Consider the following 57,671-nt stretch of genomic DNA (forward strand, 5'->3'; position numbering starts at 1 on the left):
GTGGTGCCAGCTGGATTCGAACCAGCGACACAAGGATTTTCAGTCCTTTGCTCTACCAACTGAGCTATGGCACCTTTTAAGTTTTTGTTTGGAATCTGTTACTTTCAGATTTGTGGTGCCAGCTGGATTCGAACCAGCGACACAAGGATTTTCAGTCCTTTGCTCTACCAACTGAGCTATGGCACCTTTCACAACCAAGGTTTTATCCCTTGATTGCGATGCAAATCTATGTTCTTTTTTTGAAATCTAAAACTTTTGTCAGCATTATTTTTAAAGTATTTTTCAACTTGTTGATTCTGATTAAGATAAAATTACACGAAATAAACACGGCTCTGTCTCAAATAACCTATCTTTGCACTTCACAAAATTAATATGAGTAAAAAAGGCAGGGTATTGGTCGCGATGAGTGGTGGAGTAGATAGTTCCGTAGCGGCCATTATGTTACATGAGCAGGGCTATGAGGTTATCGGTATCACCATGAAAACGTGGGATTATGCCTCAGCTGGTGGTTCGTCCAAAGAAACGGGTTGCTGTAGTTTGGACAGTATAAACGACGCCCGGGCATTGGCTGTAGGGTATGGTTTTCCACATTATATATTGGATATACGGGATGAGTTTGGCGATTTTGTTATCGATAATTTTGTTGACGAATATATCGCTGGGCGTACGCCCAATCCTTGTGTGCTCTGCAATACCCATATCAAATGGTCAGCACTGATGAAGCGGGCAGATAAGCTGGACTGTGAGTTTATCGCAACCGGACACTACGCGAATATTCGCTTGCACGATAATGGAAGGTATGTTATATCCAAAGGACGAGACGAAAATAAAGATCAATCGTACGTGCTATGGGGCGTATCGCAAGACAACCTCGCTCGGACGCAGTTTCCGCTAGGTAATTTTACCAAACAGGAAATCCGCCAAATGGCTTTGGAGATGGGACAGGAGGAGTTGGCCAAGAAATCTGAAAGCTATGAAATTTGTTTTGTGCCGGACAACGATTATCGTGCTTTTTTGCGCCATAAACGTCCGACACTCGATGATGAAATCGGATCAGGAAATTTTGTGTTATCTGACGGTACGGTGGTAGGTCAACATATTGGTTATCCCTATTTTACCATTGGTCAACGGAAAGGGTTGGGTATTGCGTTAGGTAAACCGATGTTCGTAATTGAAATACTGCCCGAGAGCAATACGGTGGTGTTGGGAGAAGAGCATGAACTGGAAAAATCACAAGCTTTTGTGCGTGACATCAATTTGATTAAATACGCCTCGATAGAAGAACCGATGGAGGCAATAACGAAAATACGATATAAAGATGCGGGAGCGCAATCTGTTATAACGCAGCAAGGAAATATAATGCAGGTAGATTTTGCGCATCGTGTTAAGGGCATTGCACCCGGACAATCTGCCGTATTCTACGAGGGAAGTGATTTACTTGGTGGTGGTTTTTTGATGAAATAGAAAGAAAATAAAAAGAAAGGCTCGCTATGCGAGCCTTTCTTTTTATCCATTAGAGAGAGATTATAACTTACCAACCTCTTGTGCTAAATCGATGATTTTGTTGGAATAACCCCATTCGTTATCGTACCAAGATACGACTTTTACGAAGTTGTCATTCAACGAGATACCTGCTTTTGCGTCAAAGATAGATGTACGGGCGTCACCGATGAAGTCGGAAGATACCACCTCATCTTCAGTATAACCTAAAATACCTTTTAGCTCACCTTCAGAAGCTTCTTTCATTACCTTTTTGATATCTTCATAAGAAGCACCCTTTTCCAAACGAACTGTCAAGTCAACTACAGAGACATCCGCTGTCGGAACACGCATAGACATACCTGTTAATTTACCTTTCAATTCTGGAAGAACCAATCCTACAGCCTTTGCCGCACCTGTAGAAGAAGGGATGATGTTTTGGTAAGCACCACGACCACCTCTCCAGTCTTTTACCGAAGGACCGTCAACCGTTTTTTGTGTAGCAGTTACGGCATGTATAGTTGTCATTAATCCTTCAAGGATACCGAAGTTGTCGTGCAATACTTTTGCGATAGGTGCCAAACAGTTGGTTGTACAAGAAGCGTTTGAAACGATAGTGTACTCTGCTTTTAATTCTTTATGGTTTACACCCATTACGAATGTTGGTGTATCGTCTTTTGCGGGTGCAGACATCACTACTTTTTTCGCACCTGCGTCGATATGTTTTTGTGCCGTTTCTTGTGTTAAGAAGAAACCGGTTGATTCGATAACCACCTCAGCACCTACTTCGTCCCATTTTAAGTTAGCAGGGTCTTTTTCAGCCGTTACACGGATTGTTTTTCCGTTGACTACCAAATGTCCATCTTTAACTTCTACAGTACCATCAAATTTACCGTGTGTCGAGTCATATTTTAGCATATATGCCAAATAATCAGGCTCCACCAAATCATTGATACCTACAACTTCAATATCACTGCGGTTGATAGCAGCTCTAAAAGCTAAACGGCCAATACGGCCGAATCCGTTAATTCCAATTTTCATTTTCTCTATTAGTTTTTATTAATGTAATACTTTATTAAGTTCTGAACAGGCTCTTTAATGATAGAGCCAATATGTAACCCATGTTCTGCTCCCAATTCACGCAACCAATCGGCATAATTGTTGGCTACTGATCCCGTAAAGTTAAATTGACTATCTGGATAACTTTCCGATAACGGGATCAAGTATGTTTTGATATATATTTCCAGCCCTCGTTTTATATGTTGCGTAAAATAGGGCTCATCTCGATGTTCATAAATGAAATCAGCGAAGCTTGTTAAGAACAAATTTGGGTTAGGATTATAATATACTCGTTCCAGTATAGAACGTCTGTCTATGTTATATTTATGCAGTAATTTTTCGCGGATACTACTCGGCATTGTTTCTGTTAAAAAACCTTTCAATAATTGTCTGCCTAACCAATTCGTCGACCCCTCATCGGCTAAGATATAACCCATGCCATAATTATTAGATAAGACTTTTTTGCCATTATAATAAGCCGCATTCGAACCGCTACCAATAATACCCACAATACCCTTTTCGTCCCCAAAAGTTGACTTTGCTGAGGCTTCCATATCATGCCCTGCTTTTACTTTGGCATTTTTAAAGAATTGCGCAAATGTCTGTTCTATCTTTTGCTGGCGTTCGGGAGAAGATACACCGGCACCGAAAAAGAAAATTTTACGAATCTTTTCTGCATTGTTTATTAAATGATTGCTTTTGTTCAGTAGTTGCGTGATATACCGCTCATCTTGTATATAGGAGTTGATACCTGGTGTGCGAAAGCCGTGGAGTACACGTTTTTTATCCGCAATCCGCCAGTCTGCATATCTTGACCCACTAAAAACAACTACAATCATTATAAAAAATATCTAAAGATAAGTTCGCCAAATCTCGCTTAAAAAGGCAAAAATAAAAAATGAATCTTTATAAAGCCATTATTTTTGCAATTTCAACAAGGTCTTCATTAAGTTTCAGTTCTTTTTTACTGAGTGCTTCCTCCAACGGAGTAGTAACCATTTCTGATCCACGAACCCCCATGGTAGCTCTTGTATTGCCTTTTAAAAGCTCATTGACTGCTGCGTAGCCCATACGAGTCGCTAATACCCTGTCTGCACTACTAGGAGCCCCGCCCCGTTGTAGATGCCCTAATATACTAACTTTTGTGTCATAATAATCAAATTTTTCATTGACACGTTTTGCCACATTATTAGCGCCACCGTTTTTATCACCTTCTGCGACAATTACGATCATAGACGACTTATTTCTATCGGCCGCATGTTCCAGCATTTCGATAAGCTCGTCAATTGCGGTGTCCTTTTCAGGAAGGAGGATGGCTTCAGCTCCACCAGCTACACCGGCATTGAGCGCAATACATCCAGAGTCACGTCCCATGACTTCAACAAAAAATAAACGATTATGGGAAGCTGCTGTGTCACGGATTTTATCAATCGCTTCGATAACGGTATTATTTGCCGTATCATAACCAATAGTAAGGTCCGTTCCATTTAGATCATTATCAATAGTTCCGGGGATACATGTCACAGGAATATCAAACTCGCGCGAAAATATTTCTGCACCTGTAAACGTACCATCACCTCCAATAGCAACCAATGCATCAATCCCGGCTGCCCGAATATTCTCATACGCTTTTGCGCGTCCTTCCACTGTTTTGAATTCCATGCAGCGGGCTGTTTTAAGTACAGTTCCTCCTTTTTGTATAATAGAACTAACTGACTTACTGTCCATATCAAACATAGTATTATCAATCATGCCTTGATAGCCATGATAAATACCAGTCACTTTCTTGTCATGATGTAGCGCTGTTCTCACAACAGCACGGATAGCAGCGTTCATTCCTGGAGCGTCTCCCCCTGATGTGAATACGCCGATTCTTGTTATTTCTTCCACTCGATTACTCATTTTAGGTTTTACGAATATAGTGTGTATTTTTTACACTATTAAATTTTTTTTGTTTTTTTTGGATTATTGTGATAATATTGGTGGATATTGGCATATCAATAAAAAACACGTTACACTTACAGATTTTAAAAATCAAATTGTTTTGCAAACTCATTTCACCATAGACTGTGTAATATACAGTTTTAACGAAGGTAAACTTCAGTTATTATTGACCGAAAGAAACGTATATCCCTACAAAGATTGGTGGGCTTTACCCGGTTTCTTTGCCCAAAAGGGCGAAGAAATGGAAGACGCCGTGAAACGTATCTTGTACGAACACACAGGACTAAAGGATGTTTTTATGGAGCAGCTAGGAGCATTTGCCGGTGTGAAGCGACATCCTGAAGGGAGGATACTGACCGTTGCCTTTTCAACTATTGTGAAATATGAGGATGTAAAGTCTAAGATTAAGCCAATGACTTCCTATATGCGACAAGCAAAATGGTTCGCGATAGATCAATTACCCGACTTGGCTTTTGATCATGCTCAAATTGTTCAGCAAAGTCTACAAAAGTTAAAACATACCATTAATTACTCGACCGCAGTATACGAACTTTTGCCGGAGAAATTTACGTTAACGCAGTTACAACAAGTATATGAAGCTATTTTGGGTAAAACGCTCGACAAGCGGAACTTCCGTAAAAAAATAGCCAATGCCGGGTTTCTTAAGGAATTACCCGAGGTGCAAAAGGGTGTCTCTTATAGGGCAGCAAGATTATATAAATTTGATAAGCGGAAATTCCAAAAACAAATAAGCATTATGTAACAAATTGACGGTATGATGCCAATCATTCGTTAGTTAATTTACAGTAAGATTACAATTTGTTTATAAATTGTTTCTCACCATTTCATTTTGTTTTTATACTTTTGAACGTTTTTAGAAAAAAGTCAAAAAGTATAAAGTCAAGAATGGATAGTAAAAAGGAACAGATTATTCAAGCAGCGCTAAAAAGATTCTCGCATTATGGTTTTCATAAAACCAGCATGAGCGAGATAGCGGTTGATTTGAATATTACAAAAGCCAACTTATATTACTACTACCCCGACAAAAATGCGCTCATAAAAGATGTGCTAGCCTATATATCGGATGAGATTCTTACGCAACAGTATGCCGTTCTTAATCAATATGATGGTAGCTTATTGGATGTTTTGTGTAAATTATTAGAGGTTAAGGCTGACTTTTTAAAAGACTATTATGTCCTTCATATTAACGAAAATCTAGAATGGATAAAAGGACAGGGGATAGGTACACTTTTGGAAGAGTTTCACTACAAAAATATAGAGATAGTAGAGGATTTATTGGAACGTGCGACCAAATATGGGGAAATTGAAGTAAATTCTATAAATGAGGCAGCGACATCCTATACAGAAATCATGGAGGGATTGAGCCTTATCCGTAGTGTGTCTGATATGATTTCTGGAATGCCGAATGCATATAATGTCGATGTCATATTAGAAAGCCAAAAGAAAGCCACAAAATTTATATTTAATAATAAGATAGTACAAGATAATTAGTTTTTCAGTTCATGTTTTCAAAAATGAGATTTAAATATTTAAGTATTTTAGCTGTAGGACTGCTCCTTCAGATAAACCCCCTTTGGGCACAAGAAGTACTTACGCTGGAAGAAGCGATAAAGTATGCGTTGGAGCATAAGGCGGAAGCTAAAACAGCTAAGCTGGAGGTTGAAAACGCACAATATCAGATTGATGAAGTGCGGGCGGGAGCCTTGCCTCAGATCAATGCATCGGGGACATTGAAGTATAATATTATTATTCCGGAAATGGCTCTTGAGTTTGGTGGAGAAACGATTACTGCAAAAATGGGACAACCCTGGAATTCAACAGCCGTTGTCTCATTGAATCAGCAATTGTTTAACCAATCCCTCTTTACTGGATTGAAAGCGGCAAAGACAACAAGGGAGTTCTATCAGCTTAATGCGCAATTGACGGATGAGCAACTAATTGAAAATGTGTCAAATGCATACTACGATATTTTCCAAACACAATTGCAATTGCAGACTATACAGAATAATCTGGATAACACGACCAAAACAAAAAAAATCATTGATGGCATGGTGGGCGCCGGTCTCGCGAAAAAGATTGATTTAGATCGTTTATCGGTAGCGGTAAACAATCTTGAATCGCAAAAAACGCAGATACAGAGTGCTTTGCAACTCAAAGAAAATGCCTTAAAATTCGCGATCGGTATGCCAATGGAAATGGGGATTGAACTTCCTGAAGAAACATTTGAAATCAATCCGGCTATTTCATTGCAAACCAATGATATCGAAAATAGATCGGAAGTCCTTTTGAGTGAGAAACAAATAGAGTTGTATGAATTGAATAAAAGAGCTCAAAAAGCAAGTTTGTATCCTACGTTATCGTTAGGGACTGACTTCGGATTTAGTGGGTTTGGTCAAGGTTTTCCAATCGGAGGAGATTTTATGTGGCCCAAAACCTCCAGTATCGGTTTGAATTTGTCGATACCGATTTTTACAGGAGGAGCGACACGGGCGAAAATTAATCAGGCGGATATTGATATCAGAAAAGCACGCACGGCATTAGAAGATACGAAGCTGGGTATTTCTTTAACGAACGAAAATGCTAAAACTCAGATTAGGAACAGTTTATTAACGGTGGATGCAAACCGCAGAAATGTGACGCTCGCCAAAGAGGTTTTGAGCGATACACAAAACAACTATAATAATGGTTTAGCCACGTTGACAGATTTGCTGGATGCGGAGAAAGCATTGGCAGATGCTGAAACGAATCTAAATACTTCGTTGCTAGATTACAAGTTATCGGAAATACAGCTTATTAAAGCAAACGGAAATTTAAAAACATTAATCAACGAATAATCAACTTATTTATACATAACAAATATGAAACGGGTAATTTTAACGGTAATCATCATTGCTGCTGCTTTAGCGGGGATTGTGTTTATTTTGAATCAGAACAAGGCTAAAAATGAAGCTGATACGGCTACGGTAGCCATTCAAAACGCAGCAGTCGCCGTTCGTGCAGATACAGCAGATTTTAAAGATGTAAACACACAATATATAACGAACGGTGTATTTGCACCTAAACAAGAAGTGATGTTGTCGGCAGAAGCTTCGGGCAAGGTTGTTCGCGTATTAGTAGAGGAAGGTGCCTATGTAAGAGCTGGTCAGACCCTCGCGATTATTAATGGCGATAAACTAAATGTAGACGTTTCGAATGCACAGGCTGTTTATGCAAATGCCGAAGCGGAAGTTGCTCGTTTTGAGAGTGCCTATGCTACAGGAGGGGTCACCAAACAACAATTAGATCAAACGAAACTCCAATTGGAAAATGCCAAAAACAGTTTGAAATCAGCACAATTGTCTGCTTCTGATGTAAATATTACGTCCTCTTTCGCAGGGGTGATTAACAAAAGGAATATTGAACCGGGTTCTTATGTAAATCCCGGGCAGGAGTTGTTTGAGGTGGTCAATGTCTCTACGTTAAAGTTGAAAATAAATGTAGATGAAAAGAATATCGGACAGGTTAAATTAGGGCAATCCGTTAAGGTAGAATCACCTGTATTGCCGAACCAAGCTTTCAACGGGACTGTAACGTTTGTTGCGCCTAAAGCAGATGGTAGTTTGAATTTTCCTGTGGAGTTAGAGATAAAGAATAACGCAACCAACGATTTGAAAGCTGGGATGTACGGTACTGCTTATTTTGGTAGTGAAGAAGCTATTAATGCCTTGATTGTACCACGTAATGCTTTTGTAGGAAGTGTGAGCTCTAATCAAATCTTTGCCATTGAGGACGGAAAAGCTACTTTGAAAAATGTGGTGTCTGGAAGAAGCTTTGGTGATTACATCGAAATTGTTTCCGGCCTAGAAAAAGGTACGGTAGTTGTGACCTCCGGTCAAATCAACCTTTTGGACGGAACACCAGTAGAAATTATTAAATAGCGAGTGCGTTTCATCACACACGCAAAAAACAAATTATTTCAATGAAGATTTCTGAAATATCGATAAAGAGACCGAGTATCATAATCGTATTGTTTATTATACTTACGCTTGGTGGAATATTTTCTTATAGCCAGATGGGGTACGAACTTGTACCAAAATTTGAGGTCAATGTTATCACTGTGCAAACTATATATCCAGGTGCGGCGCCCTCTGAGGTGGAGACTTCCGTAACGAAAGTGGTGGAAGATGCCGTTGCCTCATTGGAAAATGTCAAGAAAATAGAGTCCAAGTCTATGGAATCTGTTTCTGTCGTCATGATCCAACTTAATACAGGAGCGGATGTCAACTTCCTGCTTACTGATGCACAGCGGAAAATAAATGCTGTCGTCAATGAATTTCCCGACGATGTGGAAACACCAGCTTTATCCAAATTCTCCTTGGATGATGTGCCTATCATGAATTTATCAGTAACTTCCAATCTGTCTGAAAAAGACTTGTACGATTTACTAGACCAGAAAATTCAACCTGTTTTTGCCCGTATCAATGGTGTTGCGAAGGTTGATATGATTGGTGGAGAAGAACGGGAAATTCAGGTTAGTATAGACCCTAATAAATTGGAAGGTTATGGTCTTTCTGTTTCGCAGGTACAACAGGCTATAGCTTCCGCCAACCTTGATTTCCCAACGGGTAACGTAAGAACACGAAACAATCAGACCACTTTACGCTTGGCGGGTAAATTTACAAGCATTGACGAGCTACGCGATTTGCCTATAACCACTCCGGGTGGAGCGGCTATTCGTTTACGCGACATTGCAGATGTACAGGATGGTATTAAAGATATTGAAAAAATATCACGTATCGATCGCCAAAATACGATCTTGATGCAGGTATTTAAGCAGTCTGACGCTAACGCTGTCGCGGTTTCGGAATTAGTAAAAGGGGAGGTCGATATTGTCAATACAGATTATCAAGCAGAGGGCGTTAATATTATCATTGCGAACGATACGACAGATTATACATTGACTGCTGCGAATAACGTGATTCATGACTTGATGATTGCGATTGCTTTGGTAGCGTTTATTATGTTATTTTTCTTGCACAGTTTGCGGGATGCTTTTATTGCCGTAGTGGCTATTCCTTTATCGTTGATAGCTACATTTATCTTTTTGAATATGCTAGGTTACACGCTAAATTTGATGTCTCTTTTAGGGCTATCATTAGTGGTGGGTATCTTGGTGGATGATGCGATTGTGGTCATTGAAAATATTCACCGTCATATGGAGATGGGTAAAAACAAGGTGCGTGCTTCCTTCGATGGTGCCAAAGAGATCGGTTTCACGGTATCGGCGATTACTTTGGTTATCGTAGTCGTATTCTTACCGATAGCCATGTCATCGGGTCTGGTGTCCGACATACTACGTCAGTTCTGTGTAACGGTCATGGTTTCCACATTGCTTTCGTTCTTGGTGTCGTTTACGATCGTACCATGGCTATATTCTCGTCTCGGAAAACTTTCTCATATCAATAAAAAATCGTTCTTTGGCGGTATACTGCATGGTTTTGAAAACGGTCTGACTGGATTAACAAACTGGATTTCCGGTATACTGAAATGGTCGTTGAGACGTCGGCTGAATAAAGTAATTGTATTGCTTATCTCTGTAGGGTTACTATTCGCTTCCTTCGCGCTGGTTGGTATGGGCTATATTGGTTCAGACTTTTTTCCGGGTAATGATAAAGGAGAGTTTTATCTGCAAATGGAGATTAACAAAGATGCTTCATTAGAGCAGACGAACTTTATGGTTCAAAATGCGGAAAACTATTTAGCGCAGAAACCGGAAATTGAACGCATGATCACGACTGTCGGACAGGCTTCTGATGGTATGATGAACGTTGGTGGCACAAAATATAAAGCAGAGATTCATATTATTTTAGAGAACGGGTATAATAAAGTTGAGTCCACCAAAGTTTATTCTGCAAAGTTAAAGCGCGAAATGGAGAATGTATTGGTGGGGGCCAAACTCAAAACCGTTAATATGGGGATTATGGGCGCAGAACAAGCACCATTGATGATGACAGTCGTTGGAGCGTCTCCAGAAGATGCGTTGGAGACAGCGCGTACCTTTGCCAATATTCTCCGCGGTGTATCCGGTGCGTCAGAAATCGAATTAACATCGGAAGATGGTAATCCAGAAATTAGCGTACAAGTAGACCGCGACAAAATGAATAGGTTGGGATTGAATGTAGCAACGGTAGGTATGACTATGCAAACAGCTTTCTCTGGGAATACCGATACCAAATACCGTGCAGGCGATACGGAATATGATATTAATATCCGTTTCGATGAGTTTGGTCGTGGAAATATCGACGATGTCCGAAACTTAAAATTCATCAACGAACAGGGACAGGCGATTAAATTAGAGCAATTTGCGGATGTGACGTTTGCTTCTGGACCGAGTTTATTAGAACGTCGGGATAAATCGCCATCCGTGTCTGTGCAGGCGCAAGTGGTTGGTCGCCCGGTGGGTACGGTAGCGACCGAATGGGAGACGGAAATCCAGAATCAGATTGATAACAATACCATTACGTTGAAACCCGGGGTTTCTTATATGTGGGGCGGTAACATGGAAAATCAGGAAGAAGGTTTTGGTACGTTAGGTGTTGCATTGATCGCCGCTATCCTATTGGTATATTTAGTCATGGTAGCACTTTATGATAGCTTTATGACGCCATTTGTGGTGTTATTTTCTATCCCATTGTCTTTTATTGGTGCTTTGTTGGCACTGGCTATCGCAAACCAAACTTTGAATATATTTACCATTCTGGGTATCATCATGTTGATTGGTTTGGTGGCGAAAAATGCCATTTTATTGGTGGATTTTGCTAATCACCGGAAAGATGCCGGTGCAAGTACGTATGATGCACTGGTTGCAGCAAACCATGCACGTTTCCGCCCCATCTTGATGACAACCATTGCGATGGTGGTGGGGATGATACCTATTGCTTTAGCTACCGGAGATGGCGCGGATATGAACAGAGGACTTGCCATCGTTATCATTGGCGGACTCTTGTCATCACTTTTCCTAACATTGGTCGTTGTACCTGTGGTGTATTCAATTTTTGATGGTATCAGTAGAAGGTTTGGCAAAAAAGAGAAAGCGGATTACGCAGAGCTAATGGTCGCTGATTATGTGGAAAATGAAGATTACGTAGACGAGATGGAAGTCAAGTATTAGTTTTTAAAAAACTACGAACTAGATAAATAAAGAGGTCAACACACTTAGCTGTTGACCTCTTTTTGTTTCTTTCTTTTTATTGCACGATTTTTGTACAATCTATAGTTATAAACCGCACCTTAAAATTATATAATGGCTATAAATGTTTTTATGTTCAAAAAAAGGAGGTAATATGAACGTTGTACAAAAAATTGGTCAATGGGGCGATGCGCATCACCCGCGCTGGTTGGATATCTTAAGAATCTTTCTTGGTATTGTTATTTTTGCTAAGGGGATAAGTTTCGTAAATGATCGAGATGCTGTCGCTGATCTTATACGACAAACAAACTTTCAGCTCTCTATATGGTCGGCAGTTCATTACGTGGTATTCGCTCACCTTGTGGGCGGATTGTTTATTGTTTTCGGTTTCCAAACCCGACTTGCCGTTATTTTTCAGATCCCGATACTTATTGGGGCAGTGTTTTTTGTAAATATTACAAACGGTTTTAATTTTCTAAATTCCGAATTTTGGATTTCTTTAGCGGTTTTAATTTTGTTGTTAGTATTTCTAATCGTAGGTTCTGGAAAGTATTCTTTGGATAATTTAATGGACAAGCCGGGATATAAACGGTCTATTTGAGATAGAGGAGACGTAGCCATGCTACGTCTCCTCTCATTTTATCCTTTTTTATATATCGATAACTGCTTCTGAAGAAACTTTCGCGTATGATGGATGCGGGTTTTTACAGTTCCCTCAGGTAAACCAAAGTGATCGGAAAGCTCACGATATTTATATCCTTCCATGTATTGTACAAAGAGTTCATAATGATCTTGCGGTAACTTCTTTAACGCATCTTGTATATCCTTCATCACAAATTTTCCTTCTACGGTATTGGTTGTGAATGGCTCTGAGCAACCTTCTTCTCGGTATCCCGCACTTTGAAAGTGTTCGTATTCGGTATGGCGCTGATTACGTCGATAATGGTTAATGTATACGTTCTTCATGATGACATATAACCATGAAACCAATTTTGGGTTATTAAAAAAATTGTCGAGATACTTAATAGAACGAACCAATGTTTCTTGAACAAGTTCGTTGATTTCTTCCGGGTCTTTAGTAAACTTAAACGCTATATTCTTCAAAATGCTCTGATTTTCTAATAGCGCTAGATTTAATTTTTTGCTTTCCATAGTTTTGATGTTTTTATCTAGTTTACGTTCGATTGTGTCGGTAAGATGAAACAAAAACAATGCAAACAAATCTGAAAAGAACCAAGAAACAAGGATCAAGTTAGAAATACGATGAAAATACGTATAAGGGAAATAAGTTTTGTCTAAAAGGTTAAATCATCGAGAGAAGCTTATTTTATACATTTTCTTTAAAATTATCTACTTTCAATAAAAAAATCAAAACAGGTGTTTTACCGTTCGGCGCGTATAAATATCATGAAATACAATAAAAATATATACACTGAAATAGTGGGTAGGTATTTTACGCAAAAACGTGTCCTTTATTTATCTTTTTATCTTTTTTTTATTTAATTCAGACTTTAATTGTTCTAATGAAAAGTTTGGCCATTGTATCTATTTTAGTACTAGCGTACCGTAATTTGTTTGAATTTGTTATATAACTCGGAAAATAAAAACAAAATTTCGCAACAATTGTTATCTTGTGGATAATTTGAATACAGCCTGCTTATCATAGACATGAATCGATACGAGAACTTCTTTTTAGAAATCCTAAGGCAGTCTAGGGGGGCTACTGCAATTTATGACACCGAAGATATTCGTATTGCGTTCGTCAACAGTGCTATGTTTGAGATATGGGGGCGTGGCGAGGAGATTATCGGACAATGCTTTGGCACTGTTTTTCCAGAATTTACAGAGCAGGGCTTTACGGAAATATTGAAAAAAGTATGGAAAACAGGCGAAACTTATGAAGCAAAGGAGTATCCTGCAGACGTTACAATTAATGGAATTACGAAATCCAAATATTTTGATTTTATTTATCAGGCTATTGTGGACGAAGAAGGGAAAACATATGCTATTGTCCATACAGCAACCGACGTATCATCCCATCGACATGCTTTGGAAAAGATACAGGAGCAGAATGCTATTATTACATTCAACAATGAATTGGAGATATTGACGCATACTTTATCTCATGATTTAAAAAACCCACTGTCTATAGCAAAAATGGGGACGCAATACCTGCGGGCAAAAGATGCGCTTAATGAATCTGAGAAATATAAATGGACCACCATTATTTTGGATGCTCTCGCCAGCATTGAGAGTATTATTGGACATAATATCCAGCTGAATCAAACACGTCTTTTAAAATACGATAATGAATGTGTTTTATTAGAAAAGACTATTCGGAAAATATGTTCGGAAAGCCAAACGCTATACACTAGTCCTGATTGTATATTCAAAATCGGCCGATTGGAATCATTGTATGGTGATGAGAGCGTATTTTATCAGATATTCTTCAGTATCATTGGTAATGCCGTGAAATACTCTTCCAAGCAAGAGAAACCTGTCGTAGAGATTAACAGTTCAAAAAAGCTGGGATATATCGTATATACGATAGGAGATAATGGCATCGGAATCCCAAAAAAGGAATTGGAGGCCGTTTTTCAGCAATTTCATCGGGCATCCAATACGGAAGGTTTTCCCGGAACCGGCATAGGATTATGTGTAGTAAAGAAAATCATGACCCGTCTTAAAGGTGAAATTACACTTTCCAGTTCGGTCGATAAGGGGACGATTGTCGAATTATCTTTTCCGGAATTCGCTGAATGCGGAGGTGATGAGGAACGGATAGATAATTAAAAATAAAAATCCCGTATCAAGTGATACAGGATTTTTATAGATATGCCTACCAGATTTTGATACGTTCCTCTTTTGGCTTATACATCTTATCGCCTTCCTTTGTATCGAATGCTTCGTGAAAACCATCAAGGTTGACAATGGGAGCAAAAGCGCGGTATTGTGCCGGAGAGTGTGGGTCGGTTTTCACCTGGTTTACCACAAACTCATCCGTCGTTTTGGTCCGCCAGATAGTTGCCCAAGACAAAAAGAACCGTTGCGCTGGTGTGAAACCATCAATCAATCCAGGATCTCCTTTGTCCTTTAGGTACATTTTTAAGGCATCAAAAGCTACCGACGAACCACCGAGATCGCCGATGTTTTCACCCAATGTAAAGCGTCCGTTGACAAAAACACCCGGTACAGGTTCATAAGCTTCAAATTGTGCAACGAGTGCATCTGCAGCAGCATCAAATTTTTCTTTATCTTCGGGTGTCCACCAGTTATTGAGGTTTCCGTTACCATCGTACTGCGAACCAGAATCGTCGAATCCGTGCGATAATTCATGTCCAATAACTGCGCCTATGCCACCGAAGTTGACTGCGGCATCAGCGCGATAATCGTAGAAAGGTGGTTGAAGGATGGCAGCAGGGAAAACAATCTCATTGAACAATGGACTGTAATACGCATTGACTGTTTGTGGCGTCATGCCCCATTCCGTTTTATCTACAGGCTTATCTTGTTTCGCCAGATTGTCTTCAAAAGACCAACGATTAAGGGCATGAACATTCTCAAAGAGTGACGTTCCCACCTCCAGCTTTGAATAGTCTTTCCATTTATCCGGATAACCGATTTTAACGTTAAACTTCGCTAATTTTTCTAAAGCCTTCTCTTTGGTTACGGCAGACATCCAATCCAAATCGTTGATATGTACTTCGAAAGACTTGATAAGGTATTGCACTAACTCTTCACAAGCAGCTTTTGCTTCCGGAGGGAAATTTTCTTTCACATACAGTTTACCCAACAACTCGCCTGCTGAACCGTTTACAAAATCTAACCCGCGCTTTTCCATATCACGCTGCTCTTTTTGCCCTTTGAGTTGTCGTCCGTAAAACCCGAAAGCTAACTCGTCGAGCTCAGTAGACAAATAGTTCGTCGCATCATTCATGACGGTGAACTTCAGATATTCCTTGATTTGTGGTAGCTTTTCCGGTGCGATAATTTTGTCAAGGTTTTTGTAATACTCGATCTCGCTAATAATAACCGTATCAGCTGTAAAGCCCATTTCCTTGATATATTTCGCTACGTCGATGTTTTTAATCATGGTGTTCAAATCAGCAACAGCCACGGGATTATAGCGTTTCTGTGCATCGCGTGATTCCTCGATGGTTTTGAGATAAGAAGCGATTTCTTTCTCAAATGCAACGATATTAGGTCCTTTAAGATCTTTTGTTAATTGACCTGTTTTGGTATAAAGTGTGGATACAAACTGAGCATATTGTTCCAGTGTCTCGGTATTTTTATCGTCTATCTTTTGATAGTAGGAACGACCAAGTCCGAGACTTCCACCTCCCAGATAGACAGCATTAACATCGCTGTTTTTCATGTGTGCATACACATATCCACCAAAAAAAGGATTCCCGCCTTCGGGACCTACTTCTACAAAGTAATTGTAGAGGTCATCCATGTTTTTGATACCATCAATTTTATCGAGATATGGTTTGATCGGGGTAATACCCAATTGGTTCCGGTTTTCTAAATCGACGTAGGATTTGTATAGATCCGCAATCTTTTGTCCGTCCGTGCCTTTCTCAAATGTTTCGTTTAGCGATTCTTTCAAGATCTTTAACACAGCCTCATCCGTGTTTTCCCGAAGTTCGTCAAAAGAACCCCAGCGTGCCTTGTCAGCTGGAATCTCTGCTGTTTTCATCCAGTTACCATTGACATAATGGTAGAAATCATCTTGCGGACGTACGGTTGTATCCATGTGTGATAAATCGATCGCTTGATGTTGTTCTTGTGTGCCGTTACATCCGGCTGTCATCACCACAACAGTGGCCAATCCAAGAAATTTTTTCATCATAAATTGTTTTTTTAATTTGAAAACTTTTCCTCTTTTTAGAAGGTGCGCAGAGTGTGAATCTATTTATGTTTCATCAGTCTGGGCAGGTTTCCCATTTTGTTATTTAGTTTTAGTATGCAAACATAATAAAACTTAAGAATATGAAAAGTAACGATTGCATGGGGAAAATTGAATTTTTCTGTATCTTGCTTTCATGATATGGGCAGAAGAACGATTGGAGGTGTTTGACAAACATTGGCCAATTAAGTTATTTATTAATAAGAAGGCATCATATATAGAGGACGGCATCATCCATTGCTATGTTAAAGGGAGTCGGATATCTCCTGCTGAAAGAATAAGGATAAAGGAGGAACTGTTACAGCAGTTCGTACTACGGCATGTCGGTCAATGGGAAGAAAGATTGGATTTATTGATTCCGCATATTACGTTCCGAAGAAATAGAAAGAAACCCTATATCGTTCAGCGATCTAAAGAACGTATTTGTTTTGATAAAGAACTATATACGCTGTCGTCGGAAGCTGTTGCTTATTGTGTATTTAATGCAGTTGCCAATTATGGAGTTTTAGGCGAAAGTATTCGAAGGAAATTAATAGAGAAACATTTTTCAATATGGAAGACTTTAGAAAAAATTACGTTGTATGCCTACCCAACCCACGATAACCATTGAAATCTCGGTTCCGCTATCTTTATTTGATAAATGTAGGGAGCGGCCCATTATATTATTGGATATATTGACGGAACAGCAAATAGGACATATCAAGGCGTTTGTCTTTGACAATTTGGAAGATAAAGACGGTGCCCCTGAGGTGGACAGTTTAGATATTTCTTTTTTTAAATATAGCGAAGAGGAGAGAAGAGGTTCTTTCCGTCTACATTTCTATATTAATCGCCGGTTTTGTTGTTCCGATGTTGAAAGCTCCAGACAAGATTATATCGACTTTCAGTTTAACTATACACATGAAATCCTCCATGCATCCGCAATTTATTTCAATTGGAACTTGATGTAGTGATAAAAGATGAGGATACCTAAGTTAATGCTAGAACGAAATGCTAGAAACTAAAAAAGGCTCCAATCGTTGACTGAAGCCTTGCGGAAAGGGAGGGATTCGAACCCTCGATACAGTCATCCCGTATACAGACTTTCCAGGTCTGCTCATTCGACCACTCTGACACCTTTCCAAATGCGAATGCAAATATACAATATTTATTTTCTAAACATAAATAAAGAAAAAAATATGAATACCGAAAATCCCTGCTGACATACGGTTGTCACAATGACCTATACTTTTGTTTTAGTAATAGCATTAAAACAAGATTATTTATTGATTTTTAATTATTTAACAGTATGGGAACGACAGCAATTTTAACAAAGGAAGAGTTTTTGAAACATTGGTTAGGTCATCGTGATTTGACGCGCCGCACACTTGAAAAATTTCCGGAAAAAGAACTTTTTGAATTTTCGATTGGTGGAATGCGAACATTTTCCGATTTGATTATGGAATTATTGTCCATTGCAGAGCCCGGATTGCGTGGAATTGTCGAACGAAAGGATCAGTCTTACGACCACAAATTGGCATTAACGACTAAAGAAGATCTTCTGGCGAAATGGGATGCCGATACACCTAAAATCATAGAACTGTTCAATCAAATTCCGGAAGAGGACTTTCACGTTACGCATAACTTATTCGGAGAGTATAATTTTCCGATATACAGCAATCTCTTATACTTTATAGATAATGAAGTTCACCATCGTGCTCAAGGTTTTGTATATCTCCGGGCGTTGGGTATAGAACCTCCTTTCTTTTGGGATAGACCTTAAGGCGATAGAAGAGAAAGTAATTTGAGGGAGTGCCTCTATGTAATATCGATAACGTAGAGGCATTTTCTATTGGTTTTCTATTTCTGATGGAAAATGAGTAAATCAAAGTTGGATGTTAGCAAGTAACTCTTTAACTCGTTCTTTTAGTTCCTCCGGTTCTAAAATCCTAGCTTGATCAGCAAACATAAGATACCACCGGGCAAATTCGTGCTCCATATTTTTACACTCGAAAGTCATGATTACACCGGTATCGGTTATCTCTTCCGATATAAAGCCATAATAGGAGCGTTCCCATTCCATGTAACGCGCATATACTAAAGGAACAGAGATACGTATAGTTGTAGTAGGAGAAGGATCTTCTTTTGCTAAATAATGCGATAGTGGTTTGTGTTCTTTGGTAAATGGAATAGATGTTAATTGAATTTTCTGAATACGATCGATGCGGAATTGACGGTAATCCTCACGTAAATGACAATATGCCATAAAATACCAATAATTTCCTTGATGGAAGACACCTACAGGTTCAATTTCACGATGGACAGGTTTAACGGACGCACTGCTTTGATATTCCATATTAACCACTTTATGTTGCGCAATACTTTCAAACAATATAGATAGTGCTGAAGGAACGTTCTCGTTAAATCGATGTGCAAGAGATCCCATCAACATATTTTCTTCTAGTAAGTTGACATTTAGCTTGTCACTATAACGAAGGTATGCCTTGATTTTATTGAGCACAGAACTAAAATGTCGGAACAAATCAGGGTCTACAAATTTCTGCATCAACTTTTCTGCCGCTGCAAGTGTCAGGATTTCTTCTCTGGAAAATTTAGTAGGAGGCAATCGGTAGCCCTCTACCAAACCATAACCAGTACCTGCTTCACCGTAAATGGGAATGCCCGCTTGCTCCAAAGCTTTTATGTCACGATAAATTGTCCGTTGACTAACGTCGAACTGTTCAGCAAGATCCTGTGCTCTTACGATAGGTTTTGCCTGCAGTTGAAAATAAATGGCAACGATTCTATTAAACCGCTTCGTAACATCCATGTTGTAAAAATAAACATTTTGAAACGAAAGAAAGCCAATCTTAGATTGGCTTTCTTTCGTTTTATGTAGCTATTTTATCTGGAACAATCTGCCGTCCATACACGATTATCTCTCGCATACGCAATGGTTAATCTGGAGGCTGTAATTCGGATGGTTCCGAGTTCTCCGTCGCTAAAGACGAGTGTACTGTTGTCTCCTTTTTCCATTGTAATATCACCTAAGGTCGGAATACCGTCCGAAAAATTGAAGGTATAATTATTCCCTACTTTCGTAACAGTGACCGAGCCGTTTGACTCAGATACATCTTCGTCATCAGGGCCATTAAAAGCCACAGATCCTTCGTATTTTCCCAAAAATAAATCATTGTCTGCCGGGTCATCGTCTTTGCTACAAGAAGTAAACGCGATAAGCGTAATAAATAATAAACTTAAAATTTTAATACTCGTTTTCATATATCCTCTTTTTTAATTAACTACTAAATGTCATGTATATGTTACAATAGGGGTGCCAGTAAACTTCTGCCAAGATTTGTTAACAATAATTAACACCATTGTTCTATCTCAAGTTCAGTTATTGTTTTCCTTCCCCAAGTCTCTTGTGAGCTCATATATTTCTTGTTGGAGCGTTGCTTGGCTTTTGAGGATAGCTGTAGTATTTTCAGAGAAATTGTTGTTAGATGAAAGTATCTGTTTAAAAATGTCTTGCATAATCTCTTCCATCTTTTTACACGCTTCGAGTACTTGTTCGCGACCCGAAGCCTCTGGGAAAGGATTTCGTTTTTCCCATTCGTTGTAAAGTGTACCCGCTGTCCATTGTTTTTCTGAAGGTGATAAACCCTCTTTCGGTAAAATAACCAGGAGCTCCGATTTAAATTGTTGTGATAGCTGCATACATTTTTCAAAAAAAGCGATGAGATCTACATCCTTATCAGAGTCTACCGAAGAAATAGCATTTGTGTAAACTTCTATCCGTTCGGTCAAAATTTGGATTAAATCTTGCAATTGATCGGTATGTATATTTTGATTGTTTTCCATATAACAAAAATATGATGTTGTTTATTCAGAGAACAATTTGATGAGGATTCAGTTCTAACAAGATAATTTTTATTGGGATGTTTTTTATAACAAATAATCAGAACATCTAATCTGTTCAGTTGTTTTTAAAGATATATGTGCGTTTGAATATGGAAACCAATACAATTACAAAAGAGCAGCTTAATAAGCTCGTAGATAAGATAGAAGCGGAGTTTCAAGGATATTTTAAGTCCAGTAAATCACAAGTGGACTCGTTATATAAATGCTTTTACACGCCCGATATTTATGAGGAGGAGGGATTGTTAACTTTAGATCAAGATGTATTTCATAAGCTTCCGAAAGATATTCAGGAGAAAACACATGAATTGATTGCGGAATTTACGAAGGTAGATTGATGTTATTATTTTTTCTTCCATTTTAATATACTTGAAATCGCATAATGATCGGAAAGTGTGATACCATCGCTATTGGAGAAATATTTTTTTTCCACTTTATATTGTGATGGGGAAAACTCAAGATATGTACTATTCCGAAAAAAGATTTTATCTATACTTTCGCAGTTGTCTGTAAGGCTTAGTTTTTCCTTGGGAATGAAAGCGGAATGGGCAACGGGATACGCTCCATTTTTCATTAATGTCGTCCACACGTCCCGCAAGCCTGTTTTTTGTGTAAACCAACTCATGTTGTCCCAAGCAGCACCAAAATGGGCATTGAAATCACCCATCACAATAATGGCGTTTCCGGTAGAGTGGGTATTGATATAATCAGCTAATTGCAGTAGGTTATTCTTCCGTGCTGTAGCTGCAGATTCATCGTCGTGAGCGGTAGCATGGACATTATAGACGTCCACCCTAATCTCCTTTGCGATTTCGATTTGAGTAAAGGAGAACCCTTTAGCAGCGAGACAATCTGACCCGTTACAGTGCCCCCAAGAAATACGCTTCGTTTTCCGGATAGGATATTTCGATAAGGTATTCAGGCCATCGCCATATGGTATCGCTATTTTATGCACAGTCCGATAGCGATGTCTGTTCCCATTTCCATACAGATCTTGATGATAGTGAAAATCTTCTTGTACATTGACGATATCAAAACGGTTAATTTTCTCTGCGATCTCTTTCATACTGGGAGCACGAGAGCTGGTCGCAGACGAAAGAAAATCCGGAAGACCCGCTACATTATACGTCAACAACGATAGCTCTCCTTCATTTAAATATGTCAATAAGTTTTCGTCCTTTCTACTATAAAGTGTGGAATAGGTATTAGATTGGGTGGTTTTGACGAGATAACCGAAAACAATTGGAAAGGTTAGAACAGATGCTATGTTTCGCCATTGCTTTTTTTTATGCCAAACCATATCAAAGATCATGTGCTTATTGTTTTATATATTTCAAAGCTAGCCTATGCGTGTTACGTACTTGTGAAAACCGGATTATCCTTTTGTATCAAAATTGTTTAGAAAAGATAAATAGTCCATTAAATTTCATAAATGATTAATAATCAGTTTCTATTAAGGCAATATAAAGTGCCTATTTTGGTAAAAATAAATGACCAGATTAGATGATAAAAGTCGCTTTTTTTGCAGAGATATTATTTGAAGAATACGATGGTGCTTCCCGCACCATGTTCCAAATCATTAACCGAATAGACCCCAACCATTTTTCTTTCTTGTTTATTTACGGTAAAGGTCCTGAACAGGTGAACGGACATGCTTCTATGCATGTTCCTACTTTAAATACCGGCTTGAATGCCGATTACAGTTTTAGTCTACCTACTTTAGTGAAAGGACAGTTGAACCAGGCGTTGGATGCTTTTCAACCAGACGTTATTCATATCGCGACACCATCTCTCTTAGGCTTTTTTGCTTTACGCTATGCTCACTCACGAAATATTCCGGTAATTACGCTTTATCATACAAATTTTCTTTCTTATATACCGTATTATTTCAGGAAGTTTCCAGTGCTTATCAAACCTATAAAATACTGGATGATCGCGGCTACTCAGCGATTTTACAACCGCTGTGATATAGTCTATGTTCCGTCATGTGCAATGCAAAAGCAACTAGAAAGCTTGGGGGTGGTGAAAGAAAAAATGGTACTCTGGCAACGTGGCATTGATTTAAATCTGTTTAATCCACAAAAGAGAGACTTAGCGTATGTCCAAAATATAACAAGAAATGACAAACCCAATATACTGTTTGTCAGTAGACTCGTATGGGAAAAAAATATACAAACGTTAATTGAGATATATAAGCGACTTCATAACACGAACCTTTCGCATAATTTTATTGTAGTGGGTGATGGGGCGGCAAAGGAAGAAATGCAAAAACAAATGCCCGAGGCGATTTTTATGGGGAAATTGTCTCATAAGGAATTAGCAAAACTATATGCGTCCTGTGATATTTTTGTATTTCCTTCTATCTCTGAAACTTATGGAAATGTTGTGGTAGAGGCTATGGCATCTGGATTGCCTTGTGTTATTGCTGATGGTGGGGGAAGTGCTAATTTGATACGTCACGGACAAACAGGGTATAAATGCCGTCCGAAATCCCCCGGTGATTATCTTATTTATATCCAGTTATTGTTGTCAGACCCGATATTGTATAATTTCGTTAGTCGCACGGCGTTGGCGTACGTACAAGAATTTGATTGGAAAAAATTGACCGATCGTTATTTCAATGAAATTACACAGTTAGGGATGCAATCAAATAACAGTATGGCGTGGACAATGTGCTGATGAAGAAAAAAATACTAAAATTCTTTATATTAGCGTGTATTATCGTTCCGATAACCGTGTTCATCGTACAAGTTGACTTTATAATGGTTTTTCAGGAACTTCAAAAAATTGGTCTTAAATTTATCTTTATCCTCCTGATTACATTTGTTGCCTACTTGCTTGGAACAATAGGTTGGTGGATCTGTTTAGGAGAGGAGCGGAAACGTATTTCTTTATTTAAACTTTTTGAAATCCGTCAGATAGGCGAAATAGTGGGGCTTTATAATCCCTCGAGTATCATAGGTGGAGACGTATTGAAGAGTGAACTATTGAAACCTTATCAGTTCGCTAACCATGTCGCATCAGAATCTGTTGTCATCTCGCGCGTTACCGCCGTATTATCCCAGTTATCGCTTTTGATGCTCTCTCTTTTTTGGTTATTGATTAATGCGAATAATGGAATGCCTGTATTTTGGCGATACGGTTTGTTCGTGGTCGTCGCATTGCTTTTTTGTATGCAAGTTTTATTTTTCTATTTTCTTTATCAAAGGAGGAGAATATCAGCACATAAATTACACTATTCGTTTAATTTGTGGCAGCGGATGGGCAAGATTATTCGGGATTTAGTGTTGCAAACACAACATTTTTTTGATCATCACAAAACTTTATTTTGGTGGTCTTATGTCTTCTTCTTTCTACACTGGTTGGTTGGAAGTATGGAGTTTTATATCATTTTATATTTTATGGGCTATGATATTTTATTAATAGAAAGTGTACTATTAGATATGGGAGTCATCCTAATTAAAAGTGTTGGCGCGTTTATACCAGGACAATTAGGGGTAGAGGAGTTAGGTAATAAAATAGTATTGGCAAGTATAGGGATTCAAGCGGCAACGATTTGGGTGACGGTATCTATATTGCGGCGTACCCGCCAGCTATGTTGGATATTAGTAGGGATAGTGTGTTATATTTTTATTCGAAAGACAGATGCAATCAAAGTTTTCAAACATGGAAATCCTGTTCGTCAGTCATAAATATCCCCCTGCTACGGGAGGAATGGAAAAGCAGAGTTATGAGTTGATTGAGGGAATGCGTACCTATGCTACTGTACGGAAAATCGTATATACAGGAGAAGAAAGCTACTTTCACTTTTTTCGTAAATTGAATGGTCGTATTTTGGCCATGATACACCGATATCCTAAGATTGGTGTTGTACATTTTAACGATGGCCTGATAGCGGCGTTTAGTCTTTGGCATGTCGGTTATAGTCACCTACGTAGGGTGGTTACGCTTCATGGGCTCGATGTGGTTTTCCCACTTAAAATTTATCAACGTTTCATTTTTCCACGATTTAATCGATATGATCGGATTATAGCTGTCAGTAAGGCTACCGCTACCGCTGCGATCGAACGCGGAATACAAGCAAAAAAAGTTTCTGTCATTTTAAACGGTATTGATCATCAATTGATGCCGGAGACGTCTGTAGTGGAATGGAAAAAAATTCAACACAAATATCAGTTGCCGGTCGAAAAGAAAATCTTAATAACACTAGGACGCCCGGTTAAACGAAAGGGATTTTCATGGTTCATCCGTGAGGTGTTACCGCTTTTGCCGGACGATTTTTATTTGATTATGGCTGGGCCATATTTTGGCGAAGTGCAACCAATAGAGAAACGGTTGTCACGGTTCCCGCGTCGCTGGCGCGAGCTCTACATGTTATTTATGGGGTATTCATCAGATCAAGCAGCGTTGCGCGATCTAATAAGCAACCCGGCGTATTCGTCGCGGGTAAAACATGTGGGCAAGCTACCTTCAGCAGAACTTGCAATTCTTTTAAGTCATGCAGAAGCCTTTTTAATGCCAAACATCCGTGTAGAAGGGGATATGGAGGGTTTTGGTCTGGTTTGCTTAGAGGCAAGTGCTTGTGGCACGATGGTTTTGGCAGCCGCATTGGAGGGTATTACCGATGCTATACAACATCTTAAAAACGGGATACAGATAGAGTCCGAGAATGCTAACGCGTGGTCACTAGCTATACAGGAATTACAACAGGATAAGGTTCTGCAGCAGCGTCATGGGTTTCGGACCTATACGTTGACCCATTTCAGCTGGGAAAAAATGGTGAGGGAATATGCCACCCTGTTTAAAGAATTGATTGTATAATAAAAAAGAGACTGTCGTAAAACAGTCTCTTTCATTTATCGTATCAAACAATATTAAACGTTCTCTTGGTTTAAATGTTGTTTGTAGATTGCTTTCTTAATCTGGGTACGACGAGTTACTGATTTTTTCTCATATGCTTGACGAGAACGAAGTTCACGTAATACACCAGTTTTTTCAAATTTCTTCTTGAAACGTTTCAACGCTCTGTCTAAAGATTCTCCTTCTTTTACATTTACGATAATCATGCTTTTTAAATACCTCCTTTCGTGCCCTTTTAGTTTTGTGAGTGCAAAGATAGAAAAATAATATGTAAATTAAAAGGAATTACTAAAGAAATGCCTATAAGGCTAGTTTTTTTACAATTTCTTCTAACGGCTCTTCCTTGCTACATAGCGCGGTATGAAATCCTAGTCTTTCCGCTGTTTCCAAATGTTGTGGGCTATCGTCAATGAACAATGTTTCTGTTGGTAAAATACCCGTATCAGCCACTAGATGCTCAAAAATTTCTTGATTGGGTTTACGTAATCCCATTAAATGCGAATAATAAGTTTTCTCAAAGAACACCGAATTGTCCGGAACACCATATTTTTCCTGAATATGTTGCATGCAATATGCATAATGGATTTCGTTGTTATTACTCAACAAAAATGTACGATATTTTGTTTGCAAATACGTTAATATTTCATGTTTGCCCGGAGGTACACCGACTAGCAAGGCATTCCAGGCATTATCGATTTGCTTGTCTGTCAAATCTAAGCGGTTCGATCGATCTCGAATACTATCTCTAAATACTGCAGCGCTAATTTCTCCTCGATCAAAAGTATCAAATAACGAATCCTGCGCGCGATGCCCAAAAAAATTATCTACATTTTTGATACCCAAGGATATAAAAGCTTCGCGTACACGAGCAAAGTCAATCATAAAAATAACATTACCGTAATCAAGTATAATATTTTTAATTTTTTGCATAGAAAATTTTGTTTTCTCCCCGCAAATATCGATAATTGCATCGTCAAAACAGAACGACAGAGATGTTTTTGACAGGTTTGTTAAAACCTGCGCCTATAGCTCAGTTGGTTAGAGTAGAAGACTCATAATCTTTTGGTCCCTGGTTCGAGCCCAGGTGGGCGCACCCAGCCGGGCAAATCCAAGTTTTCAGGATTTGCCCTTCTTTTTTTACTACCTAACTCTTTGTTTATCAAGTAGGTAAGTTTGAAAACATCCTTCACTTCGGCGGTTCGATCTTTTATCTCCTCAAAAGTGATTTTTTTCGGATATATCGAACCGATAATTCTACGTTTTTTTTCAGAATCTGATTTACAGCACATTACGTGAATCTGTGCCAGCGTTTCGATGGTAGAATCGACAATTGGTTCGATATCCGCCAATTTGGCTACCTTGTTGTCCACTTCCGACAGTTTTGCTTCCAGCACTTTGATCTCATGCTCCGTATAGGTCTTGATCGTTTTGTAATCCGCCGGATCAATATCACCGTTCAGGAGCAGTTCACGCGCTTTGGTCAGCTTGTTGTTCAGATCTGTGATCTGCTTGATATACTGTCTGCGGGAATCCCGACGATACTGTGTAGTATCGCTATACACATCCAATATCACCGCCTTAAAGATCTCCGCCGCCTTTCCTTACCTGCTTTATACCTGCTTTATACCTGCTTCGCCTTTTTACCGTGTTTTTTATGTGATTTTACCGTGTATTTACCGTGTAAACCTCGGTAAATACACGTTGACTACACGGTAACTCCCCGGTACATGGGCGAATAGTATCTGAACAGAGGGTTAAGACTGTACGAAAAGAAAAGGAACCCGGTACTCATGATTTTCCATTCCGGTGAAAGGCACATCCTGTCAGCACCCTGTCAATCCAACGGAAACCTCCTGTCAATACCCTGCCAAGCGTCTTCCAGCGCTTGTTTTGTGCAGGGATTCCGCTGTATGTTTGTTGCCGTAAGCCCCATATACCGGTATGCGAACAGGCGTTACAGATAGTTTAACAATTTAAATTTTTAAGTATGACAACGATTAGAAGAGGAGCACACCAGTCCGCGCGTACGCGCCCTAGGAGAGGAGATGGGAATGTAGACATCGTAATCCCCGATCACTTTTTGGGAGGGAAAGGCCATATGTGGATTTTCTTTTCCGACCGCAAGGCGAAGCGTGTATAAACGCCGTATACCGAACGCTACGTATGGCGGCGTGAAAGGACAGGTAGGGAAATAATCCCTACTTACTCGACTTTTACATTTAATGTAAAAGGACCATTATAAGGATCACCGGCCATTTGATTCTCGCTTATAATTAGTCGATATTTTCCTGTTTGTTCCAAGTCATAAGTCATCTCCATACCGAATGGACCGTCAGCGGTATTATCCGGCATAAAGATTTGTGCAATCCGAACATTGCCATTTGCAGCATCTGGTTTCACGCTCGCTTTGAGTTTCCCAGGCTTTGACACATCAAACGAAAACACAATATGCTTTCCTTTTTCCATCATTCCTTTCTGCTGTGCTGTGCCATTTGACAGTGTCAAGCCTATACTATCTTGAGTAGTGACCAGGGTAGCTGTATCTGATTCTACTGTTGTGACGCCAGCACCCATTGATGTAGTATCTGCAGAAGTATCTTGTTGTTGATTACCAGAATTACAGGCTGTCCAGAGCAGTGCACTTATACTGATAATATATAAAGTCGATTTTAAAAGCATATGCATTTTTTAAAATATATCCAGTTTTAAAAACAAAGATATTTACACATTGTTTGATATCACCAAATTCTACAAATAAGCGTGATGTGTTTATATTTTACTTGTTTATTGTTCCCTCTTTCATTTCTTCTGATGGTTTTAAGATAATATTATCCTCTGAGGAAAGGTTGCCAAATACTTCCGTTAATGTATCCAAACGTATACCTTCCTTTATGGGGGTGCGTTTTATTTCGTTGTCGTTCAGTGTCAATATGTATGTTCCCGACTGTGTATGAAGGACGCTTTTTCCTGGAACCCAGTGAGAGGGTGCCCCACGCTGTAATTTTAGCTTTACCTGCGCATAATCGCCGCCTTGTAATTCACCAGCAGTATTGTTAACATCGAACTCCAGCGTAAGGGAACGATCTTGTTGGTCAAGTAAACCTGATGTACGCGAAAGCACCGCGTCAAATGTTTTTCCGGGCTGGGAGCTCACGGTAAATGTAGCCTGCATTCCCTGTTTTACAGAAGAAGCATGTTTTTCGGGCAGTGGCAGCGTTAAACGCAACTTACTACCTTGTGCCATCATGAACAATGGTGTATTGGTTCCCGTACCTGCTAACGCTCCTACAGAGACATTCTTTTTGGTAATCACGCCGTCAAAAGGAGCCGTGATACGTAAATATTGGCGCAATTGCGAGGAGTGGGCTGTTCCTGCCAGGGAAGCATCGTAAGCAGATTTTGCACTTTCCATAGCTGTTTTTGCCCTGTCTAGTTCGATGTCTGCTACAGCACCCGTCGTTTTGGATGCGTCGACTAACCGTTCATATGCCTGTTTAGCATATAGGTAATCGTTGTACACCTTCTGCTCAATGGATCTGTCGGAAAGATATTGTTGTTCCATTTCGGGCGCTTCTAATACCGCCAAAAGTTGTCCCTTGCGAACGCGGTCACCCCGGTCAACGTATAGCTGTTTTACAAACCCCGTAACCTTGGCATAAACGGCTACCTGTTCGTAAGGTTTCAGTTCTCCGGGAATAGATATTTCATATTCGGGGTTTATGTATTGTACAGAAGCCGTTGGGTAGGTAATAGGTTTTGCCTCCATATGTTGTTCCTGTACTTTTTTCCTGCCGTTTTGGGAACAGGCTGTAAAAACCAATGCCAAGGTCGTTACCAATAGCAATGATGCTATGGATTTTTTATTTTTTAAAATGCTTTGATACATCGTTTTCTATTATTTTAAAGTTTATGATATAGTCTGTCTTCTGGATTGTTCTGCATAATATCTGCTTTGCGTATCATCAGGATCTAGCGATGGACTGACAATTGAAGCCCTCGACATCAAGGATGCGAAAAAATGCGGCACTAACAGCAAAATGGTGATTGTCGAAGCAATGAGCCCTCCGATAACCGCTCTGCCCAGCGGTGCAACCTGTTCGGCTCCGTCCCCTAAACCTATAGCCATGGGTAACATACCGGCAAACATAGCCGCTGCGGTCATCAATACCGGCCTTAACCGGGAGGAAGCCGCAAGTCTCGCGGCATTTGCAGGCCTTAAAGCTACCTGTTTCCGGTAATATTCTGCTTGGTTGACCAAGAGGACGGCGTTCGATACCGACACACCCAGCGACATGATAATCCCCATGTACGATTGAAGATTGAGCGTACTACCGGTGAGGAAAAGCAGGATAAGGCTTCCGGCAATGACGGCAGGTAATACGGAAAGAATAACCAAGGGAACTTTGAAGGACTGGTAATACGCAGACAGCATCAGGAAGATAACAATAATGGCTACACCTAAACCGATCAACAGGCTGTCGAGTGTATCATCCAGCAATTGTAAGGTTCCTTCTGTCCATATCGAAGTTCCGCGGGGCGGTTCACCAGCATCTTGAATAGCTTCCTTGACCGCCCGCGATGCCGTACCCAGATCCTTTCCGTACACATTGGCTACCAAAGTTACATAACGATTAGGGCCTTTGCGGTTTACCTGCGCAGGAGAAGTAACTTTACGTATAGTAGCAATATCTTCCAGCACAGGACGCGGATTTCCTTTTTTCAATGGAAGCGACCGCAATCTTTCTTCGGATGACATGATACCTTCGGGTATCTGCACCTGTGTTTGGAATACCAGTCCCGATCTGGGATCGATCCAAAGGTTTTTATCCGTAAAACGGGTGGATGACGTGGCAGTAACGAGGCTTCGGGTAACATCCTGCATCGTTAATCCAAACTGTCCTGCAAGGTCACGGTCAACGTCAATTTCCAATGTCGGGTAGGCAAGAGCCTCTGCAATGCGGACATCCCGTAAATAAGATATTTCTTTGAGATTTGCTTCAATCTTAGATGCGTGGGCAAAAGCATTGTTTATTTGATTTGCTCCCACTTTTACTTCAATTGGTGTCATGGCTCCTTGACCCATAATTTTTTCGGTCAGTTCCATCGGCTCAAAATTGAATTGGATTTCAGGATGTTTTTCGGCAATCTTTTTCCTAACATCTTCTTTTAGATCTTCCATCGAGCCATTATATACATCCTGATTGACAGATACCTGCAAAACAGCTTCATGCGAGGCACTGGTAAAAAGGAAGATAGGATTGATAGGCGACCCTGCGGGATGCGTACCCACAAATGCTGACGTTAGGTTAATACCACTATCAGGAACCAGCGTCTTTATATCTTCGGTAATCTCCTTCACTATTTTTTCAGTTTTTTCAAGTCGGCTTCCTTGCGGAGCCTGTATCCGTACCTGAAAATCCCCGTTATTGGAAACCGGCATAACGTCTGTTCCCACAACGGTTAGCAACAAGACAACAATTCCTCCGGCAACAAAAATATAGACTATAAAAAGAGGCAGCGATCTTGTTCCCCATTTGCGCATCCTGTAAGAATAGTTTACCCGGAATTTATCAAAGAAAGCCCGTTTTTTCGGCGTATCGGCTTTCTTGTTATGCTTATTTTTCATCATCCAATTTGCCAATATCGGCACAAAGGTCTGCGAGGCTAAAAAGGATGCAATCATGGCAAAAGCAACTGCCATCGACAAGGGCATGAACATGTCTTTCGGAATACCGGTCATGATAAAGACAGGTGTCAGCACGGCAAGGATACAGAGCAATATGAGCAATTTAGGAATGGAAATCTCCAATAATGCATCCATGATGGCTCGTTGTTTTCCCTTGCCCATTTCCATGTGCTGGTGGATGTTCTCTATGGTTACGGTGGCTTCATCGACCAAGATACCGATAGATAAAGCAAGGCCGCTCAACGTCATGATGTTGATCGTCTGTCCGAACAGGTGCAATACGGTAACCGCAGACAGGATGGCAATTGGAATGGTCAATACAACGATGATAGCACCTCGGGTATCCCCTAAAAACAGTAATATCATCAGCCCCGTGAATACCGCCCCTAATAGACCCTCGTGGATAAGTGTCGAAAGTGCCCGTTCAATATAGGTGGACTGGTCGAATTCATAACGAACGTCCACATCCTCGGGCAATTGGTTCTTGAGCATCGGGATGGCATCTTTTAGATTTTTTACGGCATCCAATGTAGAGGCATCTGATTTTTTGATGATGGGCAGGTAAACAGATCGTTTGCCGTTGACAAGTGCATATCCAACGGTCTGGTCAGCACCATCCAACACAGTTGCCACGTCTCTTACATAGATGGTACGGTTGTCACTTGTTTTGACAGGCGTATTTAAAAATTCTTCCGGGTCTTTGGCAATGGAGTTGATCGGCGCCATTAGGTTATTGTCACCGATGCGGATATTTCCGGCAGGTGACGGAAGACTGTTCTTCGTCATGGCTATAGTCACTTCTTCCGGGCTTAGCCCATTTGCCTGCAATGCTTCGGGATCAAGATTGACCACAATGGAACGAATATTACCGCCAAAAGGCGCAGGGGAAGTGATGCCGGGTATTTCCACGAACATTGGTCTGACCCTTGTAATTGCGAGGGTCTGCAGTTCATTGACTGAACGTTGTTCGCTCTCGAATACAAGTTGCCCCACCGGAAGGGAGCTGCCGTCAAAACGGACGACCATAGGGGGTACGGCACCGGGAGGTAGAAAACCCATCGCTCTGGAAACGGTGGTAGATACCTCTCCCGCAACCTGTGCCATATCGGTTCCGGGATAAAAAGTTAACTTCATCAAGGTCAAACCCTGTACACTCTTGAAGTCTATATTCTTTACCCCACTTACAAACAACAGTACCTTTTGGAACTCGTTGGCCATAAATCCGTCCATATATGCAGGAGATAGTCCCCCATAGGGCATAGCGATATATATTGCCGGTAGTTCTACTTCGGGAAAAATATCGACGTTTATTTTTTTAATCGTGTTATAGGAAAAGAAAGCTATCGTCAGTACCACGACCATAATGGCAATCGGCTTTCTTAACGCAAATCTTATCAGGTTCATGCGCAATAATTAAAGATTGTTAAACAGAAAATCGAAATCAGCAGTCAGCTCCGCTTCGTAAGCAAGCAGCATCCAGTAGTCACGTGACGCCTCTATGTTGGCATTCTCTGCCTGTTCCAGCAAGGTGCGTATCTGCAACAGCTCACTCAAAGCAATAAGACCACTTTTATACCTTGCCAGATACATATCATAGGCATCCTGCGATTGCTTTACGGCAAGCCCCGTTTTCCCGAGCTGTTTGTATTGCTGATGAATTTTTGCCTGTGATGCAGAAAGGTCTGCCTGCATAGCTAGCTCATATTGTGTGTGAAGTTGTTTTGAACTTTCGGCGTCTTTGAACAGTTTTTTGCCCTTCAGCCGATCGGTATATAAGCTGCTGATGTTCCAGGTAATACCCAAACCCACTAGAAAATTATTAGTGGTATTCTTAAATCCATCTTTCCATGCGCCGGACACTGTCCTGTTGGAGGCGATACCGGTTCCACGATAGGCGTAACCTCCTAACAATCGTAGGAATGGTAGGGCAGACCGTTTTTGTGCTTCGCCACGACGCGTATAATATGCAGACTGCTTATCTAATGCATCTAATATAGGGTGGGTGGGGTTTATGTTATTTGGTCTCTTCACGAGATTTTGTGTGAGCGTATGGAAACGATTGGATGATGAGGTATAATCAATATCGTCCTTGCCATAAAGTTCTGACAATTTAACGAATGCCGCACGTGTAAGTCCATACCATTTATCATGTTCGCCAATGGCCTGTACATACGATGATGAGGCAAGCAGGCTGTCTGCCGCAGGTCTTAATCCGGCAGCGGAAAGACCGGACGTCATGTTTCGTATGCTGTCGAGGCGTTCTGCATTCTTGGCTGTCCAGTTCAGTTTGGCATCATTATACAATAGGGTAATATATCGTTCAGACAATATTTTTTTAAGACTGAGCAGATAAGCATCCTTTTCGCTCACCGTTTTATCAAATAGTGTCCGGGCAGCTTCATTTTCCTTGCGAAGCCTTCCAAAGGAAAACAATTCCCATTCCACGGTCGTAGAACCGAAACTGTTGGCTGTCGTTGAGCTGCCTCCTAACGCCGGTGTTGTACCGCTCACGTTAAAGAAACCAGGTTGAGGAAAAAATGCACCGGCACTACCTTCATACGTGCCATATGTATTTTGTACTTGTGCTTTTACTTGGGGGAGCATATCATTCTTTACTGCCCGCTCATGGAGTTTTGCCGCGTCAACCGCCGACGTCTTTGCATCCACACCCGGATAATTCTTCTCCACTTCGGGCCATAGACTACCCAATGTATTATCTGTTTGTTGCGCATATAAGGGCGGCGCAACTACAGTGGCGACGCATAGTGCTATGCTTCCCATTATCTGTTTTAACATATTCAATGAAATTTCGAGAAGACCGTCAGATAGGTATTATATCAGACAGCTTCGTATCGTCTTAAATAAAAGCAATAGAAATGGTATCTATTGATACATGATATCAATAGAAAAAAGAAAAGTAGAGAGGAATGTTATATAATAAGTTTCCGAAATTGGAGGAAAATAGGTAATCTACCCGGGATTTTAAGGTTACTGTAGCGGGGGTGTGTTTGCACATAAATATGCTTGTAACCGAATAAGAAAATAAAAGTTACCGCGAGAAGTGCAGTGGGCAACAGATCACTTATGTTGGTAGACGTTAGCTGGGAAATTTTGGCGTCTGTTACCTGAACATTAGCGCATTTTTCCATTCCATTCACAACGAGCGAATTGTTCTTTTTAGCTGGCTGCTGTTCCGTGTTGATCGGAGTGCCCGCTAAACTTTTGATACTGCTTTTTACTGGACAGGAGGTAAGCAGCACAAAAACAACCGAAGCGAATACTGCGAGGTATTTTCCGTACTTTTTTGTGATATTTAACATAATCCTATCCATAAACATTCGAAAGTAGCGATAATTTCCGTTAGACACAAAAAATCACTTTCTTTCCTGGTAATTCTCACGGCTTTTTTACAATGTCGGTATCTTAAATTATAGTACCGGAAAAAACCGTATATTTGTCAAACTTTAAATAATAAATAAGCATCATATGTAAAATATAATTTCTTTCAGACGTTCAGAAGACAACGAGACCCATTAAGGTTTTGGTTGATTCATTAATCACTAAAAGGAAGAAATTATGCTTATTATCCAAAATTTATCATATACACATCCTAACAAGGAATTGTTGTTCAGCAACATCAATCTTACCGTTAATCCAAATGAAAAAATCGCATTGATTGGAAATAACGGCGTAGGAAAATCTACTTTGTTGAAAATTATTGCGGGAATGTTAGAACCATCGGTAGGTATATTGCAGATAGAAAACAAACCGTACTATATCCCACAGATATTTGGGCAATATAATCATTTAACAGTTGCCGAGGCTTTGGGAATTGACAAAAAACTGCACGCGCTTCATGAAATTTTAAACGGAAATGTCTCCGAAGAAAATTACGATTTGCTTAACGATGATTGGACAATCGAAGAGCGTTGCAAGGAAGCGCTATGTCATTGGCAATTAAACGATCTGGACTTGTCCCAAAAGATGGAAACATTGAGTGGAGGACAGAAAACAAAAGTTTTTTTGGCAGGAATTGCCATTCATCAGCCTGAATTAATTTTGTTCGATGAGCCAAGCAACCATTTGGATATTGTAGGTAGACAGCTTTTGTATAATCTTATTCAAAACACAAAACAAACACTTATTATTGTTAGCCATGACCGAAAATTATTGAACCTATTAAATAAGGTTTGTGAACTGAATGAAAACGGAATTACTGTTTACGGAGGGAACTATGATTTTTACGTCGAGCAGAAACAAATGAAAACCAATGCGATTGCATTAGATATCAACGCGAAGGAAAAAGCATTGAAAAAGGCGAAGGAAAAAGAACGCGAAACGATTGATCGACAACAAAAGTTGGACATCAGGGCGAAGAAGAACGTAGGTAAAGCGGGACTTCCCAAAATAGTTGCCAATACCTGGAAAAATAGTGCAGAGCGAAGTACGGCCAAAATTGCAGGTGTACACACAGAAAAAATTGGAAATATCAAACAGGAGCTTCAGGAGCTACGCTCTTCCTTGTCGGAAACCGATCAAATGAAATTTGGGTTTGACGATTCGAAGCTATATAGGGGCAAAAATCTGTTTATTGCAAACAACATTAACTTTTACTACAAAAACGACGAATATCTTTGGATTGAAAATATTAATCTGCAAATCGTCAGTGGAGAGCGGATTGCCGTAAAAGGCACTAACGGCTCAGGAAAAACGACATTAATTCAATTGATTTTGGGCAATTTAAAACCGCAATTCGGTAGAATTTATCACACTGAAAACAAATCGGTTTATATTGATCAAGATTATTCCTTAATAAATAACAGTCTAAGTATATATGAACAGGCACAAAGGTTCAACCTGACTGCATTGCAGGAACATGAAATTAAAATTAGATTAAGCCGTTTCCTGTTCACTAAAGACGACTGGAATAAGTCCTGTAGTGTTTTAAGTGGAGGAGAAAGAATGCGTTTACTATTGTGCTGTTTAAGTATAGGAAATCAGTCGCCAGACATCATTGTTTTGGACGAACCTACCAACAATCTTGATATTCAAAACATCGAAATATTGACGAGCGCCATCAACGATTATCGTGGTACATTACTTGTAATTTCCCATGATGACACATTTTTGGAACAAATAAATATACAACGTGTAATAACACTTTAAAATTATGTTATTCTAATTCAACGTTCCCATACTGTCCACATCTACGTCATGCTGAGCAAGAAGACCACGGTCGGGCATATCACGTACAATTTTTGTACTTGCTATATATTCCGGATTATCCGCGTAGATATAAAGAAGTGTACCGTTTTTTATCGTATTGATGATCGGCTTATTTACCTCGCGAGGTAGAGCCGGACAACCATAACTCCGTCCTAATCGCCCGGTAGATTTAATAAACGATTCGCTGCAATAATCTGCACCGTGAATCACGACGGCTCTTGCTTTTGCTTGATCGTTAATACCTTTTTCAAGTCCGTTAAGCACTAAAGAATAACCGTTTCCACCTTGATAAGTATTGGCAGTTTCATAAAATCCCAACGAACTCTGGTAGGAACCATGTCTATTGGAGAAAGAACGAGCATATTTGTCACCAGAATTACGTCCGTGCGATACAATCGTATGGTATAAAACCTTTTTGTTTTTCATATCCAATACAACCATCCTTTTTTCGGTTGATGGCAACGTGAAATCAATGACGGTTAGGATATGATCATGTCTGGGTTGTAGCGTTTGATATCCTTGCATGGCCTGCTCAAAAGCTTCATATTTTAATACAGACGCCAAATTCATCTTGCGGTAAAGGAGCTTGGTATGGTCAATCTTTGGAAGAGGTTCTTTTTCCGTTACAGTTTCAACTGCTTTTTCTTTTGGGAGATGTTCTACTAGCCTAGTCGGTATATAACTCACTAAAAACGACGTCAACAGCACTAATATTAAACTACGCATAGGCAAAAAAAATTAAATTCAATTGCAAAGGTAGCATTAATTTGATTTTCAAAGTGTTAAATTAATGTAAAGATCATTCGATGACGATAACTAGGGCGTTAAATGTCTTCGCCCAATCATATACAAATTTGGCATGTGATGACGCGTTGCGTACACACATATGTGATCGCGGTGTCGTTCCTAATGACCAGCTATGTTCGATGATAGACGCATTCACACTTTGTGTTGGTATTCCATGTATATAGGCACCGTTTGTGAAACGGCTGGCATATGGGGCATAACCGTGTATGGTGTTGGTTCCGTCTTTTAGATAAAACATTTTAGCTTTCTTTTCCTGTACCACAAATATACCTAGTGGCGTTTCATGCGCATAAGGAGGTTTGTGCACACCGGAAGTCGCGGGGTTCATGCTTCGGATTGCCCATTCACAGTCACCGGTGCGTTCGGCGGTAAGGATGTTTTGATTGTTCACATCGACAAACGCAATATGGTGGAACGTTACGGTGTCACCGATAGCTTTCACATATCGCTTAGGAGTCTCCCAAGTTCCCTCGAAAGAAACACCTTCTAGTTTTACCATATCCAGTGTATCGCTCGTTAGTAATTTTGCGAGAGCACCATCTCGCCCGTACATCGTCGGAGCCTCTGTTTCGCCAACGACGTAAAGGGGAGCGGCTTGATAGCGTTCTGTACCTAGCGAATCAGAAATAAGCTTATATTCATTTCGGTGGTAGTTTTTTACCAATGGCGCTTCCCGGTTTTTATTTTTCCGATTCTGTAACACAGCATAAGAAGCCGGTGTTCGCTGAAAATTTTCTACAAATGCAAGCTTTTCTTTGATTTTATCCAGTTGAAAATGTCGGGTGGTATCGTTATAAGGATAAGTTTCTTCCAACGTGTGCTTATCGTATGTCAATTCTTTGGAGAGCTTGATGTCATCCGCTGTTCTTGGTCTTTTCTTTGCGTCCTCTTCGGCTTTCCGGACCATCTCCAATGAATCCGCTTTTCGTTGTTCCGCAGGATCAACTGTTTCCGTCTGCTGGTTTTGATTACACGACCATGTTGCCGCGCCGATGATTAAAAGTGATAACGTAAAATATACTCTCATGTATCGAGTTAACAGTTTGCTGATAAGTGATTGCCGTAAAGATATATAAAATGTTGTTTACTTTTACTTTGTTCAACGATATACATAAATTGTACGGACAATCTTTTATCTTCGTATATAGGGAAGATAATGTAAGAATGAAATGGTTTATCTTTATAGCAACGGTATGTTTCTCTTGTGTGGCGAAATCACAAGGGATATTCCAGATTCGTGATGATAAACCGGTGTCTTTTAAATTTGAATTAGTAAACAATGTTGTGTTGGTCCCGCTAACAATAAACGGTATGCCGTTTTCCTTTTTGCTTGATACAGGTGTGAAAGAAACGATCTTATTTGTAAATGCGGAAGACTCGCTTTACCTGAATAACCAAAACAAGATGAAGTTCCGTGGTATCGGTATCGAAGAGGGAGTTGATGGGATTCTTTCGACCGATAACGTGGTTGAGGTTGGGGATGTAGCTGTAGATTCACTTCATTGGCTGTATGTCATACAAGGTACTGAACTGGATATTTCCAGTGATATTGGTGTGGCCATCAACGGCATTCTTGGCTCTAAATTTTTCAATAGCTTTGCTGTAAATGTCGACTATCAAAAACAACGTATTACGCTATTTCCTCCTGGTTACAATTATGAAAAATCCATTCGAAAATATAAATATATTCCGTTAACGTTAGAAAATGAAAGACCGTATATAACAGCGAATATGTTGGTCGATACCACATGGACTGGAGGAAAGATGTTGGTGGATATGGGTAATACAGCGCCGCTGATGTTGTTTTCCTTTTTATTATCTGATTTCCATATCAAAGAACCCTATGTCGAAGAATATATTGGTCGTGGTTTTAACGGCGCGGTCTACGGAAAACGCAACCGTATCAGAAAAGTAGCGCTGGAAGATTTTGTTTTAGATTATCCCATTGTCGCTTATCCTGATTCGAATGCCTTATTTATGAGCAAACTGGCAGAAAACAGAATCGGTTCGGTTGGAAATCAAGTACTGCAACGATTTCATTTGTTGATAGACTATAGAAACGATGCCTTATATCTTCGTAAAAATAAGAAGTTTGCCAAACCATTTTTGCTCAATATGGCCGGAATCGAAGTGCGGCACGATGGCATGATCTGGAGGAAAGAGTGGGTGAAAACAGCGCCGCAAAAAAAGCAGGAGCATCAAATGAAACCGGATCAGGGGATTACTATTAATCTTGCTAATGATGCGTTTCAATATACTTTTGTACTACAACCTACCTATCGTATCGCCGGGGTACGGAAAAATTCACCAGCAGCAGAGGCGGGTATTCAGTCGGGTGATATGTTGCTGAAAGTCAATGGAAAATCAGTTGGTATATTAACATTGCCTAAAATTATGACGGCATTGCAGTCGCGTCCAGGAGAGACTATCAGGCTCACTTTGCAACGAGGTGATGAACAATATGATACGCGGTTCCTGCTTGTTGATCCTATTCCTTTTTAAATTGGCTACTTTTATATTTTTTTTATCAGAAGTGATAAAAATTATTGGCATTCCATTTTGAAATACCTTTATTTGCAGAAATCATTCATTATAAATGGCAAAAAATTTACTAATTGTAGAGTCACCGGCGAAAGCCAAAACAATAGAAGGATATTTAGGAAAAGACTTTTTGGTAAAGTCCAGTTATGGTCATATCCGTGATTTAGTGAAGACGGATGACGCGATTGACGTAGAGAATAACTTTGAACAAAAATATGAAGTTCCCTCTGATAAAAAGGCGGTTGTCAGCGAGTTAAAGAAACTAGCGAAAGATGCCGAGACGGTTTGGTTAGCATCCGATGAAGACCGGGAGGGAGAAGCCATCTCCTGGCACTTATATGAAACGCTGTCGCTAAAAGACGATAAAACAAAACGCATCGTTTTCCATGAAATCACGAAACCGGCAATCATAAGAGCTATTGAAGAACCGCGTAAAATTGATTATAATTTGGTGAATGCCCAGCAGGCACGGCGCGTATTAGATCGTTTAGTGGGTTTCGAGCTTTCTCCGGTGTTGTGGAAAAAAGTGAAACCTTCCTTATCTGCTGGTCGCGTACAATCCGTTGCTGTCCGTCTTATCGTCGAGCGCGAAAGGGAAATCAATAAATTTAAGGCGGAGGGCTCCTATAAGATTGTAGCACAATTTACGACCGGTAAGGGAAGAGAACAATTTAAAGCAGAATTGCCGCAACGTTTTGAGCAAAAAAGCGATGCTGAAGCATTTTTACGGGATAGTATCCAAGCCGCTTTTGCTATCAGCTCACTGGAAAAAAAACCTGCCAAGCGTTCGCCAGCAGCGCCATTTACGACATCTACGCTGCAGCAGGAAGCCAGTAGAAAACTGGGCTTTTCTGTAGCACGGACTATGCAAGTGGCACAAAGGCTATACGAAGCAGGGCATATTACTTATATGCGTACCGATTCCGTTAACTTAAGCGATACAGCTATCCAAGCCGCACAGCAGGAGATTGTCAACGCTTACGGCGAAAAATACCATAAACTACGTCGGTATAAAACTAAATCTGCGGGTGCGCAAGAAGCGCATGAGGCTATTCGTCCAACTTATTTTTCACATCATACACTGGAAAGCGATGCTGCCGAACGTCGTTTGTATGAGCTAATCTGGAAGCGTGCCATAGCGTCTCAGATGAGTGAGGCAGAATTTGAGAAAACGACCGCTAAAATATCCGTTTCTACCCGACGAGAGGAACTTGTCGCTACTGGTGAGGTGATGAGATTCGATGGTTTTCTAAAAGTTTACATGGAATCCACAGACGAAGAATCTGATAACGCCAACGACCAAAACGGCGAAAACGCGTTGTTGCCTCCGTTAGAAAAAGGTCAAGACTTGATGCTGAAGGCTATGAATGCGACGGAACGCTTTTCCCGTCCACCGGCTCGCTATACAGAGGCTTCACTGGTAAAGAAATTGGAAGAATTGGGAATCGGACGCCCGTCTACATACGCACCTACTATCTCCACTATACAAAATAGAGGCTATGTTATTAAAGAAGACAGAGATGGTAGAGAAAGGCAATATACCGTGTTGCAGATTGCAGATGATAATGTTGTCGAGGAGATAAAAACGGAAATGACAGGGGCGGAACGGGCAAAGATGTTTCCTACTGATATAGGTGTTTTGGTAAACGATTTCTTGGTAGAGCATTTCAACGATATTATTGATTACAATTTTACGGCTAAGGTAGAGAAAGAATTCGACGAAATTGCCCATGGCGGTAAGGAGTGGACAACGATGTTGAAAGATTTTTATGGCCCATTTCACCAAGGTATCGAAGATACGTTAGAGCATGCAGACCGTGCAAGCCATGAACGGCATTTAGGAACAGATCCGGCGACGGGAAAACCTGTGAGTGTACGTGTTGGGCGATTTGGTCCGTTGGTACAGATTGGTTCCGCTGATGATGAAGAAAAACCGCGCTTCGCCTCCTTGCGTAAAGGACAAATGATCGAAACCATTACGTTTGAAGAAGCCATGGATTTATTTAAGCTTCCTAAAAAAGCAGGAGTGTTTGAAGATAAGGAAATGACGGTTGCCATTGGACGATTTGGTCCGTATATCCGCCATGCAAGCGCTTTCTATTCTTTGCCCAAGGGAATGGATCCAATGGACGTGACAGAAGAAGAAGCCATTCATATTATTCAGGAAAAGCGGCAGAAAGATAAAGAAAAGGTTATTCGCATATTTGAGGAAAACCCCGATGCCCGGATCGAGAACGGTCGATGGGGGCCTTTTATTCGGTTTGGTAAGCAAAATGTGAAAATTCCAAAGGGTACTGATATCGATGGGATTTCCTATGAAGATGTGTTGAAATGGGCAGAAGCAGATCCGAAAGGTAAAGCAAAAGCAGCCGCTAAAACGGCTACAGCTAAAAAGACGACGAAGAAAACAAGCACAAGAAAATCAAAGAAATAAAGGGGAATGAAGAAAGATCTGCCCGAAAATATTGTAGAAGATATTTCCATTGCGGTAGTGCTAGAAAACTCTACACCTTCGGATAAGGTTTGGAATGTGTATTTGATTAATGAAAACAAACTGCCGTTGACCAATGTAATCGTATCCTCCAAAGGATATGGTGAAAAGGATGGGAGAGAGGTGAAAACAACGGTATTGCGCCATTTTTTAGGTGATATAGAGGCAAATGCGTCACGCAAAATAGAAGCTATTGATCCACAGGTTTTTGGTCTAACTAACGAATACTGGTTAAGCTATTATCTGGATAAGACGATTTATGATAAAAAATATATTTTCTTGCCGGAAAGTATCGTAGACGAAAATCTGATTAAGGTTCCGTTAGTAAATAAACCCGGTATTGTAATAGGAGGGAGCAAGTAATGGAGCGGGATAATTTTATCATAGCAATCGATGGGTTTTCGTCTTGTGGAAAAAGTACCGTGGCGAAAGCAGTGGCAAAGAAACTGCAGTTCGTATTCATCGATAGTGGTGCGATGTACCGTGCCGTGACGTTATATTTTTTGAGGCATCACATTGATTTAACAGATACGAACGAAATTAACGCTGCTTTGGACGATATTCATATCGACTTTGTGCCCCATACAGATAAAGTGTGTATTCTATTGAACGGTGAAGATGTATCGGAAGAGATTAGAATGATGCATGTTTCCGAAAAAGTGAGCGAAGTGAGCGCGATTAAAGAAGTGAGACATGCGCTGGTAAAGCAACAACAAGACTTAGGGAAACGTCGGAATATCGTGATGGATGGACGGGATATCGGTACTACGGTGTTTCCCGATGCGGAGTTGAAAATATTTATGACCGCAAGTCCCGACGTACGTGCGGGAAGACGATTCGCAGAACTGTTAGCTAAGGGGGAATTGGTATCGATGGAGGAGATAAGACAAAATTTAGCCCACCGAGACCATATGGACAGCACACGGGAAGAAAGCCCACTAAGACAAGCGGAAGACGCTATTGTCTTAGACAACTCTGATTTAACGCAAGAAGAGCAATTGCAGATAGTGCTGGAAGAATATGAGAAAAGAAAGGGTGGGCATTAAAATGCCCCCGGATCATCCCCTTCCTGTAATACCAACGTGGCGGTGTTGGCGTGCATGCGAAGCCGGTTACTCATACTCGATTTGAATAGACGTTCTAAGAGGCTCTTGTTTCTTTTCACGACACAAAGTAGATCGACGCGATTGCTTTCGATGTATTTGTTTAACGTATGCTCTATAGACTGATCTAGATCCAGCAATACAAATTCAAGATTGTCTTGTGGAAACATTTTCTGCCAACGGTCACTTACCGCGATAATATCGATGTTTTTATCCTTCAAGACGTGTGCACATTTGACTTTCACACCAAATTTATTGGCAATTTCCATGATTTGACGTAGAGCGGCTTCGTCTTTTTCGCGGAAAAGTGTCGTGAACAAAATTTCTTTAATACCAACATATTTTGCCTCCTTCGGAACAGATAAAACGGGTACCTTTACTCCTCGGATAACGCCTAAGGTGTTCGATCCGAAAATCTTATCAATAACGCCATCAGCTCGGTTGGTTCCCATGACGATTAAGTGAATTCCTTCGTTTTCAATAATGCGTTGTGCATTGGCTACGACCGTACCCTCTTCAAAAAGAAAAGTCAATGGCACCTCGGATAGGTTGTAATCATCGGCCATTTTATGAAGGTCCGCGGTGTGCTTCTTAAAATTCTCGAATTGATGCAATTCATAATTTTCGTATACCTCGGGTACTAGTTCGGGCTGCCCGGCATGCGTGGCCGACAATACAGGTTGCATATAGGTGTTGAGGACGTATAAGCTGGCATCCATTTCCTTTGCCAGATGTAAGGCATATACAAACGCGTTATTTGCAGCGTTTGAGAAGTCTGTGGGGAATAATATCTTTCTCATAACTCTAAGTTTTATATTAGCAAGTTAAGGTATTTCCTTTATTTCTACAAGCTTTGTGATGAGAATCATTTTTTATAAAGGGTGTAGCGTTTCGTGAAAAGATTACGTTTGGTTATAAAAAATGAAGGTATATGGCAGAATGTTAGTTCTCTGTTCTGGTAATTGAAGATTAATTCGTTAAATTGGCATACCCGAACAGGCGATTTTAAGTGAAGATTGTTCAGCAATATTGGAAGAAGGCGAAACCATTGACCTTACGAGAGGCTTTGGAAGATTGCGTTGTGGATAAAAGTGAACGTGGGAAATCGTTTGTTTACAAAAAATATTATGGGTACGTCATGGCAGTAGTACTTCGCTATATCTCGGCAGAGATGGAAGCAGAAGAGGCTACGAACGAAAGCTTTGTGAAGGTATTTAGAAAGATAGCGTCATTCGAAATGCACGAAGAAGAACAGGCGTTGGAGAAAACATTTCGTTCTTGGTTAGCACGCATTGCGGTGAATACATCAATAGATTTATTACGAACGCGAAAACCGACCAGCTTTCTGGAAGATACATCAGACGAAGAGATGAAGTCGCACACGGTTGTGATGACGGACAGGTTAGGTGTTGAAGATATTATGAAGCTTTTGACACGGTTACCCGATATTCAACGTTCTATTTTTAATCTCTTCGAAATTGAAGGGTATTCACACGAAGAAATAGGCGAGATGCTCCATATTCCTGAAAGTACATCGAGAACATATTTGACCCGCGCCAAACAGCGCTTACGAAAATTATATATAGAAGAATTTAGTGTTTCGCACAATATACATTCTTAAATGCTAGGGAAACATGAAAGATCGCAATAAGGAACTTATTGATCTCATCAGAGAAGGGCTTAAAAATGCCGGAGAACTTCCTTATAAAGAGGGGGCTTGGGAGGCTTATAAAGCAAAATATGAGCCAACTCGCACGGCAAGGCGTCTTGCACCACTTTGGATGGCTGCAGCAGTCGCTGCATTGGCTGGCTTTACTTTTTTGTTTAATGACTGGAGCGATTCAAACGAATCCATAAACGTTGCTAAAATCGAGCAGGAGAATAGACGACCTGTACCTATGGGAGAATCGATTGACAAACCAATAACAGGGGAAACGGATCGACTAGCGTCCACCGATGTGCAAAATAAGGAGGATAGCGAGCAATTGTCAACTTACTCTGATGGTATTATCGCGCTAGAAAACGGAGGATTACGCAACCAACCGCGCCGCGCCATGCAGGATATAGTGAAGCTGGATAGAATGGACTTACAAACGCTTGACTTGGCGCCTTTGGGAAGTATCCCGATGCTAACAACAGAGATTAAAGTGCCGGACTTGATGTCATTCCAAGAAGATAGTAAACCGCGTGCGACTTTGTTGTGGGATGATGATTTAATTGCAGGGCAACAAATAGATCCAAATTTTGCGTATCAGAGCGAAACTGCTCTTCATTTGTCTCCTAAGAAACTGCGTATTACAGATCGGTTTGAATTAGGCGCTTTTGTGAGTCCATCGACTACCGATCGAAGCTTCGATCTTGGCGGGGGCCTCGTTTTTGCATATCGATTTAATGATAAGCTCGCCATTCGTACCGGCGCTTCGTTTAATCAATATGAAGTGGGAATGTTGAAATCACATGTGCAGGAAGTAAGTCAGGAAAAGAAACAAGCAGCAGCTCCGATAAAAAATGCGGATAAGGTCATTTCCAAAGAAGCTTCATCACTCGCGGCCGATAATTTTTTTATTCCTAATTTAAATGCAGTAACAGGAAAGGTGCAAACGTTGGATATCCCGCTTGAGATACGGTATAACTTAACGAAAGAATTTTACGCAACTGGCGGCGTCTCCTATGCGGCTGTATTGTCGCAGGAACGTTTTGACCATTATGAAGAATCTGCTGGGATACCAACCTATTCCAGTGCATCTGATGCAGAGAAACCTACGAAAAATTCGGTTTCCACTATCGAAACGACCCAAAAAAGTGATGATGAAAATATAAATACGAACGGTTTTGGTGGTTTCGTCAATTTCTCGATCGGCAGAAAAGCGAATATAGGAAAAACGATGAAAGTTTCCATTGAGCCGTTTGTGAAATTCCCAGTAGGCCAGTTCAAGCGTGCCGACATGAATTACACAAACGGTGGAATACGGATTATTACAAGTTTCTAATACGAATTATTGACTGATATTATATTTTATCGATACGTACCCAGCTCATACCCGCCGCTATCGCTCCCTGAACACCGGGATCACCATCCTCAAAAACAAGGCAGTCGACAGGAGCAACATCGAGTTGTTCAGCAGCTAGGAGGAAAGGTTGGGGAGACGGTTTACCCTCCGGTGTATCACCGGCACATACTAAAGTTTCGAATTTGCCCGTAACACGGATGACATCCAAGGTAATATTTAAGGTTGATCGCGAACCTCCCGAAACAATTCCAATTTTCTTTTTCCCGACATTTTCCAGAAGATGTTGTAGCACATAGTCTATTGGTTTTGTTTGGCCGACGAATTGTTCAATAAATATGTTGGATTTTAGTCTCGCGAAAGCCAAAGGTTCAATATTTGTTTCATACCGTTTGCCGATTTCAGAGGCAACATCAATCGTAGGCCAACCGGCCAGTTCTTCGACGATATCGTCATTCAGATCAATTCCATATTCGGAAGCTGCAGCGACATAGGCGGCCTTATGTGCTGGCATATTATCGGCAAGCGTACCATCGACATCGTATAATAACGCTTTAAATGGTTTGGATTTTTCCTGTAAGATTTCAAACTTTTTTTGTGATTCAGCATTCATGCGGCAAAAATACGGAAAACATGCCTATCGTATACCTTTTCGCCGTTTTTTTTCTTTTACGATCAAGCTTAGCTCCCGGCTTGTTTGGCCTCCTACGGAAGTATTTTCTTGAGCACGACGAAATAAATAAGGCATGACGGCTTTTACAGGACCATAAGGCATATATTTAGCAACGTTAAACCCTGCTTCAGCTAAATTGAATGATAAATTATCAGACATACCTAATAACTGTGCAAAGAAAATATGATCATTTGCGGGCGAAATACCCCGGACAGTCATGTCTTCTGCCAGTAGTCTGGAACTTTCTTCATTATGCGTGCCCGCCATCAATCCAATGCGGTTGATATGATCTAAACAAAAACGAATAGCTTGATTATAATCCTTGTCACAGGCCTCTTTATCGGGTTGGATAGGGGAGGGATAGCCTTTTTTTGCTGCGCGTTCACGCTCGATCTCCATATAGGCGCCCCGTACGATTTTGGTTCCTAAGTAAAAATTTTGAGTTTGAGCATAAGCGAAGTCCGCCTGTAAGGAGGCCAATTTATCGTGGCGATACAATTGGTAGGTATTATACACGATGACACGTTCCTTATTGTATTTCTCCATCATTTCACGGGCGATGTCGTCGATAGTATCCTGTACCCAAGAATGTTCGGCGTCTATTAAAACCCGCGTGTCAGCATCAAAGCAAGCCTTACAAATGCGATCTATACGTTTGTATAAACGCTCAAATTCTGCTTTTTCTTCCGCTGACAATGGCTCTTTTGCATCTATTTTTGCTAAGAGATCAAACCGGCCTAAACCGGATGGTTTGAACACACAGAAAGAAGCATATTTGTTGTTACGTGCGTAAGCAACCGTACGTAAAATTTCAGCACAGTTATCGTCAAAGCTTCCTTCTGCTTCTTTTCCTTCTACCGAGTAGTCTAGAATTGTGGTAACCTTAGCTTGCCCAAGTTCCGCAATCGCTTGTTCACATTCTTCAATAGATTCTCCTCCACAAAATTGTTTGTAGATCGTGTTCCGGATGATTCCCTTTATAGGAAGTCCCATTTTTAACGCAAAGTTGGTGATTGGTGTGCCAATCTTGATAAGCATATTGCTGGACACCATTTTAAAGAGCCAGTACGCCTTTTCTAAGTCTTTGTCGGATTTATTCCGAAAAGCAATTTTAGTGTTGTTAAAATCCAGTTTAACCAAGTTATTGGCAGATATCATACATGTAAAATATTAACGGTCAAAATTAAATAATTATTTTTATCTATTTACTTCTTTTCGACAGCCGACAAGCCTTTATAATTAACAAGAATTATCCTTTTTTTTACTGATATTATTTATCACTTGATTTCATAACGCTTATCTTTACCAAACAGTAGATAGCATTAGAATAACGATATGAAGACATTTATATTAAAAGGAGAATATATTCAATTAATTCAGTTATTAAAAGTCATGAATTGGGTGGAACATGGTGCCATGGCCCAGTTCGTAGTAGAAGAGGGGCTAGTTAAATATAACGGTCAGGTAGATTATCGAAAAAGATTAAAAGTAAAAGTGGGAGACATCGTTGAATTTGATGGACAGCAAGTAAAAATTGTGTAATTTAGTGCTTTAATTATATCAAACATCGTTATACATGACAAAACAGGTTGCCAGTCTTGGTTACAAGGTATTCTTCGAAAAAAATCTTGACTCTCTAGAAACATTTATTACTTCACGCAGCTATTCCCAGATATTGGTATTGGTTGATAGGAATACGAATGACCACTGCTTACCGATATTGCAATCGGCACTTTCAGAGATAACGGATTACGATATTATCGAAGTTGATCCAGGCGAAGAAAATAAAAATATTGATTTCTGTATTGGTGTTTGGAAAACGATGCTTGATTTTGGCGCCGATCGAAAAGCGCTCATGATTAATCTGGGCGGAGGGGTCGTAACGGATATGGGCGGATTTGCAGCATCTACTTATAAAAGAGGAATTGATTTTATCCAAATTCCAACAACGTTGCTATCGCAGGTAGATGCCTCGGTTGGCGGAAAAACGGGAATAGATTTAGACAACGTAAAAAATATTATTGGTACGTTTACCCAACCCCAAGCTGTTTTTATTAGTGGGCAGTTCCTTTCCACGTTGGACGATCGTCAAATGTGTTCCGGTTTTGCCGAAGTCATTAAACACGGTTTGATTTATGATAAAGATTTGTTTTTAAAGACGATAGCAACTAATTTGGAAACAGATGATTTAGATGATATCGTTTTTCGTTCGGTAGAAATCAAAAATGAAGTCATTACACAAGATCCGACGGAAAAGGGACTCCGGAAGATCTTAAACTTTGGACATACCATTGGACATGCGGTGGAAGGATACTCGCTTATGCAGGATGCTGATCCTCTTTTGCATGGCGAAGCTATTGCATTGGGTATGATCTGCGAAGCTTATATCGCCCATAAAATAAATGGTCTTTCAGAAGCAGATTTATCAGCTATAGCACAAGCATTTGATCACCGATTTAAGCGTTATACATTTTCGGGGGATATATATCAGGAACTTATCACCTTCATGCAAAATGATAAAAAGAACGAGGGAAGGAAAGTAGGTTTTGCGTTACTGTCTGAAATTGGTAAATGTGATTATAATATTTACGTAGAAGAAGAACTGATTAAGGAGAGTTTGGATTTTTATAGAAATAGATAGGTAATATGGCTAGATACATAGGGTTGGCAGTAGGACTGCTTATTTTGGGTAATGTCCTTTCGGCTTATAGTCAGGAGAGGGTATTAATTTTTACCAAAACTGCAGGTTTTCGGCACAAAAGTATTCCTAAAGGAACAGAAGTCGTTACAAAACTGCTTACAGCCGAAAATATATTGCCTGTCCATACCGAAGACGCGCGTTATTTTTGTACGGATAGCCTGCGTCAATTTGCTGCTGTCATATTTTTAAATACCACGGGTAACGTATTAGACGACCAGCAGAAAGTCGCTTTCCAGCATTTCATTCGTTCCGGAAAAGGATATATGGGCCTACATGCCGCTTCCGATACGGAATTTGAATGGCCTTGGTATGGTGAACTGGTTGGAGGCTATTTTACCCAACATCCGCCGGTGCAAAAAGCTAAAATTGATGTTGTTGATCGTACGCATATAGCAACAAAACACTTACAAGAAATTTGGTGGCATAAAGATGAGTGGTATGATTTTAGAGATATACAACCCGGATTACATATTCTTATGACACTTGATGAGCAAAGCTACGAAGGTGGGACGATGGGAAAATTCCATCCGATAGCTTGGTATAGGGAGTTTGACGGCGGACGTATGTTCTATACAGGACTTGGACATACAGCGGAATCTTATGATGAAGTTCCGTTCCAGAAGCATATCATTGGTGGCATCAAATATGTATTAGGACGTTAGGTATAGTTGACTTCTCGTTTATGCGTAAATTTCTATTTTCTGTATGGGTATTCTTCTTTTCTATTTATTCTGCTAATTCGCAAGATATATGGCTGATTCAAAGGTTATTAGAGAATTCACCTGTATTAAAAAGTCATTTCTTCGGTTTTAGTCTTTATGACATCGAACAGAACCGATTTCTAATGGGTTCAAATGAGGATAAGCATTTCACGCCCGCTTCCAACACAAAAATATTTACGCTATTTACAGCGCTAAAAAATATTGGAGATTCTATTCCTGCGATACAGTATATCGAAAAAGGAGATTCGCTATTGTTCTGGGGGACAGGTGATCCTACCTTTCTACATCCTAAGCTAGATTCTGGGAAAGTATATAATTTTTTATCAGAAACGGATAAAAAGTTATTTTATGTAGGAGGGATACCCACAGAAGAACCTTTCTATCGTATGGGGTGGGCAATGGAAGATTATGAAGAATACTATCAACCAGAAATAACGCCATTTCCCATTTATGGCAACGTGGTCACATTTAAGGCAATCCCTTGGCAACTGATTACCATACCTCGTTTTTTTATGGATTCGATGGTTATCGGTAATGCAGATACCGATCGACTACAGATACGCCGGAAATTTGATGAGAATATTTATTTCCGTAACAGTCCAGTTATTCCAAAGAACTTCACGACACAAAAACCTTTTAAATATTCCGATGAACTATGCATACAGTTGTTACAGGATACGTTGCAGAAGCAGGTGGAATTCATCCAATATCCAAAACCTGCAGAAGTGAAAACGTTATTCTCTGTAGCCACACGAGATGTCCTGCGGGAAATGATGTTGGTTAGCGATAACTTTTTAGCTGAGCAACTGATGATGGTCGCCGCGATGAATAGATACGGTGAATTTAATACAGCCCAGTTAAGAAAGGATATGGAAGCCTCGTATTATACTTATTTTACAGATAAAATTAACCTGTATGATGGCAGTGGCTTGTCGCCTTATAATAAAGTAACGGCAAGAAGTCTAGTAGAACTTTTGCTGATGATTGAACAGGAGGTTACGGAAGTAGATAAACTTCGCTATTTGTTTGCCGCCGGAGGTGTAGAAGGAACATTAAAAACGGCGTATCGATTAGACAGCGGATCGCCGTTCATCTGGGCAAAAACCGGTACGATAAGCGGGGTATATTGCCAAAGTGGTTATATCCAAACGCGCGGTGGAAGAAACTTGATATTTTCTTTTCTTAATAACAATTTTATAGGTTCAGCGACGCCTGTACGCAAGGAAGTCGCCCGTATCATGACTTTTATCCGGGAGAATTTTTAATTTTCTGTTAACATATAGTATCTTCGCTATGATTTATGCGTGTTATTGAAAAAAACAACAAGCGCTTGATTCGCTCCTGGTCGATGTTTGACTGGGCGAACTCTGCTTATAATCTGGTTATCACATCGACCATCTTTCCGGCTTATTACACAGCCATTACGCAAACGACGGAAAATGGGGATGTCGTTCATTTTTTCGGATGGAAAGTAATTAATACGGCTCTTTCCAATTTTGCTTTAGCTTTCTCTTACCTCTTTATGGCCTTTATACTGCCGTTTGTTTCATCGTATGCTGATGTGCAAGGAAAAAAGAAAACCATGATGATGTTTTTTACCTATTTTGGCGCAATAGCCTGTATGGGGCTTTTCTTTTTTCGGTTAGAGACACTTGAATTAGGCATAATATTGTTTGGATTGGCCGCTATGGGGTATATCGGTGGTGTATTATTTAACAATTCCTATTTACCCGAAATCGCCACGGTAGATAAACAGGATAGCGTGAGTGCGCAAGGATTTGCATTTGGGTATGTGGGCTGTGTTACCTTACAGCTTATCTGTCTGGTTTTTATTTTAAAACCGGATTGGTTTGGCATTACAGACCTTTCTTTTGGACCGCGATTGTCCTTTTTACTAGTAGGCATATGGTGGGCTGGTTTTTCTACTATTCCGTTTTTGGCACTTCCCAATAATCAAAAATCAACGATCCGGGCTTCCAAGAAAATTTTTCGTACGGTTATTATAGAGTTTCGCATTGTGATGCGACGTATACAGAAAATGCAACGGATCCGCCGATTTTTGCCCGCTTACTTTTTTTACTCCGCTGGTGTACAAACCGTGATGATTGTAGCGGCCGCTTTTGGTGCCAAAGAACTTCAACTCGAAAGCGCTAAACTCATTATTACGATACTGTTAATTCAGCTCGTTGCCATATTGGGGGCCTTTTTGATGTCAAAACTTTCGGCGAGGTTTGGGAATATTAAAATTTTGATTGCCGTGGTATTGGTATGGATTGGCGTGTGCGTGTCTGCATTTTTCATAAAAACAGAAGTCGAGTTTTATGTTTTAGCTTGCCTGGTTGGATTGGTCATGGGAGGCATTCAATCTTTATCGAGATCGACCTACTCTAAATTCCTTCCAGAGAATATCAAAGATACAACGTCCTTTTTTAGTTTTTATGACGTTACAGAAAAATTGGCTATTGTATTAGGACTGTTTTCTTTTGGATTGATCGAGCAGTTTACGCATAATATACGCTATTCCGCATTATTTCTTTCTGTATTTTTTATCATTGGATGTGGTTTGCTGTTTCGCTTACTCCGATTCAATAAGGTTATGACATCATGAAAGTAGAGATATTTATACCCTGTTTTATAGATCAGATTTATCCAGAAACAGCTTTTAACACGATTAAATTGTTGGAAAAAGCAGGTTGTGATGTCGTTTATAACCCGAAGCAGACCTGTTGTGGGCAGCCGGCGTATCATGCGGGGTTTTGGGACGAAGCAAAGAAAATAGGACTTAAATTTCTCCGTGATTTTTCGGAAGACTGTTATATCGTGTCGCCCTCAGCCTCTTGTACTGGAATGATAAAAAAGGGATATGATGATCTATTCACCAATTCTACCGAGCATAATCGTTGTCGTAATATCCAGTCAAACATCTATGAATTGAGTGATTTTTTGGTAAATGTGCTTAGAAAAGATTATTTTGGGGCGGAATTGGTTGGAAGGGCAGTCTATCATGACGCTTGCTCCGCATTAAGGGAATATAAAATTAAAGACGAACCTCGGAAGCTATTAGCACAGGTAGGAGGGCTTGAGGTCGTTTCCATGCATGATCAGGGGACTTACTGTGGGGTCGGAGGCACTTTTGCCGTGAAATTTGAAGGTATATCGGCAGCAATGGCTGAACAAAAAGTACAAAATGCAATGGCTGTAAAAGCCGACTATATTATTTCAACAGATAGTACTTGTCTATTGCAATTACAAGGATATATTGATAAACATCAACTTCCTATCAAGACAAAACACATTGCAGATGTGTTGACATCTGGATGGGCTAATATTTAATAAAACCTATAATAATCTATGAACTCAAGAAGAACATTTTTAAAAAACTTAGGCCTGGCAGCCGCGGGGGTAGCTATAGCTCCTTCTTTAGACGTATTTGCAGCAAAAAAAACGTGGTTTGACATTTCCTTAGCACAATGGTCTCTTCATAAGACATTGTTTGCCGGAGATTTGAAGAACATTGATTTTCCCGAATTTGCGGCAAAGAAACTTGATATTTATGGCGTGGAATATGTGAACCAGTTCTTTAAGGATAAGGCGAAAGATATGACTTACCTTAAAGATCTAAATAACCGAGCCAAGGATAACGGCGTAAAGAACGTATTAATTATGATTGATGGCGAGGGGAATCTGGGCGACGAAGATAATGCGAAGCGTTTGCAGGCTGTCGATAACCATTATAAGTGGATTGATGCAGCCGCTTTTTTGGGATGTAGAGCTATTCGTGTCAATGCAGCCGGAAAAGGAACACCGGAAGAGGTGGCACAACGTGTTGTGGAGAGCTTAAGTGCATTGGCAGATTACGGAAAAAAAGCAAAAATCAACGTCATTGTTGAAAATCACGGCGGCATATCGTCACATGGCGATTGGTTGTCCGGGGTATTGAAAGCGGTAGGAAAGAAAAATTGTGGAAGCTTACCTGACTTTGGCAATTTCTATGAATATGATCGTTATCAAGGAGTGCAGGACTTGATGCCATATGCAAAGGGCGTGAGTGCTAAATCACATGACTTTGATGCAAACGGTAACGAAACCGGTATCGATTATCATCGCATGATGCAAATTGTAAAAGATGCCGGATTTAAGGGGTATGTCGGAATTGAATATGAAGGTAAAAATTTGCCGGAAGTAGAGGGCATTCTAGCAACGAAGAAATTGCTTGAACGATTTAAAACTTTATAATCTAGGAGTACACCCGTAATTGAAATTTTACAAAATTAAAAATGGATATTACGGGAAAAACTAGAATTTTTATTTTCTTTGTAGCAATGTTACCAAAATCAATTAGGAAAACTTCTTAAATGATTTTGGTTTTAATGACTATAACTTAAAAAGATGAATCAACAAAAAGAAGACGAAGTCCTGGTAAATCACCTCGCCAAACAGGGCATTGACAACAAAATGGTGATGGGACATCCCGCAAGTTTATTTGTTCTGTTTTTTACGGAAATGTGGGAACGCTTTAGTTATTACGGTATGCGTGCCTTATTGACGGTGTTCCTCATAACGGAAATTGCCAAAGATGGGTGGGGCTGGACAAATGCGGATGCTATGCAGCTTTATGCTTGGTATACCGGATTGGTATATCTTACACCTTTGATTGGTGGGATGATTGCTGATAAGCTTACAGGCTATCGGAAGGCAATTCTACTCGGAGCCTTAATTATGACCTTGGGTCATTTGTCTATGGCATTTGAAACGTTTGGGGATAGTTTTTTCTACTTAGGTTTAGTCTTGATGATTCTAGGAAATGGTTTATTTAAACCCAATATTTCCTCCATGGTCGGACAATTGTACCCCAATACCAGTACCAAGAAAGATGCAGGTTACACCATTTTCTATATGGGTATCAATGCCGGCGCTTTTTTAGGTATGTTGTTGTGTGGTTATATTGGAGAGAAAATAGGGTGGCACTACGGTTTCGGACTGGCCGGTGTGTTTATGTTCTTTGGTATGTTACAGTTCTTCTTTGCACAAAAAATATTTGGTATAAATGGTGAGAAACCTGATACAACACATAAACCAGAGGAGCATGTTGAGAAAATTACGGAGGAAGAAACGCCTGCAAATGTAGTGCGCGACCGGTTGATTGTCGTAGCCGTATTAATGTTTGCCAGTATCTTTTTCTTCTTTGCTTTTGAACAGGCGGGCGGTTCGATGTCTATCTTTGCCAAGGATTATACGCAACGGGTTTTAGAAGGAAATGCCGGATTGGCATTTAAATGGATCGACGCGGCTCTGACGATTTTTCCTATCATGATCGTAACCTGGGTACTCTACAGTCTGGCTAAAAAAATAGCCAGGCAATATCCATTAACCATTCTGTTTACAGCGATTTCTTTTGTCATTATATGGGCGCTTGGCTTCTGGAAAGTATATCGGGAATTCAGTATTGAACAGACCGAAGTAACCGTCTCTTGGTTTCAGATTTTAAATTCGTTTTTCATTATCACCTTAGCCTCGTCCTTCAGTAAAATATGGGAAAAAGTATGGAATCCCTCCGGACCGATAAAATTTGCTATGGGCTTATTACTAGTGGGTATTGGTTTTGTAGCTTTGGCTTATGGTGCCAGTTCCATTCCACAGGATGCCAAAACGGCATCAGTAAGCATGATCTGGCTGATTTTAGCTTATTTTTTCCATACGACCGGTGAACTATGCCTGTCTCCTGTGGGGCTTTCTTATATGAGTAAATTGTCTCCGCCAAAATTTGTAGGATTGATATTTGGTCTTTGGTTTACGGCTTCGGCGATTGCCAACTTTATTGCTGGTATGACAGGCTCTTACATTGATGAAATATCGGAGAAATATTCCATGTCTACATTTTTCTTAATTATCGCAGGGATACCTATTGTTGTTGCTTTACTATTGCTTCTATTCAATCCGCTTTTAAAGAAATTGATGCATGGTATTAATTAAAATATGTTCTTCTTTTTTCCCGTAAAAAAGAAGCAAAAAACTCGTCGCTTCGGATATTTGAGATAGGGGATAGTACTAAGGATAAATTTCTACATACCTCAAATATCCGGATGCGACATTTAGTGTTAATGGAGAGACGGTGCAATCAATTTAATATATCATCGAGCGTGACAGACAGCTTAGTTATTATTCCGACGTATAACGAAAAAGAGAACATCGCGAAGATCATCCGCAAGGTATTTTCCTTGGCTGTTCCCTTTGATATTTTGGTTGTTGACGATGGCTCTCCGGATGGTACAGCAACTATTGTCAAGACTATCCAGCAAGAATATGCCGACCGTTTGTTTATCGAAGAGCGAGTTGGGAAGTTGGGGTTGGGAACGGCTTATATCCACGGATTTCGATGGGCTTTGCAACGGCATTATACTTATATTTACGAGATGGATGCCGATTTTAGCCATAACCCTGAAGATTTAATTCGTTTACGACAGGCATGTTTAGACGGGGCGGATATGGCCGTTGGTTCCCGTTATATAAAAGGAGTGAATGTTGTAAACTGGCCGATGAGCCGTGTATTGATGTCGTATTTTGCATCTGCGTATGTACGGCTTATCATGCGTATACCTATCCAAGATGCAACGGCTGGGTTTGTCTGTTTTTCAAGGAAAGTACTCGAAAAGATTCCGCTCGACAAAATTAAGTTTATCGGTTATGCTTTTCAGATTGAAATGAAGTTTACAGCTATCCAATACGGCTTCAAGATAGTCGAAGTACCTATTATATTCACCGACCGCACGGAAGGGGTCTCTAAGATGAGTACGCGAATATTTAGAGAAGCATTTTTTGGGGTTATACAGCTAAAAGTAGAGAGTTGGTTTAAGAAATATAAATAGGTAACTTCGTATACGTATGAATGAGCATCTTGACCCAAATCCAGAAAAGCTAAATCCTGTCGATAGGGATATAGAGAGAGTTTTGCGCCCGCAGGTGTTTGAGGATTTTACGGGACAGGAGAAAATTTTGGAAAACCTCGCTATTTTTGTAAAAGCTGCAAAATTACGTAGTGAAGCATTAGATCATGTGCTGTTACACGGTCCTCCCGGCTTAGGTAAGACCACGTTGTCTTATATTATCGCCAACGAAATGGGCGTGAATATCAAAATCACATCCGGACCGGTATTGGATAAGCCTGGTGATTTAGCAGGTCTCTTAACGAATTTGGAGGAAGGAGATGTGTTGTTCATCGATGAAATTCACCGTTTAAGCCCCTTGGTTGAAGAGTATCTGTATTCGGCAATGGAGGATTTCAAGATTGATATTATGTTGGAGACGGGACCTAATGCCCGATCCGTTCAGATTTCTTTAAACCCGTTTACACTTATCGGCGCAACTACCCGATC

At 40.2% G+C, this 57,671-nt stretch carries 55 protein-coding genes and 4 tRNA genes (1 of these 59 cut by a window edge); 35 read left to right on the forward strand and 24 right to left on the reverse strand.

Translation table 11 applies throughout. From position 1 onward, the window contains the following. Position 1 precedes the first annotated feature (1 nt). Both FXV77_RS17695 and FXV77_RS17700 read right to left on the reverse strand, forming a co-directional pair. A tRNA-Phe gene (locus tag FXV77_RS17695) sits at positions 2-74 on the reverse strand. A gap of 39 nt (positions 75-113) precedes the next feature. Beyond that, positions 114-186, reverse strand: a tRNA-Phe gene (locus FXV77_RS17700). A 186-nt stretch (positions 187-372) separates the two neighbouring features. Between FXV77_RS17700 and mnmA the strand changes: the two genes are divergently transcribed. Then, a complete protein-coding gene (gene mnmA / locus FXV77_RS17705; protein ID WP_148920573.1) occupies positions 373-1,464 on the forward strand; it encodes a tRNA 2-thiouridine(34) synthase MnmA in 1,092 nt (363 codons plus the stop codon). Positions 1,465-1,524: 60 nt separating this feature from the next. On the opposite strand, the gene gap is transcribed toward mnmA, so the two are convergent. The 3 genes from gap to pfkA form a co-directional block, all read right to left on the reverse strand. Continuing rightward, positions 1,525-2,520, reverse strand: coding sequence for a type I glyceraldehyde-3-phosphate dehydrogenase (gene gap, locus FXV77_RS17710; protein WP_148920574.1), 996 nt, complete (start codon positions 2,518-2,520; stop codon positions 1,525-1,527). A gap of 8 nt (positions 2,521-2,528) precedes the next feature. Next, positions 2,529-3,377 (reverse strand): hypothetical protein, encoded by an 849-nt coding sequence (locus FXV77_RS17715; RefSeq protein WP_148920575.1) that lies wholly within the window; start codon positions 3,375-3,377, stop codon positions 2,529-2,531. 67 nt (positions 3,378-3,444) lie between these two features. After that, positions 3,445-4,440 (reverse strand): 6-phosphofructokinase, encoded by a 996-nt coding sequence (gene pfkA, locus FXV77_RS17720; protein ID WP_394344151.1) that lies wholly within the window; start codon positions 4,438-4,440, stop codon positions 3,445-3,447. Positions 4,441-4,582: 142 nt separating this feature from the next. Between pfkA and FXV77_RS17725 the strand changes: the two genes are divergently transcribed. The 6 genes from FXV77_RS17725 (at position 4,583) to FXV77_RS17750 (ending at position 12,272) form a co-directional block, all read left to right on the forward strand. After that, positions 4,583-5,245: an NUDIX hydrolase gene (locus FXV77_RS17725; RefSeq protein ID WP_148920577.1), complete on the forward strand. Its 663-nt coding sequence runs from the start codon at positions 4,583-4,585 to the stop codon at positions 5,243-5,245. A 143-nt stretch (positions 5,246-5,388) separates the two neighbouring features. Next, the gene (locus FXV77_RS17730; RefSeq protein WP_148920578.1) at positions 5,389-5,994 is read left to right on the forward strand and encodes a TetR/AcrR family transcriptional regulator; all 606 of its coding nucleotides are present in this window, start codon (positions 5,389-5,391) and stop codon (positions 5,992-5,994) included. Between the two features lie 23 nt (positions 5,995-6,017). After that, positions 6,018-7,337, forward strand: a complete 1,320-nt coding sequence (locus FXV77_RS17735) for a TolC family protein (protein ID WP_148920579.1) — start codon at positions 6,018-6,020, stop codon at positions 7,335-7,337. A gap of 24 nt (positions 7,338-7,361) precedes the next feature. Continuing rightward, positions 7,362-8,420: an efflux RND transporter periplasmic adaptor subunit gene (locus FXV77_RS17740; protein WP_148920580.1), complete on the forward strand. Its 1,059-nt coding sequence runs from the start codon at positions 7,362-7,364 to the stop codon at positions 8,418-8,420. A gap of 41 nt (positions 8,421-8,461) precedes the next feature. After that, positions 8,462-11,653, forward strand: a complete 3,192-nt coding sequence (locus FXV77_RS17745) for an efflux RND transporter permease subunit (RefSeq protein WP_148920581.1) — start codon at positions 8,462-8,464, stop codon at positions 11,651-11,653. A 172-nt stretch (positions 11,654-11,825) separates the two neighbouring features. Next, positions 11,826-12,272: a DoxX family protein gene (locus FXV77_RS17750; protein WP_148920582.1), complete on the forward strand. Its 447-nt coding sequence runs from the start codon at positions 11,826-11,828 to the stop codon at positions 12,270-12,272. Between the two features lie 38 nt (positions 12,273-12,310). Here FXV77_RS17750 and FXV77_RS17755 read toward each other — a convergent pair whose 3' ends face one another. After that, the gene (locus tag FXV77_RS17755) at positions 12,311-12,823 is read right to left on the reverse strand and encodes an RNA polymerase sigma factor (protein WP_148920583.1); all 513 of its coding nucleotides are present in this window, start codon (positions 12,821-12,823) and stop codon (positions 12,311-12,313) included. 516 nt (positions 12,824-13,339) lie between these two features. On the opposite strand from FXV77_RS17755, the gene FXV77_RS17760 reads away from it, so the two are divergent. Next, positions 13,340-14,464: a PAS domain-containing sensor histidine kinase gene (locus FXV77_RS17760; RefSeq protein WP_148920584.1), complete on the forward strand. Its 1,125-nt coding sequence runs from the start codon at positions 13,340-13,342 to the stop codon at positions 14,462-14,464. Positions 14,465-14,510: 46 nt separating this feature from the next. Here FXV77_RS17760 and FXV77_RS17765 read toward each other — a convergent pair whose 3' ends face one another. Then, positions 14,511-16,523, reverse strand: coding sequence for a M13 family metallopeptidase (locus tag FXV77_RS17765; protein ID WP_246162512.1), 2,013 nt, complete (start codon positions 16,521-16,523; stop codon positions 14,511-14,513). 193 nt (positions 16,524-16,716) lie between these two features. On the opposite strand from FXV77_RS17765, the gene FXV77_RS17770 reads away from it, so the two are divergent. Beyond that, a complete protein-coding gene (locus tag FXV77_RS17770) occupies positions 16,717-17,190 on the forward strand; it encodes a hypothetical protein (RefSeq protein WP_148920585.1) in 474 nt (157 codons plus the stop codon). Further along, positions 17,162-17,530, forward strand: coding sequence for a hypothetical protein (locus FXV77_RS17775; RefSeq protein WP_148920586.1), 369 nt, complete (start codon positions 17,162-17,164; stop codon positions 17,528-17,530). The genes FXV77_RS17770 and FXV77_RS17775 overlap by 29 nt, the downstream gene beginning before the upstream one ends. 84 nt (positions 17,531-17,614) lie before the next feature. Here the strand turns inward: FXV77_RS17775 and FXV77_RS17780 are convergent. Continuing rightward, positions 17,615-17,702 (reverse strand) — tRNA-Ser (locus FXV77_RS17780). A gap of 166 nt (positions 17,703-17,868) precedes the next feature. On the opposite strand from FXV77_RS17780, the gene FXV77_RS17785 reads away from it, so the two are divergent. After that, entirely contained in the window at positions 17,869-18,342 is a 474-nt protein-coding gene (locus tag FXV77_RS17785) for a DinB family protein (RefSeq protein ID WP_148920587.1), read from the forward strand. 102 nt (positions 18,343-18,444) lie between these two features. On the opposite strand, the gene FXV77_RS17790 is transcribed toward FXV77_RS17785, so the two are convergent. From FXV77_RS17790 to FXV77_RS17800, 3 genes are all read right to left on the reverse strand, one after another. Beyond that, positions 18,445-19,389, reverse strand: a complete 945-nt coding sequence (locus FXV77_RS17790; protein WP_148920588.1) for a helix-turn-helix transcriptional regulator — start codon at positions 19,387-19,389, stop codon at positions 18,445-18,447. 74 nt (positions 19,390-19,463) lie between these two features. Further along, positions 19,464-19,841 carry a hypothetical protein gene (locus FXV77_RS17795; protein WP_148920589.1) on the reverse strand — a complete coding sequence of 126 codons (378 nt, stop codon included), beginning with the start codon at positions 19,839-19,841 and terminating at the stop codon, positions 19,464-19,466. Between the two features lie 114 nt (positions 19,842-19,955). Next, positions 19,956-20,423: a DUF2383 domain-containing protein gene (locus tag FXV77_RS17800; RefSeq protein WP_148920590.1), complete on the reverse strand. Its 468-nt coding sequence runs from the start codon at positions 20,421-20,423 to the stop codon at positions 19,956-19,958. Between the two features lie 149 nt (positions 20,424-20,572). On the opposite strand from FXV77_RS17800, the gene FXV77_RS17805 reads away from it, so the two are divergent. Continuing rightward, complete coding sequence (locus FXV77_RS17805) at positions 20,573-20,818, forward strand: hypothetical protein (protein ID WP_148920591.1); 246 nt, start codon at positions 20,573-20,575, stop codon at positions 20,816-20,818. A gap of 5 nt (positions 20,819-20,823) precedes the next feature. On the opposite strand, the gene FXV77_RS17810 is transcribed toward FXV77_RS17805, so the two are convergent. Continuing rightward, positions 20,824-21,792 carry an endonuclease/exonuclease/phosphatase family protein gene (locus FXV77_RS17810; protein ID WP_148920592.1) on the reverse strand — a complete coding sequence of 323 codons (969 nt, stop codon included), beginning with the start codon at positions 21,790-21,792 and terminating at the stop codon, positions 20,824-20,826. A 191-nt stretch (positions 21,793-21,983) separates the two neighbouring features. On the opposite strand from FXV77_RS17810, the gene FXV77_RS17815 reads away from it, so the two are divergent. The 3 genes from FXV77_RS17815 to FXV77_RS17825 are packed head-to-tail and all read left to right on the forward strand — an operon-like array spanning position 21,984 to position 25,301. Then, entirely contained in the window at positions 21,984-23,159 is a 1,176-nt protein-coding gene (locus FXV77_RS17815; RefSeq protein ID WP_148920593.1) for a glycosyltransferase family 4 protein, read from the forward strand. Next, entirely contained in the window at positions 23,159-24,172 is a 1,014-nt protein-coding gene (locus FXV77_RS17820) for a lysylphosphatidylglycerol synthase transmembrane domain-containing protein (RefSeq protein WP_148920594.1), read from the forward strand. Before FXV77_RS17815 ends, FXV77_RS17820 begins: the two co-directional genes overlap by 1 nt. Next, the gene (locus FXV77_RS17825; RefSeq protein WP_148920595.1) at positions 24,147-25,301 is read left to right on the forward strand and encodes a glycosyltransferase family 4 protein; all 1,155 of its coding nucleotides are present in this window, start codon (positions 24,147-24,149) and stop codon (positions 25,299-25,301) included. The genes FXV77_RS17820 and FXV77_RS17825 overlap by 26 nt, the downstream gene beginning before the upstream one ends. Positions 25,302-25,354: 53 nt before the next feature. On the opposite strand, the gene rpsU is transcribed toward FXV77_RS17825, so the two are convergent. Both rpsU and FXV77_RS17835 read right to left on the reverse strand, forming a co-directional pair. Then, positions 25,355-25,546, reverse strand: coding sequence for a 30S ribosomal protein S21 (rpsU, locus tag FXV77_RS17830; RefSeq protein WP_130140044.1), 192 nt, complete (start codon positions 25,544-25,546; stop codon positions 25,355-25,357). A 94-nt stretch (positions 25,547-25,640) separates the two neighbouring features. After that, positions 25,641-26,270, reverse strand: a complete 630-nt coding sequence (locus FXV77_RS17835; RefSeq protein ID WP_148920596.1) for an HAD family hydrolase — start codon at positions 26,268-26,270, stop codon at positions 25,641-25,643. Positions 26,271-26,359: 89 nt separating this feature from the next. Here FXV77_RS17835 and FXV77_RS17840 point away from each other — a divergent pair. From FXV77_RS17840 to FXV77_RS22205, 3 genes are all read left to right on the forward strand, one after another. Further along, positions 26,360-26,433 (forward strand) — tRNA-Ile (locus tag FXV77_RS17840). A 199-nt stretch (positions 26,434-26,632) separates the two neighbouring features. Then, on the forward strand, positions 26,633-27,034 hold the full coding sequence (locus FXV77_RS17845; RefSeq protein WP_148920597.1) for a hypothetical protein: 402 nt from the start codon (positions 26,633-26,635) through the stop codon (positions 27,032-27,034). A gap of 293 nt (positions 27,035-27,327) precedes the next feature. Further along, complete coding sequence (locus FXV77_RS22205; RefSeq protein WP_187444177.1) at positions 27,328-27,480, forward strand: hypothetical protein; 153 nt, start codon at positions 27,328-27,330, stop codon at positions 27,478-27,480. 62 nt (positions 27,481-27,542) lie between these two features. Here the strand turns inward: FXV77_RS22205 and FXV77_RS17850 are convergent, their stop codons facing one another. The 5 genes from FXV77_RS17850 to FXV77_RS17870 form a co-directional block, all read right to left on the reverse strand. Continuing rightward, entirely contained in the window at positions 27,543-28,025 is a 483-nt protein-coding gene (locus tag FXV77_RS17850; RefSeq protein ID WP_148920598.1) for a hypothetical protein, read from the reverse strand. Positions 28,026-28,116: 91 nt separating this feature from the next. After that, positions 28,117-29,226 carry an efflux RND transporter periplasmic adaptor subunit gene (locus tag FXV77_RS17855; protein ID WP_148920599.1) on the reverse strand — a complete coding sequence of 370 codons (1,110 nt, stop codon included), beginning with the start codon at positions 29,224-29,226 and terminating at the stop codon, positions 28,117-28,119. Between the two features lie 21 nt (positions 29,227-29,247). Continuing rightward, positions 29,248-32,430, reverse strand: coding sequence for an efflux RND transporter permease subunit (locus FXV77_RS17860; protein ID WP_148920600.1), 3,183 nt, complete (start codon positions 32,428-32,430; stop codon positions 29,248-29,250). Positions 32,431-32,439: 9 nt separating this feature from the next. Next, a complete protein-coding gene (locus FXV77_RS17865; protein WP_148920601.1) occupies positions 32,440-33,822 on the reverse strand; it encodes a TolC family protein in 1,383 nt (460 codons plus the stop codon). Positions 33,823-33,956: 134 nt separating this feature from the next. Beyond that, positions 33,957-34,346, reverse strand: coding sequence for a hypothetical protein (locus tag FXV77_RS17870; RefSeq protein ID WP_148920602.1), 390 nt, complete (start codon positions 34,344-34,346; stop codon positions 33,957-33,959). 256 nt (positions 34,347-34,602) lie between these two features. On the opposite strand from FXV77_RS17870, the gene FXV77_RS17875 reads away from it, so the two are divergent. Continuing rightward, positions 34,603-36,192 carry an ABC-F family ATP-binding cassette domain-containing protein gene (locus FXV77_RS17875; RefSeq protein ID WP_148920603.1) on the forward strand — a complete coding sequence of 530 codons (1,590 nt, stop codon included), beginning with the start codon at positions 34,603-34,605 and terminating at the stop codon, positions 36,190-36,192. A 12-nt stretch (positions 36,193-36,204) separates the two neighbouring features. Here the strand turns inward: FXV77_RS17875 and FXV77_RS17880 are convergent, their stop codons facing one another. Both FXV77_RS17880 and FXV77_RS17885 read right to left on the reverse strand, forming a co-directional pair. After that, positions 36,205-36,978, reverse strand: coding sequence for a murein L,D-transpeptidase catalytic domain family protein (locus tag FXV77_RS17880; RefSeq protein WP_187444178.1), 774 nt, complete (start codon positions 36,976-36,978; stop codon positions 36,205-36,207). 73 nt (positions 36,979-37,051) lie between these two features. Then, the gene (locus FXV77_RS17885; RefSeq protein ID WP_148920604.1) at positions 37,052-38,086 is read right to left on the reverse strand and encodes a L,D-transpeptidase; all 1,035 of its coding nucleotides are present in this window, start codon (positions 38,084-38,086) and stop codon (positions 37,052-37,054) included. A gap of 137 nt (positions 38,087-38,223) precedes the next feature. Here FXV77_RS17885 and FXV77_RS17890 point away from each other — a divergent pair, with 137 nt between their 5' ends. The 4 genes from FXV77_RS17890 (at position 38,224) to cmk (ending at position 43,137) form a co-directional block, all read left to right on the forward strand. Next, positions 38,224-39,561 carry a PDZ domain-containing protein gene (locus tag FXV77_RS17890; RefSeq protein ID WP_187444179.1) on the forward strand — a complete coding sequence of 446 codons (1,338 nt, stop codon included), beginning with the start codon at positions 38,224-38,226 and terminating at the stop codon, positions 39,559-39,561. 94 nt (positions 39,562-39,655) lie between these two features. Beyond that, a complete protein-coding gene (gene topA / locus FXV77_RS17895; RefSeq protein ID WP_148920606.1) occupies positions 39,656-42,034 on the forward strand; it encodes a type I DNA topoisomerase in 2,379 nt (792 codons plus the stop codon). A 6-nt stretch (positions 42,035-42,040) separates the two neighbouring features. Next, positions 42,041-42,454 carry a hypothetical protein gene (locus FXV77_RS17900; protein WP_148920607.1) on the forward strand — a complete coding sequence of 138 codons (414 nt, stop codon included), beginning with the start codon at positions 42,041-42,043 and terminating at the stop codon, positions 42,452-42,454. Further along, positions 42,454-43,137, forward strand: coding sequence for a (d)CMP kinase (cmk, locus tag FXV77_RS17905; RefSeq protein WP_148920608.1), 684 nt, complete (start codon positions 42,454-42,456; stop codon positions 43,135-43,137). The genes FXV77_RS17900 and cmk overlap by 1 nt, the downstream gene beginning before the upstream one ends. On the opposite strand, the gene FXV77_RS17910 is transcribed toward cmk, so the two are convergent. Continuing rightward, positions 43,134-43,994, reverse strand: coding sequence for a universal stress protein (locus tag FXV77_RS17910; RefSeq protein WP_148920609.1), 861 nt, complete (start codon positions 43,992-43,994; stop codon positions 43,134-43,136). The two genes, cmk and FXV77_RS17910, sit on opposite strands and share 4 nt — an antisense overlap. A gap of 209 nt (positions 43,995-44,203) precedes the next feature. On the opposite strand from FXV77_RS17910, the gene FXV77_RS17915 reads away from it, so the two are divergent. Both FXV77_RS17915 and FXV77_RS17920 read left to right on the forward strand, forming a co-directional pair. After that, complete coding sequence (locus FXV77_RS17915) at positions 44,204-44,815, forward strand: RNA polymerase sigma factor (RefSeq protein WP_148920610.1); 612 nt, start codon at positions 44,204-44,206, stop codon at positions 44,813-44,815. A 13-nt stretch (positions 44,816-44,828) separates the two neighbouring features. After that, positions 44,829-46,184: an outer membrane beta-barrel protein gene (locus FXV77_RS17920; protein WP_148920611.1), complete on the forward strand. Its 1,356-nt coding sequence runs from the start codon at positions 44,829-44,831 to the stop codon at positions 46,182-46,184. Positions 46,185-46,203: 19 nt separating this feature from the next. On the opposite strand, the gene FXV77_RS17925 is transcribed toward FXV77_RS17920, so the two are convergent. Both FXV77_RS17925 and FXV77_RS17930 read right to left on the reverse strand, forming a co-directional pair. Further along, on the reverse strand, positions 46,204-46,815 hold the full coding sequence (locus tag FXV77_RS17925; protein WP_148920612.1) for an HAD family hydrolase: 612 nt from the start codon (positions 46,813-46,815) through the stop codon (positions 46,204-46,206). Positions 46,816-46,839: 24 nt separating this feature from the next. After that, positions 46,840-48,033 carry a proline dehydrogenase family protein gene (locus tag FXV77_RS17930; protein WP_148920613.1) on the reverse strand — a complete coding sequence of 398 codons (1,194 nt, stop codon included), beginning with the start codon at positions 48,031-48,033 and terminating at the stop codon, positions 46,840-46,842. A gap of 177 nt (positions 48,034-48,210) precedes the next feature. Here FXV77_RS17930 and FXV77_RS17935 point away from each other — a divergent pair, with 177 nt between their 5' ends. The 10 genes from FXV77_RS17935 to ruvB all read left to right on the forward strand — a co-directional run. Further along, on the forward strand, positions 48,211-48,417 hold the full coding sequence (locus FXV77_RS17935; protein ID WP_148920614.1) for an RNA-binding S4 domain-containing protein: 207 nt from the start codon (positions 48,211-48,213) through the stop codon (positions 48,415-48,417). 34 nt (positions 48,418-48,451) lie between these two features. After that, positions 48,452-49,516: a 3-dehydroquinate synthase gene (gene aroB, locus FXV77_RS17940; RefSeq protein WP_148920615.1), complete on the forward strand. Its 1,065-nt coding sequence runs from the start codon at positions 48,452-48,454 to the stop codon at positions 49,514-49,516. Between the two features lie 5 nt (positions 49,517-49,521). Further along, positions 49,522-50,238: a ThuA domain-containing protein gene (locus FXV77_RS17945; RefSeq protein WP_148920616.1), complete on the forward strand. Its 717-nt coding sequence runs from the start codon at positions 49,522-49,524 to the stop codon at positions 50,236-50,238. A 20-nt stretch (positions 50,239-50,258) separates the two neighbouring features. Next, positions 50,259-51,563 (forward strand): D-alanyl-D-alanine carboxypeptidase, encoded by a 1,305-nt coding sequence (locus FXV77_RS17950; RefSeq protein WP_148920617.1) that lies wholly within the window; start codon positions 50,259-50,261, stop codon positions 51,561-51,563. Between the two features lie 35 nt (positions 51,564-51,598). Continuing rightward, positions 51,599-52,906 (forward strand): MFS transporter, encoded by a 1,308-nt coding sequence (locus tag FXV77_RS17955; protein ID WP_148920618.1) that lies wholly within the window; start codon positions 51,599-51,601, stop codon positions 52,904-52,906. Next, positions 52,903-53,631 (forward strand): (Fe-S)-binding protein, encoded by a 729-nt coding sequence (locus FXV77_RS17960; RefSeq protein ID WP_148920619.1) that lies wholly within the window; start codon positions 52,903-52,905, stop codon positions 53,629-53,631. Before FXV77_RS17955 ends, FXV77_RS17960 begins: the two co-directional genes overlap by 4 nt. An 18-nt stretch (positions 53,632-53,649) precedes the next feature. Next, positions 53,650-54,534: a sugar phosphate isomerase/epimerase family protein gene (locus tag FXV77_RS17965; protein WP_148920620.1), complete on the forward strand. Its 885-nt coding sequence runs from the start codon at positions 53,650-53,652 to the stop codon at positions 54,532-54,534. A gap of 153 nt (positions 54,535-54,687) precedes the next feature. Continuing rightward, on the forward strand, positions 54,688-56,271 hold the full coding sequence (locus FXV77_RS17970; protein WP_148920621.1) for a peptide MFS transporter: 1,584 nt from the start codon (positions 54,688-54,690) through the stop codon (positions 56,269-56,271). A 128-nt stretch (positions 56,272-56,399) separates the two neighbouring features. Next, a complete protein-coding gene (locus tag FXV77_RS17975; RefSeq protein WP_246162513.1) occupies positions 56,400-57,164 on the forward strand; it encodes a polyprenol monophosphomannose synthase in 765 nt (254 codons plus the stop codon). Positions 57,165-57,180: 16 nt separating this feature from the next. Then, positions 57,181-57,671, forward strand: the start of a protein-coding gene (ruvB, locus tag FXV77_RS17980) for a Holliday junction branch migration DNA helicase RuvB (protein ID WP_148920622.1). 532 nt of this gene lie beyond the right edge of the window; 491 of the gene's 1,023 nt are visible here — the first part of the coding sequence; the start codon lies at positions 57,181-57,183; the stop codon falls past the right edge of the window.

The sequence above is a fragment of the Sphingobacterium phlebotomi genome (assembly GCF_008180195.1).
In the GTDB taxonomy this organism is placed as follows: domain Bacteria; phylum Bacteroidota; class Bacteroidia; order Sphingobacteriales; family Sphingobacteriaceae; genus Sphingobacterium; species Sphingobacterium phlebotomi.

What these genes read in the sequence shown, in the direction of transcription:
- FXV77_RS17955 (WP_148920618.1), top strand. Translation starts at nt 51,599, where the DNA reads ATGCGTGTTATTGAAAAAAACAACAAGCGCTTGATTCGCTCCTGGTCG.
- FXV77_RS17810 (WP_148920592.1), bottom strand. Translation starts at nt 21,792, where the DNA reads ATGATCTTTGATATGGTTTGGCATAAAAAAAAGCAATGGCGAAACATA.
- pfkA (WP_394344151.1), bottom strand. Translation starts at nt 4,440, where the DNA reads ATGAGTAATCGAGTGGAAGAAATAACAAGAATCGGCGTATTCACATCA.
- FXV77_RS17750 (WP_148920582.1), top strand. Translation starts at nt 11,826, where the DNA reads ATGAACGTTGTACAAAAAATTGGTCAATGGGGCGATGCGCATCACCCG.
- FXV77_RS17820 (WP_148920594.1), top strand. Translation starts at nt 23,159, where the DNA reads ATGAAGAAAAAAATACTAAAATTCTTTATATTAGCGTGTATTATCGTT.
- FXV77_RS17765 (WP_246162512.1), bottom strand. Translation starts at nt 16,523, where the DNA reads ATGATGAAAAAATTTCTTGGATTGGCCACTGTTGTGGTGATGACAGCC.
- FXV77_RS17795 (WP_148920589.1), bottom strand. Translation starts at nt 19,841, where the DNA reads ATGAAAACGAGTATTAAAATTTTAAGTTTATTATTTATTACGCTTATC.
- FXV77_RS17900 (WP_148920607.1), top strand. Translation starts at nt 42,041, where the DNA reads ATGAAGAAAGATCTGCCCGAAAATATTGTAGAAGATATTTCCATTGCG.
- gap (WP_148920574.1), bottom strand. Translation starts at nt 2,520, where the DNA reads ATGAAAATTGGAATTAACGGATTCGGCCGTATTGGCCGTTTAGCTTTT.
- FXV77_RS17935 (WP_148920614.1), top strand. Translation starts at nt 48,211, where the DNA reads ATGAAGACATTTATATTAAAAGGAGAATATATTCAATTAATTCAGTTA.
- FXV77_RS17715 (WP_148920575.1), bottom strand. Translation starts at nt 3,377, where the DNA reads ATGATTGTAGTTGTTTTTAGTGGGTCAAGATATGCAGACTGGCGGATT.
- FXV77_RS17875 (WP_148920603.1), top strand. Translation starts at nt 34,603, where the DNA reads ATGCTTATTATCCAAAATTTATCATATACACATCCTAACAAGGAATTG.
- FXV77_RS17950 (WP_148920617.1), top strand. Translation starts at nt 50,259, where the DNA reads ATGCGTAAATTTCTATTTTCTGTATGGGTATTCTTCTTTTCTATTTAT.
- cmk (WP_148920608.1), top strand. Translation starts at nt 42,454, where the DNA reads ATGGAGCGGGATAATTTTATCATAGCAATCGATGGGTTTTCGTCTTGT.
- rpsU (WP_130140044.1), bottom strand. Translation starts at nt 25,546, where the DNA reads ATGATTATCGTAAATGTAAAAGAAGGAGAATCTTTAGACAGAGCGTTG.
- FXV77_RS17860 (WP_148920600.1), bottom strand. Translation starts at nt 32,430, where the DNA reads ATGAACCTGATAAGATTTGCGTTAAGAAAGCCGATTGCCATTATGGTC.
- mnmA (WP_148920573.1), top strand. Translation starts at nt 373, where the DNA reads ATGAGTAAAAAAGGCAGGGTATTGGTCGCGATGAGTGGTGGAGTAGAT.
- FXV77_RS17800 (WP_148920590.1), bottom strand. Translation starts at nt 20,423, where the DNA reads ATGGAAAACAATCAAAATATACATACCGATCAATTGCAAGATTTAATC.
- FXV77_RS17760 (WP_148920584.1), top strand. Translation starts at nt 13,340, where the DNA reads ATGAATCGATACGAGAACTTCTTTTTAGAAATCCTAAGGCAGTCTAGG.
- FXV77_RS17785 (WP_148920587.1), top strand. Translation starts at nt 17,869, where the DNA reads ATGGGAACGACAGCAATTTTAACAAAGGAAGAGTTTTTGAAACATTGG.
- FXV77_RS17870 (WP_148920602.1), bottom strand. Translation starts at nt 34,346, where the DNA reads ATGTTAAATATCACAAAAAAGTACGGAAAATACCTCGCAGTATTCGCT.
- FXV77_RS17755 (WP_148920583.1), bottom strand. Translation starts at nt 12,823, where the DNA reads ATGGAAAGCAAAAAATTAAATCTAGCGCTATTAGAAAATCAGAGCATT.
- FXV77_RS17740 (WP_148920580.1), top strand. Translation starts at nt 7,362, where the DNA reads ATGAAACGGGTAATTTTAACGGTAATCATCATTGCTGCTGCTTTAGCG.
- FXV77_RS17885 (WP_148920604.1), bottom strand. Translation starts at nt 38,086, where the DNA reads ATGAGAGTATATTTTACGTTATCACTTTTAATCATCGGCGCGGCAACA.
- FXV77_RS17960 (WP_148920619.1), top strand. Translation starts at nt 52,903, where the DNA reads ATGAAAGTAGAGATATTTATACCCTGTTTTATAGATCAGATTTATCCA.
- FXV77_RS17920 (WP_148920611.1), top strand. Translation starts at nt 44,829, where the DNA reads ATGAAAGATCGCAATAAGGAACTTATTGATCTCATCAGAGAAGGGCTT.
- FXV77_RS17945 (WP_148920616.1), top strand. Translation starts at nt 49,522, where the DNA reads ATGGCTAGATACATAGGGTTGGCAGTAGGACTGCTTATTTTGGGTAAT.
- FXV77_RS17965 (WP_148920620.1), top strand. Translation starts at nt 53,650, where the DNA reads ATGAACTCAAGAAGAACATTTTTAAAAAACTTAGGCCTGGCAGCCGCG.
- FXV77_RS17975 (WP_246162513.1), top strand. Translation starts at nt 56,400, where the DNA reads ATGGAGAGACGGTGCAATCAATTTAATATATCATCGAGCGTGACAGAC.
- FXV77_RS17730 (WP_148920578.1), top strand. Translation starts at nt 5,389, where the DNA reads ATGGATAGTAAAAAGGAACAGATTATTCAAGCAGCGCTAAAAAGATTC.
- FXV77_RS17735 (WP_148920579.1), top strand. Translation starts at nt 6,018, where the DNA reads ATGAGATTTAAATATTTAAGTATTTTAGCTGTAGGACTGCTCCTTCAG.
- FXV77_RS17770 (WP_148920585.1), top strand. Translation starts at nt 16,717, where the DNA reads ATGATATGGGCAGAAGAACGATTGGAGGTGTTTGACAAACATTGGCCA.
- FXV77_RS17805 (WP_148920591.1), top strand. Translation starts at nt 20,573, where the DNA reads ATGGAAACCAATACAATTACAAAAGAGCAGCTTAATAAGCTCGTAGAT.
- aroB (WP_148920615.1), top strand. Translation starts at nt 48,452, where the DNA reads ATGACAAAACAGGTTGCCAGTCTTGGTTACAAGGTATTCTTCGAAAAA.
- FXV77_RS17925 (WP_148920612.1), bottom strand. Translation starts at nt 46,815, where the DNA reads ATGAATGCTGAATCACAAAAAAAGTTTGAAATCTTACAGGAAAAATCC.
- FXV77_RS17910 (WP_148920609.1), bottom strand. Translation starts at nt 43,994, where the DNA reads ATGAGAAAGATATTATTCCCCACAGACTTCTCAAACGCTGCAAATAAC.
- topA (WP_148920606.1), top strand. Translation starts at nt 39,656, where the DNA reads ATGGCAAAAAATTTACTAATTGTAGAGTCACCGGCGAAAGCCAAAACA.
- FXV77_RS17880 (WP_187444178.1), bottom strand. Translation starts at nt 36,978, where the DNA reads ATGCGTAGTTTAATATTAGTGCTGTTGACGTCGTTTTTAGTGAGTTAT.
- FXV77_RS17930 (WP_148920613.1), bottom strand. Translation starts at nt 48,033, where the DNA reads ATGATATCTGCCAATAACTTGGTTAAACTGGATTTTAACAACACTAAA.
- FXV77_RS17850 (WP_148920598.1), bottom strand. Translation starts at nt 28,025, where the DNA reads ATGCATATGCTTTTAAAATCGACTTTATATATTATCAGTATAAGTGCA.
- FXV77_RS17825 (WP_148920595.1), top strand. Translation starts at nt 24,147, where the DNA reads ATGGAAATCCTGTTCGTCAGTCATAAATATCCCCCTGCTACGGGAGGA.
- FXV77_RS22205 (WP_187444177.1), top strand. Translation starts at nt 27,328, where the DNA reads ATGACAACGATTAGAAGAGGAGCACACCAGTCCGCGCGTACGCGCCCT.
- FXV77_RS17890 (WP_187444179.1), top strand. Translation starts at nt 38,224, where the DNA reads ATGAAATGGTTTATCTTTATAGCAACGGTATGTTTCTCTTGTGTGGCG.
- FXV77_RS17775 (WP_148920586.1), top strand. Translation starts at nt 17,162, where the DNA reads ATGCCTACCCAACCCACGATAACCATTGAAATCTCGGTTCCGCTATCT.
- FXV77_RS17970 (WP_148920621.1), top strand. Translation starts at nt 54,688, where the DNA reads ATGAATCAACAAAAAGAAGACGAAGTCCTGGTAAATCACCTCGCCAAA.
- FXV77_RS17790 (WP_148920588.1), bottom strand. Translation starts at nt 19,389, where the DNA reads ATGGATGTTACGAAGCGGTTTAATAGAATCGTTGCCATTTATTTTCAA.
- FXV77_RS17865 (WP_148920601.1), bottom strand. Translation starts at nt 33,822, where the DNA reads ATGTTAAAACAGATAATGGGAAGCATAGCACTATGCGTCGCCACTGTA.
- FXV77_RS17855 (WP_148920599.1), bottom strand. Translation starts at nt 29,226, where the DNA reads ATGTATCAAAGCATTTTAAAAAATAAAAAATCCATAGCATCATTGCTA.
- FXV77_RS17815 (WP_148920593.1), top strand. Translation starts at nt 21,984, where the DNA reads ATGATAAAAGTCGCTTTTTTTGCAGAGATATTATTTGAAGAATACGAT.
- FXV77_RS17745 (WP_148920581.1), top strand. Translation starts at nt 8,462, where the DNA reads ATGAAGATTTCTGAAATATCGATAAAGAGACCGAGTATCATAATCGTA.
- FXV77_RS17835 (WP_148920596.1), bottom strand. Translation starts at nt 26,270, where the DNA reads ATGCAAAAAATTAAAAATATTATACTTGATTACGGTAATGTTATTTTT.